This is a genomic window from Pseudoalteromonas porphyrae (assembly GCF_001298125.1).
Classification (GTDB): Bacteria; Pseudomonadota; Gammaproteobacteria; order Enterobacterales; family Alteromonadaceae; genus Pseudoalteromonas; species Pseudoalteromonas neustonica.
Window position 1 is genome coordinate 1 of the sequence record NZ_LHPH01000027.1, and the last position, 57671, is coordinate 57671.

48 protein-coding genes and 2 pseudogenes (1 of these 50 running past the window's edge) are annotated in these 57671 nt (G+C 38.7%); 30 read left to right on the forward strand and 20 right to left on the reverse strand.

From position 1 onward, the window contains the following. Positions 1 to 283: 283 nt before the first annotated feature. Together ADS77_RS18225 and ADS77_RS18230 are read left to right on the forward strand one after the other, a co-directional pair. Complete coding sequence (locus ADS77_RS18225; RefSeq protein ID WP_054455696.1) at positions 284 to 1126, forward strand: ParA family protein; 843 nt, start codon at positions 284 to 286, stop codon at positions 1124 to 1126. Then, entirely contained in the window at positions 1123 to 1632 is a 510-nt protein-coding gene (locus tag ADS77_RS18230) for a hypothetical protein (protein WP_054455698.1), read from the forward strand. The genes ADS77_RS18225 and ADS77_RS18230 overlap by 4 nt, the downstream gene beginning before the upstream one ends. A 73-nt stretch (positions 1633 to 1705) precedes the next feature. Here the strand turns inward: ADS77_RS18230 and ADS77_RS22760 are convergent. Continuing rightward, positions 1706 to 2026 (reverse strand): annotated as a pseudogene (locus ADS77_RS22760) (hypothetical protein); the annotation flags it as partial. A gap of 481 nt (positions 2027 to 2507) precedes the next feature. Here ADS77_RS22760 and ADS77_RS18235 point away from each other — a divergent pair. Continuing rightward, entirely contained in the window at positions 2508 to 2825 is a 318-nt protein-coding gene (locus ADS77_RS18235; protein WP_054205931.1) for a heavy metal-binding domain-containing protein, read from the forward strand. A gap of 185 nt (positions 2826 to 3010) precedes the next feature. Here ADS77_RS18235 and ADS77_RS18240 read toward each other — a convergent pair whose 3' ends face one another. Beyond that, on the reverse strand, positions 3011 to 3979 hold the full coding sequence (locus ADS77_RS18240; RefSeq protein WP_054455700.1) for a dihydrodipicolinate synthase family protein: 969 nt from the start codon (positions 3977 to 3979) through the stop codon (positions 3011 to 3013). Between the two features lie 468 nt (positions 3980 to 4447). On the opposite strand from ADS77_RS18240, the gene ADS77_RS18245 reads away from it, so the two are divergent. The 5 genes from ADS77_RS18245 to ADS77_RS18265 all read left to right on the forward strand — a co-directional run bounded on the left by ADS77_RS18245 (position 4448) and on the right by ADS77_RS18265 (position 11188). Next, positions 4448 to 7441 (forward strand): TonB-dependent receptor domain-containing protein, encoded by a 2994-nt coding sequence (locus ADS77_RS18245; RefSeq protein WP_054455702.1) that lies wholly within the window; start codon positions 4448 to 4450, stop codon positions 7439 to 7441. Between the two features lie 201 nt (positions 7442 to 7642). Continuing rightward, the gene (locus tag ADS77_RS18250) at positions 7643 to 8692 is read left to right on the forward strand and encodes a proline racemase family protein (protein ID WP_054455704.1); all 1050 of its coding nucleotides are present in this window, start codon (positions 7643 to 7645) and stop codon (positions 8690 to 8692) included. Beyond that, positions 8689 to 9774, forward strand: a complete 1086-nt coding sequence (locus tag ADS77_RS18255; RefSeq protein WP_054455706.1) for a M24 family metallopeptidase — start codon at positions 8689 to 8691, stop codon at positions 9772 to 9774. Before ADS77_RS18250 ends, ADS77_RS18255 begins: the two co-directional genes overlap by 4 nt. 1 nt (position 9775) lies before the next feature. Next, positions 9776 to 10732: an ornithine cyclodeaminase family protein gene (locus ADS77_RS18260; protein WP_054455708.1), complete on the forward strand. Its 957-nt coding sequence runs from the start codon at positions 9776 to 9778 to the stop codon at positions 10730 to 10732. A gap of 54 nt (positions 10733 to 10786) precedes the next feature. After that, positions 10787 to 11188 (forward strand): hypothetical protein, encoded by a 402-nt coding sequence (locus ADS77_RS18265; protein WP_054455710.1) that lies wholly within the window; start codon positions 10787 to 10789, stop codon positions 11186 to 11188. A gap of 58 nt (positions 11189 to 11246) precedes the next feature. Here ADS77_RS18265 and ADS77_RS18270 read toward each other — a convergent pair whose 3' ends face one another. Genes ADS77_RS18270 through ADS77_RS18280 form a run of 3 tightly spaced genes read right to left on the reverse strand, consistent with a single transcriptional unit; the run spans position 11247 to position 12964 of the window. Continuing rightward, positions 11247 to 11855 (reverse strand): flavin reductase family protein, encoded by a 609-nt coding sequence (locus tag ADS77_RS18270; RefSeq protein WP_054205938.1) that lies wholly within the window; start codon positions 11853 to 11855, stop codon positions 11247 to 11249. 9 nt (positions 11856 to 11864) lie between these two features. Continuing rightward, positions 11865 to 12599 carry an SDR family NAD(P)-dependent oxidoreductase gene (locus ADS77_RS18275; protein ID WP_054455712.1) on the reverse strand — a complete coding sequence of 245 codons (735 nt, stop codon included), beginning with the start codon at positions 12597 to 12599 and terminating at the stop codon, positions 11865 to 11867. Further along, positions 12599 to 12964 (reverse strand): thiol-disulfide oxidoreductase DCC family protein, encoded by a 366-nt coding sequence (locus tag ADS77_RS18280; protein WP_054205940.1) that lies wholly within the window; start codon positions 12962 to 12964, stop codon positions 12599 to 12601. The genes ADS77_RS18275 and ADS77_RS18280 overlap by 1 nt, the downstream gene beginning before the upstream one ends. A 221-nt stretch (positions 12965 to 13185) precedes the next feature. Between ADS77_RS18280 and ppc the strand changes: the two genes are divergently transcribed. Beyond that, positions 13186 to 15831, forward strand: coding sequence for a phosphoenolpyruvate carboxylase (gene ppc, locus ADS77_RS18285; protein ID WP_054455714.1), 2646 nt, complete (start codon positions 13186 to 13188; stop codon positions 15829 to 15831). 23 nt (positions 15832 to 15854) lie between these two features. Here ppc and ADS77_RS18290 read toward each other — a convergent pair whose 3' ends face one another. Beyond that, positions 15855 to 17879: a tetratricopeptide repeat protein gene (locus tag ADS77_RS18290; RefSeq protein ID WP_054455716.1), complete on the reverse strand. Its 2025-nt coding sequence runs from the start codon at positions 17877 to 17879 to the stop codon at positions 15855 to 15857. A gap of 248 nt (positions 17880 to 18127) precedes the next feature. On the opposite strand from ADS77_RS18290, the gene ADS77_RS18295 reads away from it, so the two are divergent. Next, positions 18128 to 18505, forward strand: coding sequence for a hypothetical protein (locus ADS77_RS18295; protein WP_054205943.1), 378 nt, complete (start codon positions 18128 to 18130; stop codon positions 18503 to 18505). Positions 18506 to 18554: 49 nt separating this feature from the next. After that, positions 18555 to 19490, forward strand: a complete 936-nt coding sequence (gene cdd, locus ADS77_RS18300; protein ID WP_054205944.1) for a cytidine deaminase — start codon at positions 18555 to 18557, stop codon at positions 19488 to 19490. Here cdd and udp read toward each other — a convergent pair. Next, positions 19487 to 20242, reverse strand: a complete 756-nt coding sequence (gene udp / locus ADS77_RS18305) for a uridine phosphorylase (RefSeq protein ID WP_054455718.1) — start codon at positions 20240 to 20242, stop codon at positions 19487 to 19489. The two genes, cdd and udp, sit on opposite strands and share 4 nt — an antisense overlap. A gap of 431 nt (positions 20243 to 20673) precedes the next feature. On the opposite strand from udp, the gene ADS77_RS18310 reads away from it, so the two are divergent. The 6 genes from ADS77_RS18310 (at position 20674) to ADS77_RS18335 (ending at position 30015) form a co-directional block, all read left to right on the forward strand. Then, positions 20674 to 21783: an arginase family protein gene (locus ADS77_RS18310; protein WP_054455720.1), complete on the forward strand. Its 1110-nt coding sequence runs from the start codon at positions 20674 to 20676 to the stop codon at positions 21781 to 21783. Positions 21784 to 21906: 123 nt separating this feature from the next. Further along, a complete protein-coding gene (locus ADS77_RS18315; RefSeq protein WP_054455722.1) occupies positions 21907 to 22596 on the forward strand; it encodes a substrate-binding periplasmic protein in 690 nt (229 codons plus the stop codon). 214 nt (positions 22597 to 22810) lie between these two features. Then, positions 22811 to 24118: a hemolysin family protein gene (locus ADS77_RS18320; protein WP_054205948.1), complete on the forward strand. Its 1308-nt coding sequence runs from the start codon at positions 22811 to 22813 to the stop codon at positions 24116 to 24118. Positions 24119 to 24752: 634 nt separating this feature from the next. Continuing rightward, on the forward strand, positions 24753 to 26381 hold the full coding sequence (locus tag ADS77_RS18325) for a hypothetical protein (RefSeq protein WP_054455724.1): 1629 nt from the start codon (positions 24753 to 24755) through the stop codon (positions 26379 to 26381). Positions 26382 to 26967: 586 nt separating this feature from the next. Further along, positions 26968 to 27969, forward strand: coding sequence for a branched-chain amino acid aminotransferase (locus ADS77_RS18330; RefSeq protein WP_054205950.1), 1002 nt, complete (start codon positions 26968 to 26970; stop codon positions 27967 to 27969). A 429-nt stretch (positions 27970 to 28398) separates the two neighbouring features. Continuing rightward, positions 28399 to 30015 (forward strand): diacylglycerol kinase family protein, encoded by a 1617-nt coding sequence (locus tag ADS77_RS18335; RefSeq protein ID WP_054455726.1) that lies wholly within the window; start codon positions 28399 to 28401, stop codon positions 30013 to 30015. 289 nt (positions 30016 to 30304) lie between these two features. On the opposite strand, the gene ADS77_RS18340 is transcribed toward ADS77_RS18335, so the two are convergent. Together ADS77_RS18340 and ADS77_RS18345 are read right to left on the reverse strand one after the other, a co-directional pair. After that, positions 30305 to 30571 carry a VF530 family DNA-binding protein gene (locus ADS77_RS18340; RefSeq protein ID WP_054205952.1) on the reverse strand — a complete coding sequence of 89 codons (267 nt, stop codon included), beginning with the start codon at positions 30569 to 30571 and terminating at the stop codon, positions 30305 to 30307. 111 nt (positions 30572 to 30682) lie between these two features. Further along, entirely contained in the window at positions 30683 to 30985 is a 303-nt protein-coding gene (locus ADS77_RS18345) for a DUF1496 domain-containing protein (RefSeq protein ID WP_054455728.1), read from the reverse strand. Between the two features lie 181 nt (positions 30986 to 31166). On the opposite strand from ADS77_RS18345, the gene ADS77_RS18350 reads away from it, so the two are divergent. Continuing rightward, positions 31167 to 31400 (forward strand): TIGR02647 family protein, encoded by a 234-nt coding sequence (locus ADS77_RS18350; RefSeq protein WP_054455730.1) that lies wholly within the window; start codon positions 31167 to 31169, stop codon positions 31398 to 31400. A 13-nt stretch (positions 31401 to 31413) separates the two neighbouring features. Here ADS77_RS18350 and maiA read toward each other — a convergent pair whose 3' ends face one another. Both maiA and hmgA read right to left on the reverse strand, forming a co-directional pair. Next, on the reverse strand, positions 31414 to 32043 hold the full coding sequence (gene maiA, locus ADS77_RS18355) for a maleylacetoacetate isomerase (RefSeq protein WP_054205955.1): 630 nt from the start codon (positions 32041 to 32043) through the stop codon (positions 31414 to 31416). Between the two features lie 7 nt (positions 32044 to 32050). Then, complete coding sequence (gene hmgA, locus ADS77_RS18360) at positions 32051 to 33352, reverse strand: homogentisate 1,2-dioxygenase (RefSeq protein ID WP_054455732.1); 1302 nt, start codon at positions 33350 to 33352, stop codon at positions 32051 to 32053. Positions 33353 to 33483: 131 nt separating this feature from the next. On the opposite strand from hmgA, the gene ADS77_RS18365 reads away from it, so the two are divergent. After that, positions 33484 to 33918, forward strand: coding sequence for a MarR family winged helix-turn-helix transcriptional regulator (locus tag ADS77_RS18365; protein WP_054455734.1), 435 nt, complete (start codon positions 33484 to 33486; stop codon positions 33916 to 33918). A 65-nt stretch (positions 33919 to 33983) separates the two neighbouring features. Here ADS77_RS18365 and ADS77_RS18370 read toward each other — a convergent pair whose 3' ends face one another. Beyond that, positions 33984 to 37151, reverse strand: a complete 3168-nt coding sequence (locus ADS77_RS18370) for a TonB-dependent receptor domain-containing protein (RefSeq protein ID WP_054455737.1) — start codon at positions 37149 to 37151, stop codon at positions 33984 to 33986. Positions 37152 to 37190: 39 nt separating this feature from the next. Then, positions 37191 to 38051, reverse strand: a complete 861-nt coding sequence (locus ADS77_RS18375; RefSeq protein WP_054205959.1) for a S1/P1 nuclease — start codon at positions 38049 to 38051, stop codon at positions 37191 to 37193. 220 nt (positions 38052 to 38271) lie between these two features. Here ADS77_RS18375 and ADS77_RS18380 point away from each other — a divergent pair, with 220 nt between their 5' ends. Together ADS77_RS18380 and ADS77_RS18385 are read left to right on the forward strand one after the other, a co-directional pair. Continuing rightward, the gene (locus ADS77_RS18380; RefSeq protein ID WP_212760659.1) at positions 38272 to 39165 is read left to right on the forward strand and encodes a hypothetical protein; all 894 of its coding nucleotides are present in this window, start codon (positions 38272 to 38274) and stop codon (positions 39163 to 39165) included. Then, complete coding sequence (locus ADS77_RS18385) at positions 39158 to 40105, forward strand: hypothetical protein (protein ID WP_054205960.1); 948 nt, start codon at positions 39158 to 39160, stop codon at positions 40103 to 40105. Before ADS77_RS18380 ends, ADS77_RS18385 begins: the two co-directional genes overlap by 8 nt. 59 nt (positions 40106 to 40164) lie before the next feature. Here ADS77_RS18385 and ushA read toward each other — a convergent pair whose 3' ends face one another. Beyond that, the gene (gene ushA, locus ADS77_RS18390) at positions 40165 to 41799 is read right to left on the reverse strand and encodes a bifunctional UDP-sugar hydrolase/5'-nucleotidase UshA (protein WP_054455758.1); all 1635 of its coding nucleotides are present in this window, start codon (positions 41797 to 41799) and stop codon (positions 40165 to 40167) included. Between the two features lie 76 nt (positions 41800 to 41875). Continuing rightward, positions 41876 to 42073: a hypothetical protein gene (locus ADS77_RS18395; RefSeq protein WP_054205962.1), complete on the reverse strand. Its 198-nt coding sequence runs from the start codon at positions 42071 to 42073 to the stop codon at positions 41876 to 41878. A gap of 275 nt (positions 42074 to 42348) precedes the next feature. Between ADS77_RS18395 and ADS77_RS18400 the strand changes: the two genes are divergently transcribed. Beyond that, positions 42349 to 43089, forward strand: a complete 741-nt coding sequence (locus ADS77_RS18400; RefSeq protein WP_054455739.1) for a peptidylprolyl isomerase — start codon at positions 42349 to 42351, stop codon at positions 43087 to 43089. 63 nt (positions 43090 to 43152) lie between these two features. Here ADS77_RS18400 and ADS77_RS18405 read toward each other — a convergent pair whose 3' ends face one another. Beyond that, positions 43153 to 43572 (reverse strand): MAPEG family protein, encoded by a 420-nt coding sequence (locus ADS77_RS18405; RefSeq protein WP_054455741.1) that lies wholly within the window; start codon positions 43570 to 43572, stop codon positions 43153 to 43155. 153 nt (positions 43573 to 43725) lie between these two features. Here ADS77_RS18405 and ADS77_RS18410 point away from each other — a divergent pair, with 153 nt between their 5' ends. From ADS77_RS18410 to ADS77_RS18435, 6 genes and pseudogenes are all read left to right on the forward strand, one after another. After that, positions 43726 to 46605, forward strand: a complete 2880-nt coding sequence (locus ADS77_RS18410) for an insulinase family protein (RefSeq protein ID WP_054455760.1) — start codon at positions 43726 to 43728, stop codon at positions 46603 to 46605. A 126-nt stretch (positions 46606 to 46731) separates the two neighbouring features. Continuing rightward, positions 46732 to 47250, forward strand: a complete 519-nt coding sequence (locus tag ADS77_RS18415; RefSeq protein ID WP_054455743.1) for an RNA polymerase sigma factor — start codon at positions 46732 to 46734, stop codon at positions 47248 to 47250. Positions 47251 to 47262: 12 nt separating this feature from the next. Beyond that, positions 47263 to 47646: a DUF6768 family protein gene (locus tag ADS77_RS18420; RefSeq protein ID WP_235575806.1), complete on the forward strand. Its 384-nt coding sequence runs from the start codon at positions 47263 to 47265 to the stop codon at positions 47644 to 47646. Between the two features lie 24 nt (positions 47647 to 47670). Further along, positions 47671 to 48513, forward strand: a complete 843-nt coding sequence (locus ADS77_RS18425) for an alpha/beta fold hydrolase (protein WP_054455744.1) — start codon at positions 47671 to 47673, stop codon at positions 48511 to 48513. A 49-nt stretch (positions 48514 to 48562) separates the two neighbouring features. Continuing rightward, positions 48563 to 49141, forward strand: a pseudogene (locus tag ADS77_RS22765) (DUF1287 domain-containing protein); the annotation flags it as partial. A 358-nt stretch (positions 49142 to 49499) separates the two neighbouring features. Beyond that, complete coding sequence (locus tag ADS77_RS18435) at positions 49500 to 49904, forward strand: DUF1801 domain-containing protein (protein WP_054205966.1); 405 nt, start codon at positions 49500 to 49502, stop codon at positions 49902 to 49904. A 32-nt stretch (positions 49905 to 49936) separates the two neighbouring features. Here ADS77_RS18435 and ADS77_RS18440 read toward each other — a convergent pair whose 3' ends face one another. Beyond that, positions 49937 to 52117 (reverse strand): OsmC domain/YcaO domain-containing protein, encoded by a 2181-nt coding sequence (locus tag ADS77_RS18440; RefSeq protein ID WP_054455746.1) that lies wholly within the window; start codon positions 52115 to 52117, stop codon positions 49937 to 49939. A gap of 414 nt (positions 52118 to 52531) precedes the next feature. On the opposite strand from ADS77_RS18440, the gene ADS77_RS18445 reads away from it, so the two are divergent. After that, complete coding sequence (locus ADS77_RS18445; protein ID WP_082355720.1) at positions 52532 to 53611, forward strand: hypothetical protein; 1080 nt, start codon at positions 52532 to 52534, stop codon at positions 53609 to 53611. Between the two features lie 10 nt (positions 53612 to 53621). Continuing rightward, positions 53622 to 54038: a phosphate ABC transporter substrate-binding protein gene (locus tag ADS77_RS18450; RefSeq protein ID WP_197279081.1), complete on the forward strand. Its 417-nt coding sequence runs from the start codon at positions 53622 to 53624 to the stop codon at positions 54036 to 54038. A gap of 482 nt (positions 54039 to 54520) precedes the next feature. On the opposite strand, the gene ADS77_RS18455 is transcribed toward ADS77_RS18450, so the two are convergent. The 3 genes from ADS77_RS18455 to ADS77_RS18465 form a co-directional block, all read right to left on the reverse strand. After that, the gene (locus ADS77_RS18455) at positions 54521 to 55903 is read right to left on the reverse strand and encodes a Na+/H+ antiporter NhaC family protein (protein WP_054205968.1); all 1383 of its coding nucleotides are present in this window, start codon (positions 55901 to 55903) and stop codon (positions 54521 to 54523) included. A gap of 342 nt (positions 55904 to 56245) precedes the next feature. After that, the gene (locus ADS77_RS18460; RefSeq protein WP_054205969.1) at positions 56246 to 57331 is read right to left on the reverse strand and encodes a methyl-accepting chemotaxis protein; all 1086 of its coding nucleotides are present in this window, start codon (positions 57329 to 57331) and stop codon (positions 56246 to 56248) included. Positions 57332 to 57420: 89 nt separating this feature from the next. Beyond that, a protein-coding gene (locus ADS77_RS18465) for an AraC family transcriptional regulator (RefSeq protein WP_054205970.1) crosses the window boundary here: on the reverse strand, positions 57421 to 57671 show its 3' portion. Its footprint extends 658 nt past the window's final position; the window shows 251 of its 909 coding nt (coding positions 659–909); its start codon lies off the right edge, out of view; it ends in the stop codon at positions 57421 to 57423.

Below are 57671 nucleotides of genomic sequence, written 5' to 3' on the forward strand. Positions count from 1 at the left end.
CAGCTTATATAAATGGCTGAATAGGCGAAGTGGAAGGCGCAGTTATAATTGGAGTAATTTCAAGAAGATGTTAATGTATTACGCAATAGAGCGGCCAAGAGTGAGTAAGCGATTTATTCATGTGGACTGGTACTAAGTACGTGGTGATTTACACGCGTGAATATATAACTGAAGAGCCGGATGCGGTAGTTCCGCACGTCCGGATCTGTGTGGGGTCGGCCCAGTAATGGGTCGCTCTACCACGATTATCATTCAATTAAGTCATCTAAATAAGGATTATTTCATGAGCAAAACTGTATCACTTATCAATATGAAAGGCGGAGTCGGGAAATCAACTCTTACTGTAAACTTAGCTTGGCATTTATCATGTTATACAAATTGGATGAAAAAAGTATTAGTGGTAGACCTCGACCCACAATTTAATGCTAGTCAATACCTAGTTGGAGTGGACAAGTATTACGATTTTATCAATGATGGAAAGCCAACTATTTGGGATGTTTTTGAACAACATAAACGCACACCAAATGGGAAAAACAAATTAGTATCACCTAAAGATGCAATCAGAAATGTGGTCAACTTTAAAGGGGGCGGTAAAATCGATTTACTACCATCTCAATTAGAATTGTCACTATCACTAAAGAATCCAACTCAAAAGCCTGAGCTTTTAGCTAAATTGCTCAAGAAAGTTGAAGATGAATACGATTTGATATTAATAGACTGTGCACCAACGGAATCTGTTTTAACCACCGCAGCGTACTTAGCAAGTGACTATTTATTAGTTCCAGTAAAGCCTGAGTATCTATCTACAATCGGCTTACCATTATTAGTAAACTCCATGACAGACTTTTTAGCTGAATATGATGATCAATCATTGGAGTTGCTAGGAGTTGTTTATAATGGATGTTCTGGTTATTATCCAGAAGAGCAAAAGTCAAAAATGGAAGTTGCAAAGTTATCGGCAAAACACGGCTGGGATATATTTGATTCAGAAATTACATACTCTCGTTCATATCCCAAAGGTGCACGAGAAGGTACTCCAATCTTTAGAACTTCATATGTAAGAACTGCTCAGGCTACTAAATTTAGAGAGTTTGCAAATGAATTCGGGAAACGAGTGGGCTTATGATAAATCAAGATGAACTTAAATTACTTTTAGCACTATTGAATACAATAGATAAACATGGGTTAGAAAAATTTCACTCGTTAAGTAAAAAGTTAACAGGAAGTGATTCGTTAGATTTTTCATTTCTTAATGAAGCTATATCTAAACGAAAAAAGTTAAAGAGTCAATCTAAGCCTGATTATGTTGTTAAAACAGAAGAAATAATTAAAAAAATGGATAATGACAAGAAGGTAGTTGTTATTGATCTAATCACTTTAATTAAAAGAAAGTCAGTGCTTAAAAACTTATCTGACTTTTCAACTTATCTGAATGCGAATGGTATCCAGACTAAACAAATAAGAAGTTGGCATGAAGGCATATATCGAATAGCTTACGAATGCTTTCATAAAGATATGAGTTTTATAAATAAGCTTAGTGAAGTGCTTACTGACTCAAAAAAAGATGATAGAAGCCTAGCTAGATGGAGTGAAATCATTTTAAAACCCAAAAATGTTAGCGATGAACCATGATATAATCGGGTAGCCGGAGGTCTCTAACCTCCAGCCCCCACACCACCCATCATGCGGGTCCGCAATGGGCGGTTCATCTCCCGTAGTGAATATTGATCCAAATATCTCTCAATGACGCTAAACCTTGTGAGGCTAAATAGTCATTGCCTAGCGCAATGTTAATTCCTTTTGTTTTTGAGCTTCTACAAGGGCCTTCGCTTCCAAGCGCCTACTTTTGGTACTGGTGATACCACAGGCTATGGCAGTTGTTCGCTAACACCCAATTTCATTAAACTGCGTACTTTGGTGCGCGCTATTCTTTTTATCAAGAGCGTCATTGCCGCCAGTAGCACATTCTTATTCTATAGCGGATCCAATGATCTAAATCCACCGTTAGATAATAAGCATTGGCAGGCTGAAAATGAGCTACATTGACAAGATGAAGGTCAAAATAGACAGTCTATTGGAACGACGACAATATTTTATAAAGTAATGGTAAAAGACTCGGCAGTATTAAGCCTGTCTTTCTTGAGGTAAAAAGCGCAATATTACAGTCAATAAATAAAGGCATGAATAAATTGACCTTACGCGGACAAACGAAAGTGAATGCATTCACTTTATTCTGCGGCAACTGTATTGCCTTGTTCATAATATAGAAAAGCTGCAAAACACGATGCATTAATAAAGGTAACCCCTTATCACTTTAAATAAACCACTCACACACCTGCAATCCCTTTCAAAACGCCGATTAAAACAACACCAAGTCCTCTTTTTATATTTACGTGAAAGTCAGTTTTCGATTGAACCAAAATAGGAACTCAGCTATGGTTGATGCATCAATAAAAATAAATTAAAACGAGTTATTTTACAGGCTCGTTATGTTCTAGGGAGAAATTATGATTTATACGACAACGGAAACTGTTCCTGGCAAGGAAATTGAAGCTGTATTGGGCATCGTCAATGGGAACATGGTTCAGTCTAAACATGTTGGTCGAGATATCATGGCTGGTTTAAAAGGTATTGTGGGCGGCGAACTCAAAGGCTATACCGAGATGTTGATGGAAGCTCGAAATATAGCGGTAGAACGATTAATAGAAGATGCAAAAAAGTTAAATGCCGATGCAATAGTAGGAATACGATTTACAACTAGCTCAGTTACTGATGGGGCATCAGAAATATTAGTGTTTGGCACAGCTGTTAAATTTCGAACATAACCGGGTAGCCGGAGTTATCTAGCCTCCAACTCCACACCACTCATCTTAACATTGGTGTTTCCCCTGTTTTTATGACGTTTAATTAGCATGAATATTGAATAGCTCAAGATGTAACAATAACAGTTAAACTGTAGATACAAAAAAACTCCGTAAAGCGGAGTTTTCTTTGCGAATATTCTAAAAGATCAATCGATTAAGCCCAGAATTTCAAGTCTTTCTTTTGCTTTGATATATCGTGCGCGCACGTCATCAATTTGCGGTTGAGTTAACTTCTTACCAAAGGTACGAAGCCCGCCGTTGGCATCGTTATGATGAATTCCGAAAGCAAATTTTAGGTACTCTAAAAGTAACGGTTGTGCATCAAGGTAGGAGATAGAATTCATCGCCTGAGAAATTTTATTTGCCTCAGCCCACTCTCCGTTATTTACATATTCTTGCATAGTAATACTCGCTTTTGGGAATATACACCCAACGCCTGTAATTCCACCACATGCACCAGCGAGCCCTGCATGTACCGTTACGGTATCAACACCGGCCAGCACTTTTAAATCTTTGTTCTCTAGTATCATTGTTTCAATAACTGACACGTCTATAGTCGATATCTTAAGCGCGGTTACTTCAGGCAGGGCTGCAAGTCTTGTAAGAAGATCAGTTGAGAGCGCATGATAGCCGGCCGCATCAGGGTTGTTATAAGGCATTATTGTTATGCCGGCTTCTTTTGCCGCTGCTGCAGAAAGTGCGTAGTACGCATACATTTGTTCATCAGATGGTGCTACTGTTGTTTTTGGTGGCATTACCATAACGGTATCCACACCAACTGTTGCTAGCTCTTTAACGATTTTAGCAAGTTCTTCTTTCGTTTCTGCCGCAGCGCCACTGATCAATGGAACATTGTATTCTTTAGCAACACTAGAAAGGGCTTTTAGTAAAGAAAGGCGCTGCTCAGAACTTAGGTAGCTATTCTCACCCAGAGTACCAGAGCCAACCAGCCCGCCCATTCTAGTACCATGTTTACCTTGAACTTTTAAAATATCAGCAGCGTATTTTTGTGTTGCTTCAAGGTCAATTTCAAGAACTCCGGATTCTGACTCTTTTAGCCATGTAAATACGGCCGGCATAACTGTATATCGCCAATCTTTACTGCTTGCTTCCATCATATTCTCTCTTTTGTTTTATATTGTATACATTATGCAATTATTGTATCAGTAAAATTAACTTCGGCAAGGCCGGGATAAAAATAAAGCTAAATATAAATAAATCTGACATCTACCTTAAGATTGAATAGTAGCCGACAGATCTGAAGAGTCCCACCAAACTAGCGTCAAAGCACTTAGAGTATGAAAAGTGACTCGCCTAGAACTATGCTCAATAATGTGGTTTATATTTCACGTAGGCGGGGTTTTATGCCGCGCGGATCTTCAAATATATAAAACTGCGCGAGGTAAACTCCCGTCTACTTTCCTTGTTTTTATTGCTGTTCTCTTTTCAAATGAAACATATTTTTTATATGATATGTGAAATAAATGTATATTTAATATTGTATACAATATGTAATGAGTGTATATTTTTTGCGTCTGAGGTTAGACAGACAACAAAAATCAACAGGATCAAGGAACATATTCATGTTTACATATAATAAAAAGCAAACTCGGGGTGTTGGCGTTAAAACATTATTAGCAACGGCGGTTACAGCTGCGTTAATGATGGCACCTGCTGCGCATGCGGTAGATGGTAGCAGTGTTGTAAAAGGCCATGTTGTGGCTCAGGCAGGTACGGATTTAATTGGCGCAACAATCACACTAAAGCATAAAAGCAAGGGCTTGGTTTATACAATTACAAGTAATGCGCAAGGTGAGTATTTGCTGCGTAATGTACCAGTAGGTACGTATGATGTGACAATTGTTAAAGATGGTTACCAAACACTAACAGAAGAAAATGTTTCTGTGACGATTGGGCAATCAATTATTCTTGATGTACAGCTTTATAAAGCGGGTACCGATATGGAGCGCATTGCGGTAACTGGCGCTGCGATCCGTCGTGTTGATATGGCGTCTTCTACGTCGGGCTTAACATTTAGCGACGCTGAGCTTAAAGCGATGCCAGTAAATACGGGTTTTGAAAGTATTGCGTTATTAGCGCCGGGTACTGTTGCACCGGGTGGCTCAAACTTTAAAGGTGCATCGAGCTTTGGTGGCTCGTCTGCTGCTGAAAATGGCTATTACTTTAATGGTTTAAATGTGACGAGTATTCGTACCGGGTTGGGTTCAATACGCCTGCCGTGGGAAGCTATTTCGCAAACCCAAGTTAAAACGGGCGGCGTGAGTCCTGAATTTGGTGGCGCATTGGGCGGTATTGTTAATGCTGTTTCTAAATCAGGTGATAATGACTTTAAATTTGGTGCTGAAGTACGCTGGGATCCAAATAGCTTACGCAGCCAACATGACTCAATATTTCAAGATAATGGCACGATAAGCACCAATACGCAGCAAAGTAGTTACGACTTTAAAGAACTGCAATTGTGGGCCAGTGGTGCGATTATCGAAGATACTTTGTTCTTTTATGGTTTATTTGCACCGCGCCGTGAGGAGTCTAATAGCGCAGGTCAAACGACGTTCTCAGATTTTGAGCGTGATGAAGATCGCTGGTTTACCAAAGTAGATTGGTTTATTAATGAAGACCATTCAGTAGGCTTTTCAGCCATGAACAACAAACGTACATGGACTGATAAAACCTTTGCTTATAGCTGGAAAGACAATGTTGTAGGTGCGCAACAAGGTGTGGATGCGCCGGGTGAAGACGGCGGTAATGTATATAGCATTAACTATAATGGTTACCTTAGCGATACGTTTTCTGTCTCTGCGGTAATAGGGCGCGTTACTGAAAATGTTGAAAACGTTGTAGCCTCGCCAAACCCTGGTGTATGGGATGCACGTGATGGCTCTGTTACGCTAAGCCAACACACTAATTCCGCGGTTAGCGAAGAGGAGTACACTCGTGATCAAGCACGTATCGATTTTAGTTGGGATTTAGATGCACATTCAATTCAATTTGGTGTGGATTACACCAAAGTTGATGTGGTATCTCATTCAGGCCAGAACGGTGTTGGTGATGCAGAAGGTTGGTGGACAGTAAAAACTGCGGGCGAAAATGATGTATCAGGCGCAGCGGTCGGTAGTGATTATATTGAACGTCGCATCCGTACTCGTGACGTAGAGTCAGACGTTTCTTCATTGGCATTTTATATTAACGACTCTTGGCAGGCGACTGATAATTTAGTGCTTAATTTAGGTGTTCGATACAGCGAATTTGAAAATACGGTATCAGATGGCCGTGCTTTTGTAGATATTGATGGTCAAATTGCGCCACGCTTACAAGCTATCTACGATCTATCAGGTGATGGCAGCTCAAAGGTTTTTGCAACCTATGGACGTTATTTCCAGCCAGTGTCTGCCAATATGAATATCACTCAAGGGTCTGCGTCAGTAGAGTGGTTTGAATATTTCGATTTAGATCAGCTAGATGGTAACGGAGCGCCAAGCTTAATGACCGATGGTTCGCCGAGTCGTGGTGAAATGCTGCGAGATAGGCGCTGGCGCCAACGTGGTATTACAGAGCCAGGCTTAATAGCATCAGCCTCTTTAAAACCTATGTACAGTGATGAATTTACCATTGGTTATCAACAAGAAGTGTTCGATACCATGTCAGCTGGTGTACGTGCCATTTACCGTGATTTAGGTCGCAGTGTAGAAGACACTGATGTAGGCCCTGTTTTAGCTAAAAAATTAGCAGAAATGGGCATAACCGATAATGTCGGTCAGAGTTCGTATTATGTCCTTAATAATCCCGGCGAAGCGATTCAAATGTCGTATGACTTTGATGGTGACGGCCAAGTTGATGATGTTAATTTAAGTGCAGAGGAACTTTCACTTCCTGCGGCACAACGAAAATATTTAGCACTTGAGTTTACTTTAGACGGCAATGTAACAGACGATTTACGCATTAATACGTCATATACGTGGTCTCATAGTTATGGCAACACGGAAGGACTCGTCAAAACCGATAATAACCAAGCGGATCCGGGCTGGACAACGTCATATGATTACGGTGACTTGATGGACCATGGTTATGGTAATTTACCAAATGATCATCGCCACGCTATTAAACTCAGCGGTGCTTACACTATTACAGACTCGTTAACGTTAGGCTTAGTTGCGCGTACTGCGTCGGGTCGACCTAAGAGTTATTTCTCAGTGCACCCTGAAGGAGTCGATAGCTGTGCAAAAGGCAGTCCATGGGATGCATGTGCCAGTAAATACTACGACCAAGCATCACATTATGATGAAAATGGTAACCCAGCTCCGCGTGGAAGCAAAGGTAATTTACCGTGGGCTACAAATATAGATATGTCGCTTACGTATTACACAGACTTTTTTGGCGCTGATATGACATTAAAAGGCACTGTTTATAATTTACTTGATAGTGACAGTGCCATTTCGATTAATGAAGAGCGTGCGCAGTATGGTGATGATGGCTTAGAGCTTAACCCTGACTATGGATTGGTGACAGGCCGACAAGGTGCGCGTTATGTTTCGTTAACCGCGCGTATAGAGTTTTAAATTCCCTGGTAAGATGCTGTTAAATAACAATAAGGTAATAACTTTACCCATCGTTTTTAGCTTGTTGTTTTAATGTTTAAGCACATTCTCTGTTAAGAGTGATACAGCCTTGATGCCGAGCAGGAAACTGCTCGGCATTTTTCATTAAAGTTATTGCACTAAAAAACATTAAGATATATTGTATGCAAAAAGGAGTTGATGATGTCCCACACTTTATTCTCTCACTGGCAACAGCCAAATAATGATTGGTTACAAATACACACCTTGGATATGCACACCGGGGGCGAGCCGCTGCGTATTATTGTTGATGGTTTTGAGCAGCTAGTAGGTAATACGATGCTTGAAAAACGTGCAGATTGTTTAGCTCGCTTTGATTACTTACGCAAAGCATTGATGTTTGAACCTCGCGGTCATGCTGACATGTATGGCGCAGTGATCACCCCCGCTGAGCGCCCAGATAGCCACTTTGGCGTACTTTTTTTACATAATGAAGGCTACAGTACGATGTGCGGGCATGCGATTATTGCGCTGGCAACCGCTGCAAAAGATTGCAGATTTGTTGAGTTTAAAGATGGTCATAATGAGCTAAGAATAGACACCCCTGCAGGGCTTATAAAAGCCTATGTTGAACTTAAAAATAATCAGTTACAGCAGGTGTATTTTGATAATGTCGCCAGCTTTGTCGATAAACTCGACGTTCAAATAAGCTTGCCTATGTTTGGCTCAGTTAGCTGCGATATAGCATTTGGCGGTGCATATTACGCATTTATTGATGCAGACACCCTTGATTTAAGCTTAGCGCCTGAAAATCATGAGCAGATAATTAGTCTTGGTAAAGCGATTAAACAGCAGGTTACTAAGCAATACCAACCAAAACACCCGAGCGATAATGGACTTGGTTTTCTATACGGGGTTATTTTTTACTCCAATAGTCAGTTATCGCAAGTCAATCACTTTAGTCGCCATGTGTGTGTATTTGCCGAAGGTGAACTTGATAGAAGCCCAACAGGCACAGGCGTAAGTGCTCGTGCAGCATTAGCATTTGCTAAAGGCGAGTTAGCCGTTGGGCAAAGTGCAAATATTGAGAGCATTTTAGGCTCCTTATTTAATGTGAAAATTAAGCAATCATGCACCTTTGAAACACATGCTGCTATTATTCCCCGCGTTACTGGTAGTGCATTTATAACAGGTAAACATACATTTTTAATTGATCCGAACGATCCCCTAAAGCAAGGATTTATTTTTCGATGAATAGTCATTTTTTTCAGCGCCAACAGATTTTAAAACAACAACTAATAAATGATAATTTAACTGCTATTTTAGTTTTAGGTCATGAAAATATTCGCTACTTGAGTGGCTTTAGTGGTAACGCGGCGTATGCAATAGTAACACCAGCTAGTTGTGTACTTATTACTGATTACCGCTACTTTGAACGGGCAAAGCAAGAGTGCCAAGGTTTTGAAGTGATCTGCCGTGATCGTGATAACGAGAGCTTGGGTCATTGTATTAATCGTTTTTTACCAGCTAATAGCGATTTGGGTTTTGATGCCGCATTTATAAATGTGGCATTGTGGCAGCAGGTTGCAAATGATTTGAATAGCCATACATTAGTGCCAATCCAAGGTGTAATTGAACGCCAGCGCATGATCAAAAATGACTGGGAAGTAACACAAATTAAAGCTGCGGCAGCGATTGCTGATGAAGCGTTAGCGCACACACTGCCATACTTTAAAGTCGGTGTGAGTGAGCGTGATTTAGCCCTAGAGCTTGAGTTTAGAATGCAAAAACTAGGCTCAGAAGGCATGTCATTTGCGACCATTTTAATGTTTGCTGAACGTACATCGCTCCCCCATGGCAGCCCAAGTGAGCGCACACTTAAAGAGGGCGATTTTATTACCTTAGATTTTGGTGCTGTTATTAATGGTTATCGCTCAGACATGACTCGCAGCTATGTATTAGGCAAGGCGTCAAGCAAACAAACTCAAATTTACAATGCAGTTGCGACTGCTCAACAAACTGCTATTAATTTACTTAAGCCTGGTGTTGATTGTATTGATTTACAAAATGCCTCGCAACGAGTATTGGATGACTCAGGTTATGGGAAGTGGGCAGGGCAAGGGCTTGGCCACGGTTTGGGGCTATTTTTACATGAACACCCCTTTATTAATAAAAATGTGAGTCATGTTTTAGAGATTGGTAATGTGATAACAATTGAACCGGGTATTTACATCCCTGATTTTGGTGGTGTACGTCTTGAAGAAGATATTTTAATTACACCAACCGGCTACGAAATATTAACGCATGCACCAAAGCCATTTGAGCTGGAGCTATAAAATGCAAGTTATTGATACAAAGCACATTGATAGCGCTCTTGATTTTGATTCGTTAATAACTGCTATGCAACAAGGATTTGCGCTCGATTTTGGCATGCCAAAACGTAACGTGTATGAGTTAGATAGCAACAGTGCCAGCCATGATGCGTTTGCTGTGCTACCTGCTTGGAACGAACAAGTGATTGGGGTTAAAGCATTTACTTACTTTCCAAACAATGGCGAAGCGGGTTTGGATTCGTTGTATTCTAAAATTATGCTGTTTTCGCGCGAGCACGGCGAGCCACTGGCACTGGTGGATGGAACGCGAATTACTTTGTGGCGCACGGCGAGCGTATCAGCATTGGCGAGTCGTTATTTATCTCGAGAGAATAGCAAGCATTTAGTGTTTTTTGGCAGTGGCAACTTAGCCCAATACATGGTGCGTGCACATTTAGCGGTACGTGATTTTAAGCGGGTAACGCTGGTGGCGCGCAATAAGTTAAAAGTAGCCGCCCTGCAAAGTCGTTTACAGCATGCATTTCCCGATGTTGAGTTTGTAATTGGACAAAGCACACAGGAGATTATTTATAGCGCTGACGTGATCAGCTGTGCAACCGGCTCTGGCGAACCATTATTTGATGGTAACTGGTTAAAAGCAGGCACACATATTGATTTAATAGGTAATCATCACAGCGAGCATCGTGAATGCGACACCACGACCATCACCCGCAGCCGTGTTTATGTAGATAGCAAAGCAAATGTTTTGGCAGAAGCAGGTGAGTTATTAATACCGATAGCGCAAGGGGTATTTAGTGAGCAAGATGTATGTGCAGAGTTGGCTGATTTAGCCAAGGTAAATACCATTGCTCGTTTTAATGAAACGGATATAACAGTATTTAAGTCAGTTGGTACGGCATTGAGTGATTTAATTGCTGCATATAAAGTGTACACCCAAACCACCTGCAAAATGACCAACTGAAACTCGCATCTTGAGGTCGTTTGGGTATATCAATCTTTACAAGGCTAGAAACTGATGAGCAAAGTACTATTTATATTGGGGGCTATTTTTATATTCGTTGGCATTTTGCCACTACTGCGCTGGCTGAAAAGTAAAATTAGCAAGCATCATTGGCGAGTATGCCCGATTGACGATATAACGAGTGTTGTTAATACGCGCGTGGCATCGCGTGAGTTACTACCACAAAAATCAATGTTAGTAAGCTTTCGCTTTAATAACCATTTGCACAGTGTTTTAATTGGTTACGATAGACGATTATTACTGCGTTTTAGAGATTCGCAAAGCTGCACTATATTAGTTGATAAAGATAACCCGCAGAGTGTATATAACAATGCGCAGCTGTGGCATAGCTACGCAACAATATGGTTATTTTCAGGGGTAAGCCTATGTGCGGGTAGTTACTTTTTAGTGCCGTAGTTTTGGCCATTTAAAGGTTGGTATAAAGTAACTTAAAAACCAACCTTTTGGGTACAGGCTATTTTTTAGCGTAAGGCAGGCGAGTTAAGTGGCGAGTTTTATGATAGCTATCTAAACCACTTATGGCGACTGTATTTATAAGTTCAATGTCCAGAAAACCGTCGTCCATCACGGCTATATCATCAACGTGTATGTCCATTATTTCACCGATTACCAGCTCTGTTGCGTTAATATTAAGGTGCTGATGATCAACAAACTTAACAGCGTATTTTAGTTTACTTTGCGCGACGAATGGAGCTTTAAAATCAGCTAAGTATTGCTCCGTTAAGCCTGTTGCATCAAACTCAGACTCATCCTTATCATAGCGAGCTGATGTTTGATGTGCTTGCTCAACAATTTCACTGTTAACTTGGTTGATTGTAAATACACCGGTCTGAATAATATTTTCAAAGGTGTGTCTAGGTACGCTGTGTGGACGCATTATCATTGCGACCAAAGGTGGATGCGCGCCTAAGTGGATAACTGAACTGACAATCGCCAAATTGGTATTACCTGATTCGTCTTGTGTACCAATTAAATTAGCGCTTTTGAATCCAGACAATGAGTTTATCAGATGAGTGCGATAATCCTTTTCAAAGCTTTCGATTGCGTCTTTTGTTATATGCATGATGAATCCTTACCAGTGAATGTGTTCGCCTCGCCAATCTATGTAAGCTGGCGTACCAATATTTGTTAATTGTTCGGGTGTTTGTAAAAGGGCAAATAATTGATCCGCCACAAATTCAGGTGTAAACAGTTTTCCTGCGGGGACATTTTTTTGAAATGGTTTAGATAGTTCAGTATCTGTTGTGCCAGGGTGAAAAAGCACTAACCGTGTTTGTTTTGCTCTGCGGGCAAGCTCTATGGCAGCAGTTTTAAACAACATATTAAGCGCCGCTTTAGAGGCGCGATAGCTATACCATCCACCTAAATCATTATCAGTAATACTACCAACACGCGCACTGAGTGAGGTTATCACACAGGGGGATTTATGATTAAGTAGCGGTAAAATAGATTGTAAGCACAATACCGGTGTGAGTGCATTGGTGTTTAGCAGTACGTTGAAATAATTTTCATCTAAATCTTCGAGTTTTTTTTCTGGCATTGATTGGTCAAAATGCAGTAAACCGTTGAATATTAAAACTTGAGTAGGAGTAATGTTTTTAGTTTTTAAATGGGCTGTTAATTTGGCTAAGCTGGATTTGGTGTAATCACTGTGTATTTGTTCAATAAGTAATGAAGTGTTGGGCAATTGAATCTGCGCACGGCTTATACAAAAAACATGCGCGTTGGCGTCATCTAATGCAATTTTTTCTATGTATGCTTTTGCAATTGCACTGTTTGCGCCAAATAAAATATACACAGATGACATTATTTGATCCCACATGATGATTTACACAGTACGCTTGAGATTTGCAGGCGATACTTTGCAAATACCCAGTACCCTAGATCTGCAAAAAAGCGTATTACAGGAAGTTGTAAAATCTTTAACCATGAATGACGACCAACGGCTTTCCAAGCCGCAAATGTAACATCTAAGCCATATAGCATTTCGCCATTGTCACTTTGACCATGTAAAAAAGCCTGAGCATCTTGGCGTTTTATATAGCTATAGCGGTCTTCAAAATCATCTTTGTTGATATCTTCAAGGACAATTTGGTTGCGTGTGTCGGCGTGTTTGAGTTGTTGCATTTCTTTGCTGCATAAAGGGCATTTGCCATCGTAAAAAATAATCACAGTTTACTCATCCAGTATCAATTCATTATTAATTGTTACGAAATAGAATAAGCTTTGGATCTGTTCAATTAGCAATTTGGATGATATTAATAGAGCCTAACAAAATAAGGGTTAGCAAAATGTCGATTTTAACCATTATCCACACTCCACACTTTTAAAATCGATCCGGCTAACTATTTGTACCTAAACGGTATAAAAACATCAACAATGGAGTATCAGGAATGAGTGAACAATATGCCGCCTTACGGGGGAACGTTAATTTATTGGGCCAATTATTAGGCCAAACAATTAAAGACGCCCAAGGACAAGCAATTTTAGATAAAGTGGAAGAGATCCGAGCTTTAGCTAAATCATCTCGCACAGGTAATGAGCAAGATCGTTATGCCTTAATTGATGTTCTGCACGCTTTAACTGATGAAGAGCTATTGCCCGTCGCGCGTGCGTTTAATCACTTTTTAAACTTAGCGAATGTTGCTGAGCAATTTCATACAATATCGCGCTTTAATGATGTTGGATTTTGTCAATTAAGCCCTCTGACACAAACACTTAAAGCGTTATCAAGCCAAGTCCAGCAAGGTAAAATAGATCCAAACCAAATAGCAGACAACCTTGCTAAATTACATATCAATTTAGTACTAACCGCGCATCCTACAGAAGTAACTCGTCGTACTATTATTAATAAACATGTTGAACTAAGTGACTGTTTAGCAGCGCTTGAGCGCACTGATAACTTACCATTTGAACGTGAGAATATTTTAAACCGTATTGCTCAGCTTATTAGCCAGGCATGGCATACTGATGATATTCGTCGCTCGCGACCAACCCCCATTGATGAAGCGAAATGGGGCTTTGCGGTTATAGAAAACAGCTTGTGGCATGCGGTTCCTCGTTTTTTACGTGATTTTAGTAAAGAAGTAAAAGAGCATCTGGATTTAGAACTGCCAAACAACTATAGCCCGGTTGAATTTACATCTTGGATGGGGGGCGATCGCGATGGCAATCCATTTGTTACTGCACAAGTAACACAGCAAGTGTTGGATCATGGTCGTTGGATGGCGCTTGATTTGTACAGTCGTGATATTGAGACCTTAAGTACAGAGCTATCAATGTCGCAAGCAAGTGATGAACTGATTGAGCAGGCAGGACAAGAGTTTGAACCATATCGTGCTGTATTAAAAGATCTCAAGGCAAAGGTGAGTGAAACGGTAGCTCATTTAGGTGCTAAAATTATGGGTAATCGCAGTGAAGCGCAAGACATCATTACTGATATTAGCCAAATTAAATACCCTCTAGAGGCGTGCTATCGCTCATTACTTAAAACAAATATGGGTGTTGTAGCGAATGGTTTATTATTAGATGTATTACACCGTATTAATAGTTTTGGGATCCGATTAGCTAAGCTTGATGTACGTCAAGATTCATCACGTCATAGCGATGTTTTTTCAGAGTTAACACGTTACTTGGGTCTGGGTGATTACAATCAATGGCAAGAAGAAGATAAGCAAGCCTTTTTATTGGCTGAGCTTAACTCTCGCCGCCCACTTATCCCTAAACATTGGCAACCAAGCGCAGATGTTAAAGAAGTGCTCGATACCTTTGATGTAATAGCACAACAAGATGCGTCAACATTTGGTTTATACGTGATTTCAATGGCACGTACAGCATCAGATGTGCTGGCGGTACAGTTATTATTAAAAGAAAGTGGCTGTGGTTTTAAACTGCCAGTTGCGCCGTTATTTGAAACCTTAGATGATTTAAACGCCGGGCACAGTGTTATAACGCAATTACTGGATAATAATTGGTATCGTGGTCAAGCTGAGGGTGTGCAAAACGTCATGATCGGTTATTCAGATTCAGCTAAAGACGCTGGTATGATGGCAGCGGGTTGGGCTCAATATGAAGCAATGGATAAACTTGTACAATTAGCGCAGCAACGCGGTATTGAACTGGTGTTGTTTCATGGTCGTGGTGGTACGGTGGGTCGTGGTGGTGCACCTGCAGCGCAAGCACTTCGTTCACAACCGCCAGGATCACTCAAAGGTGGCCTGCGTGTAACTGAGCAAGGTGAAATGATCCGCTTTAAATTTGGTTTGCCTAATGTGGCATTACAAAGTTTAAATATATACGCGGGTGCAGTGCTTGAAAGTAACTTATTACCGCCGCCAGAACCTAAAGATAAATGGCGTGACGTGATGGCATTGATCAGCGAAAAATCATGTGAACATTATCGTAATGTGGTTCGTCATGATGACAATTTCGTGCCGTATTTTAGAATGGCAACACCTGAGCAAGAGCTATCTAAATTACCGCTAGGTTCAAGGCCTGCTAAACGAAACCCACATGGTGGCGTTGAAAGCTTACGTGCTATTCCGTGGATATTTGCATGGAGTCAAAACCGTCTAATGCTGCCAGCATGGTTAGGTGCATTAACAGGGCTACAGGCAGCACTTGAAAAGCATGGCATAGAGACGCTTAATGAAATGAGTCAACAATGGCCATTTTTCAGAGCGCGTCTAGAAATGCTCGAAATGGTGTTTAGTAAGGCTGACTGCTGGTTAAGCGCGCATTATGACGATGCGTTAGTTGAGACACAATACAAACCTCTTGGTGTGACGTTACGCCAAGAGCTAAAACAAGCCATTGAATTAGTTCAATCATTAAGCCCACAACAAAGCTTATTGGCAGATCAGCCATGGATCAAAGAATCTATCAATTTGCGTAATCCGTACACCGATCCACTTAATGTATTACAAGTTGAGCTATTAAAACGCTCTCGTGAAGCTGCGCAAGGTAGCTCCGGTGATATTGATAATGCATTAATGATCACTATGACGGGCATTGCCGCTGGTATGCGTAATACGGGTTAGATAGCGTTAACTTAGGGTTTATATTACAGCGTCTCAACTGGCCCATTGAGAGGTAATACAATTTTAAAACATGCGCCTAGCTTACACGGCTCGGCGCATATATTACCATTTAATGATTGCTTTACTGCGTTAAACACAATATTTAAACCCAGTCCTAAGTGGTTTCCCCCCATATTTGTTGAATAAAATGGAGTGAAAATATCTTTGAGTATTTTATCATCAATGCCGCTGCCATTATCTTGAAATATAATCACAGCATGATTGTTAACTACACTTATTTCTATCGTGATTAACGCATTATCAGTGTGTACAAAACCATGCTCGTAAGCATTAATGATCAATGTTTTAATAACATCAGAAACAATTGATGGATAAGTAGGAATAGAGACTTCGGTGCCTATCACGTTAAAACTAATATGTTTTTTAAAGTGATTTTGTAATGTGGTCACTCTATCTGTAATAAACGTTTTAAGTGGGATTACTCGCATTGGTATATCGGGTGCAATCGAGACACTTAATGCTTTGAACTCTTCAACAATATTTGCTAAGCGGTTTATATTATTGATCACAAAATCTTTTGCTTCGTTCGTTTCTTGAATAAATTTACTAAAGTCGTTGCTGCTGAGTGTTTTTTCATTGAATTTTTGACTCAATCGTTTTAGATTTTCTTCGATCAAAGAGCTGGCCGTCGCAGCTGTGCCAATAGGGGTATTTAATTGATGCGCAAGCCCGGTGACTAACACTGTTAATGCGGCTATTTTCTCAGCTTCTAATAATTGCGATTGAGTTTTATGAAGTTCATCGAGTGTTTTAGCTAAGCGTTGCTCACGCTTATGAATATTATGTACAGCAAAAAAAGAGCCGAACAATATCACTAACAACGAAATAGTAATTGCTATAGACAATTCTTGAAACGCTTTAGCTTTTGTTTCTTTGAGTTGTTTTGTACGAGTTAACTCGGTTATTTCTACTTCCTTACTACTTGAGTCAGCTTCGGCGAGTGCCTTGGCTAAGTTAACATCACTTTGCTGTTTCACTAATTGAGTATGCGCATTAGTATGCTTTTTATATGCATTAATTGATTGTTTATAAAGGCTTTGAGATTCAAGGAAACTTGACTGAAATTTATAAACACGAGATACAAATAGTAAATTACTTTGTTTATTTATACTCGCAATCACTAACGCTAGGGTTGTATTTGCTTTATTTAGATCACCCATATCAGCATATATTTGTGCAATAAAAAAATGAGCTTGTGATATTTTTTCAGGCAAACCTTGTTGCTGAAAAATACTGAGGGCTTTTTCGTAATGCTGCTTGGCAAGTGGGTAGTCATTATTTGCTTGTTCAATCTCACCGAGTAATAAATATGCTTCAGCTAAGTAGTATTTAAAATCATTGTCTTGTAACTTAATAATAATATTTAAAGCTAGCGTTTTTGCTTCTGCATACTGTTGTTTGGCAATTAATGTATTAATTAAATTGATCGTCGAAATTGAGATGCTTAATGGGTTTTTTAATGCGGTGGCATAATCGAGGTACTTCCTGTAAATATCCTCTGCTTCATCGAGACGTCCAAGTTGTAAATATACTTCAGCTAAGTTGTTAAGTGTTTGCTGGGCTAAATTTTTGTTATCTTTTTTAGTGTGTTCAAGCGCCTTTAAAAAATGCTCTATAGCAAGTTGATACATGCCTAATTGTGTGTAAATACCGCCAGAAATATTATAGTACCCATAAATTAAGCTCGGTTTATCTGACCGTTGAACCAGATTTTTATACAGGACTAAAGTGCGCATTGCCTCTTCAAATTGCTTGGCTTCGAGTTCAAACCATGCTTTGTAATTAAGCATTACAATTTTTTGAGTTGGATTTAACTCGTCATTATTGAGAATGTTTTTTAATTGTGTAAGTGCTTCGGTGGGGTTTTTTGCGTAACTGGCGCGAAGATCCACGCGTAATTCTTCAAACGATCTATTAGTGTAGGACTGAGCGAAAGCAGATACAGAACTTAGGCTATATAAAATGACAAGTAACACAACACGAAGCATATAACTTCCTTTTAACTGCATGAGTGACGATATAAAATATTCTTTAATTATAAGTGAAAAAGTAGCTCAGTTGTGTATGATTTTTACCTTTTTTGTAGTCTTTGCTAATACTTTAATCTGTTTCTATCGAATGGACTGACCAGTTAGGATGATAATGATTGACGGCGGCGAAGAAAAAACTACAATGACTCACCTCCTTGAATGAGAGTTTATCTTATTCTCTTTTACTTAACTGACAGAGCCGTTTAATGTCTAATGTTTCTACTTGTATTACTTATGATGCGTCGACATCATTAATAATGATGACATTACGAGGGACTGCAAATGCACAGGATGTGATTACTTTTTATCAAATAGCTGAACAATATATTGGCATCTATAAATGTAATAAATTATTGGTAGATGTATCTGAATTAAAACACGATTTTCCTGCAAGTGACTTACTTAGCATTATGCCTGCGATTTCGAGCTGGCTTAAACACTGTTTTATAGCTCGCATTGTTAGTTTTGATGGTTTTATGCATGATTTATTTTTGCAAAAAGCGAAACGTTTTGAAATAACGGCTGAGAATTTTGAGTGTTTTCGTAGTGCAAAGCACTGGCTTGAAAATCAGCCTAGCAATTAGGCCTGTAACATTTTACACTGTGTAGCCATTAAATAAGAATAAATTGTTTATGACTGCATCAACGTCTTCTGTATTAAAAGATTCATTAAATAAAACCACATTTTCATTTGATGAATCGCAGCGCACAGCATTGTTCAATCAAGTTAAAACACAGCATGGATTGCTGTTTGCTGCTGACATTAAAGCGCTTTGCGCTCAATATACAATTACACATGATGAGCTTTTACGTGCATGTTTGCCGGTAGCCTCATTGTTTGCTGTAGCACCGATTTCTCACTTTTTGGTTGGTGCTGTTGTTGTTGGTATTGATTGTGATGATGCTATAAATTTTTACTTTGGTGCTAATGTTGAATTCGCCAAACAACCATTGAGCTTGGTGGTACATGCCGAGCAATCGGCGATAAACAACGCATGGCTTAAAGGTGCACAAACAATTGTGCAAATAGCAATAAGTGATGCACCTTGTGGCTATTGTCGTCAGTTTATGAATGAGCTTGCCGATGCAGAAAAGTTTGATATTTTGTTACCTGATCAGCAATTTAAATTAAACCAATTATTACCACATGCATTTGGTCCAAAAGATTTAGGTAATAATTACAGCCTATTTAATCCAGCCCCACAAACGCAGACTTTTGAGGCTAACGCTGATATTGATACTGCGCTTACTAAGCTTGCTTTAACAGCTTATGTCCCTTATACGGCTAATTACAGCGCTGTGAAAATTACAACGTTTGATAATGGCTGCTTCTATGGCTGTTATGCTGAAAATGCAGCCTATAGCCCAAGTTTAGCACCACTACAAAGTGCAATTAGCCAGTTGCATTTAGCGGGCTTAAGTATGAATGACACAACAGTGAAAAGTATTGAGTTGCTACAAACTAAGGGAGTGGAAAATCAGTTACACGTAAGTGAATCAGTACTGGCAAGTTATAGTAACTTACCAGCGTTGATTGCATATAGTTTAGCGCTTATAAAGACCTGTTAAGCAAGAAGTATTTTTGCAGCCTCGATAACCACGGCGACTGATTTCTTCTCGATTTCGCCGTGATCAACATTTGGTATTTCCTGGCGAGTACGGTTCACTAATACACCAGCGACACAAGCTGCTTTTAAACCAAGTGCTGCACACATAGTAAATAAGGTTGCTGATTCCATTTCATAATTCATTACACCTAGTTTTTGCCATTCTTCACAACTACCTTGAAATGCTTTTGGCACATAACCAGAATACGTATCGTAACGTTCTTGGCCTGGGTAAAAGGTATCGCTTGATGCTGTAATACCAATGTGAAAATCAATTTCTAAATTGCCACAGGCATTAACCATTGCTTGAGTTGCAAAAAAATCAGATACAGCAGGGTAGCTAAGAGGAGCAAAGTGTTGACTGGCACCATCTAAACGCACAGATGCTTGGCTAATTAATATGTCCCCTTCATTTATATGTGGTTGGATCGCGCCAGTTGTCCCTATACGCAAGAATGTACCTACACCTAGTTGGGCCAGTTCTTCAACTGCAATAGATGTTGAAGGTCCACCAATACCTGTGGAACAAATTACCACTGAATGGCCATTTAATTGCCCTAAATAAACATGGAACTCACGAGTTTGAGCAAGGCATGTGGGGTTTTCAAGGAACGTTGAAATACGTGCTGCGCGATCTGGATCGCCAGGAACGATTGCTAATGTTGCGCCTTGAAGATCATCGCGAGAGAGTCCTAAGTGAAATACCTTTTCCATAACGGGGCCTTATTATTACTTTTGTTGATAACGTAAGTGGTAACGTTAACTTACAGAGTTATAGTCAATTTAGCATAATTACTACAATACCGAGCACTGTACAGGACGGATGTCCGTTTTATAAAATAATGCTTTATTCAGTGCATTTGAATATTCAAGCACTTAACAATATTGTGATAAACCAGCGGTTGTTGACTTGTATTAGCAGACACTATATCTATCTTAATTAGTACTAAATTTTAATTTATCCGGTGTATGAAAATTTATATAACATATTGTTATATAAATGGTTAATTATTTCTATTGTTTGGTCTATACAAAACAGTCAGCCTTAAATTTGACCATTCAAAAACAAGATGAATCTTTTATTATATTTATTTTCTGCAGCGCCTTTTGCATAACTACGCAAAAATACCAAGTAAGGAATCGTGATGAGCACACAATGGCACACATTTAAAAGTAAAGTTGAACACTGTTTATGTCCACCGGGTGATGGTGTATTTACGGTCAATACAGCACAAGAAAGAAAAGCAGCACTGCGTAATAAATTGTATGGCCAAACTGATAATGTTGATGTGCTATGGCGTGACTCGTTAATTAATCTACCAGAAAGTGAGCATAAGGCAGTTATGCTTGGAATTAGTTCAGATTGTGGTGGTGGGATTTTGCGTGGAGCAAATTGGGGACCATTGTTTTTGCGTTCAGCATTAATTGATCAGCAGCCTCAAGCTAAATCATTCGATTTAGGTGATGTGCGTGTGATCCCACATTTATTGCATGATAAGTACCTAAATGAAGCGACTATTAGTAACTGTCAAAAGGCATTATACGATAACCCAAGCAGTGAATATTATGTCAGCCCATTGTCAATCACTGAAGATGTGTGCGATAGCTTTTACGCAACCTTTACTGATAAAGGAATTTTTGGCATCGGTGGCGATCATTCAATTAGTTACCCGTTAACAAAAGCGTATTTAAAAGCAAAACGCGCGCAAGGTAAACGCACCGCTATTATTCATTTTGATGCCCACACAGATTTACTCGTTGAACGTTTAGGCATTGATTTATGTTTTGGTTCATGGTGTACGCATATTTTAGAATTTTTACCAGCGCCGCATCACCTTATCCAATTTGGTATTCGTTCAAGTGGTAAACCAAAGGAACACTGGGAATCAACGTTTGGTGTTAAACAGCATTGGGCACATGAAATTATTGAACGTGGCGCGCAGGCAATTGCAGCGGATGCGATTGCACAGCTAAAAGCAGATAACGTTGATGAGCTTTATGTTAGTTTTGATATTGATGCGCTAGATGAAGAATTTGCTTCAGCGACGGGCACACCAGAAGGCAATGGCTTAACGCCACAACATGCCCTTGATATTTTAGTCGCACTGGCGGATGAATTTCCAATTACAGGTGCTGATATGATGGAGATTGCCCCATTTACAGACAGTTCATTAGTTGGTCAATCAAGCTCAGACACAACGCTTAGGGAAGGTGCTAAAATCTCAGCATTTTTAATTAATGCAATGAATCGTTAAGTTTTATTCGGTACGCATTAAAAAACAGACCCTTTGTGGTCTGTTTTTATTCACATACCCGTAATTTGCCGCTATATTCAACTTATATAAAAGAATGATATAAAAAAAATCTGTGGGGCAACAGTGGCTAAATGGTGTTATTTTTTATTTATAATTATTAGTAATCAATGCGTAGCTAAATTACATGTAGTTACGGAAAACTTCCCGCCTGCCCAATACCTAGATGAAAACGATCGTTTAGTGGGATATGTTGCCGATAAAGTACGCTTAGTACTTGATCAAGCAAAGATTGATTACACACTTTCAGTTAATAATTGGAGTACCGTATTTAATACAGCCTTAAGAGACCCCCAAACATGTATTTTCTCAGTCGTTCGTTCATCAGAACGAGAAAACAAGCTTTTTTGGGTCGCTGAAATAGCTGAATTAAAAACATATTTGTATGCACTTGATTCAAAAAATATTACGATCACTGAGCTCAATGACGCAAAAAAAATGAATGTCGCAGTACTAAAAGATAACTACAGTCATCAATATTTGCGTTCACAAGGCTTTGAAGATGGAAAAAACTTGATGCTGATTAATAGCTTCGATAACATATTTAAAATTATAAAAAACCGTAAAAGTAGTATTGATTTGGTTGTATTGCCGGAGCAACGTGTTCGTTATGAAGAATCAATAAATCACGTTGCTACATCATTAAAATCTGTTTATCGTTTAAACGTAGAACAACCGCCTTTATACTTTGCGTGTAATAAAAACTTAGACCCTTCAATTAAATCAAAATTGCTTAGTGCCTTTTCGCACTATTGATAAATATGATGCTGCACTACTTTGCGTACATGTCTATTTTATAGAGTACTGCCAGATTTTTAGTTTACCTCACTTAAAAAACAACACTTACACTATCTATTGTATTGATATTAAATGCTTTTTAATATTATTTAAATATAAATTGCTCCGCATTTAAAAGAGGCTATAATCCAGCTGCTTTTGCTTATAAAAGCGTTTATTTTTGGAGCTATAAATGGGTGATTTAATCGGGATTGGCTTATTAATCTTGATCAGTGCGTTGTTTGCGATGTCAGAAATTGCGATAGCCGCATCACGTAAAATAAAATTAAGAGTCATGGCTGATGAAGGCAATATTAAAGCTGCTGCGGTCTTAAAATTACAAGAAAAACCGGGTGCATTTTTTGCCATGATCCAGATTGCGCTAAATGCGATTGCGATTTTAGGTGGTATAGTTGGTGAACAAGCACTTTCGCCATACGTTGAAAGTGTACTGACGATATTTTATCAAGGACCTTTGCTTGAGCAAATGAGCTTTATTTTATCGTTTTTAGCGATTACCTCTTTATTTATTTTATTTGCTGATTTATTGCCGAAACGCTTAGCCATGATTTTGCCAGAAGCTGTTGCTGTGCGGGTTGTTACTATTATGCGTTGGGTGACGTTTGCTTTAACACCGCTGGTATTGTTTTTTAATGGTGTCACTAATATTGTGCTACGGCTATTTAACGTGCCAGCTGAACGTGAAGATATTGTAACCACAGAAGATATAGTGGCAATGATGGATGCTGGCGCGGAATACGGTAGCCTGCAACAACAAGAATACGATTTAATTGGTAATGTGTTTGATCTAGAAGCCCGCTTCTTATCCAGCGTAATGTCACCACGTGATCAAATTGTGTATTTTGATATTAAAGAAGCCAGTGCTGATATTTCGAGTAAAATTATCGATCATCCGCATAATCACTTTTTAGTATGCAATGGTAACTTAGACAAACTAATTGGCTCAGTTGAGTCTAAAGATATTCTACGTCAAGTGCTCAAAGGCGAAGCGGCGAATATTAATGATGATTTATTAGAAAAAGATATTTTCTATTTGCCAGAGACACTCAGCTTATCAGAGGCATTAAATGCATTTAAAGGCGCAGCTAAACCTTTTGCTGTGGTGGTTAATGAGTACGCTTTAGTGGTGGGTATTGTGACCGTTAAAGATCTTATGAAAGGGTTTATGGGAGATTTAATAACTCATACTGGCGATGAATTAATTATTGAACGTGATGAAAATTCGTGGTTAGTCGATGGTCTAACGCCAATAGTTGAACTGGCTAAAGTACTGGATGTTGACGAGTTCCCAGATCAAATGCATTACGAAACAGTTGCTGGCTATTTGATTTATATGATGAAGCGCATCCCCAAACGGGCTGAGTATATTCAATACGGTGGTTTTAAGTTTGAAGTTGTAGATGTAGAAGGTATTCGAGTAGAGCAGCTCTTGGTATCAAAAATAGCTGCGGCGACGAATACCGCATCAGGACATATCTAAGGCGCGTTAAATTAATCATTCAGGCATTTCAAAGGGGCTTACTTCATCGTGTTACTTTATTTAAAATAGCGCCTGATGTTAAGCCCTGCATAATGCACACATAGAGCGCACGTTATTAAAGTGTGGTTATACAACTTTATTAAAAACGTTATCAGTGTGGCGAGTTAAATAACCCATTTAGTGACAAATTACTTATATACGACGACATATAGCCAAGCTACCTCAAGATACAGAATTTAGCGTTTCACAGGGGCGCAATATCAAGGCGTTACTTTGCAATAATGGCAACCCTTTTTAATAAGTAACAACGATGAGAGTGAGTTCCTGTGAAACGCCCATCGTATTGGTTTTAAAGCGATTTATACTGCGTTACTTTTATAAGAAATTGATTTTAACAATAGAACCACTATTATTTGCAATCAATGCCTTGCCTAAATCGCTTTAAATTCCAACGACGCTCGCATCTTGAGGTGGTCTGGGTATAGATGTAGATCAATACAGGAAAGTTGGCGAAACCAACGCTAAAAGATCAAACACGTCCTACATATTTTATTTATTTTATAGCTCAGCTTGTTGTTAATAACTAGATGGTTAACAATACAGACAGTGTTTAATTATTGGGTATAGATTAGTTATGCTAATACAGTCACTTGGATTTATTTCACGTGTTAAACGCAGGGTGTTTTTACTCTGTTTGCTTGCTGGTTCTTCGTCAGTTTTTGCTGATAATAAAGAACAAACATTGATTATCATGGGCAGCGAAATTGAGACCTGCACCACTTTGAGCCCACAGTTTTGTAATATAGACACCCCATTGAGGAATGAAAAAGGCGCGCTTTATTCATTAACGCCAAAAGCAATCAAAAGGTTAGAAATTAATTGGCCAACAGACGACAAAAGCCAATTAGTAGCAACTGTCAGTCATTTAAATACACTGCTTAAACAGCATCCGTTGCCCCTTAGCAAACAAGAATTGTTATGGGCATGGCGTGATATTGCAAGTAAGCAATTGAGTGAATTATCGCAAATTGAGTTTGATTATGTAATTGATATGCTAGAAATCTCGCATTTAGATGGGCTGCGTAACGTGTTCAGTATTGATGCTAAGAATAGTAAGAAATCTCAAGATTGGTTAACAAAAACGTACAAATTTATAGCGGCTAGCTTAAAAGTTAAAACTGAAAAGCCAACTCTATTAGTGATAACAACAGCTGCTCGGGACCCCTATGCTTCAGCTAATTATTATGAAACGTTATTATCGCAGACCGGGGTTGCACTTGAGTGGCTGCCACTGACACCAGGGCTTGCCAAAGCATTACATGAAAAAAAATGTGAGCAGTTAGATACATTTCGTGTTCAGGCTGGTGTGCATAACCGTGCTAACGTTTACCCTAAACGTGTAGCAATAGAGCAAGCAGCCTGTTTACAAGGTACTGACAAACTAATCAAGCGGATTAAAAATAGCACCGGTGTTATTTTAATCGGAGCTGAATTTGATACTGCAACAGATCAACGATTACGGACAACGTTATTTGACTCACAAGGAAATGCCTACCCGTGGACGAGCGCTATAGCTGACTCATCAGTATTAGTAACTTCAGGTTATAGTGGTAATTTATTATCGGGTGGACGTACTCAATTTGGTCCAGTTGCCACGGTCAAACCAATCTCCAGTTTAGCTGCGCTGCGCGGAGAACGTAGCGTGTCAGCAGGTGGCGTGGGTAGTATTACATTTGCGTTGCTTGACACATATTTTAGTGAGCAAAATCGTACAATTGGCTTGGCGAAGTCTCTTGATGCAAATATGCAACCTAATGGCATTGGTATTGATGAGAATACGAGTCTTGTGGTTATTAAATCACCTCACGAAAACGTATTAACGGTGCTTGGTGAGCATGGGGTAGTGCATTTGAAATCGTTAGCTAAACAGCAATTCCAGTTTAATTATTGGCCTGCAGGCGCTGTAGTTGAAATGAAAAAATACGGCTTTATATTGAGTAAACGTAGTATTGATAAAGCGTTACCGACAGTGAAAATACCGCCTTTGCCAATGCTGCGTTTTGACAAAATACTCACAGATGCAAAATTACGCTCGCTTACCCAAGCGATGTGTTTAAGCAATGAACAATCTGCGGTAGGCCAGCAAGATGAGTTTATTGTAAGTTTAGATGCTGCAAAAAACACGCAGTACCATCGCATTAATTCCAGTAGTTATGGATGTGCTATAGAGCAACTAAAGTTAACTATTACAACAATTCAATAAGAGTGACTTACTCAGTAAGATGGTAAATAACTTACTGAGTAGTTTAAACTGCGTCTTTATGGTGTATTTAGAGATTCGACATTCGACATTCGATATTAGATCAAATAACGATCGTGGTTTCTCTTTTTAAACTCTTTTCGCTAATAATTCACGCTTGTTGATGTCAATGAGCTTGTGATTATCATAATTTATAATGTTAAACACCTCAGTTTGAGAAACAGGTTGCATAGGCAAGATCTATTTATTTAGATGGAGATACAATAAGCCCAAAGCGCTATTGTTTATATAAAAACAATAACAACAGCTCAACCATGCTTTTATTTTCCAGCCATTGTTGTTAATTAGCTTAACAGTAAACAGCATCTTGGCAGGAATATTTATTTAATAGAAATAAAATATTACGGTACTAAATGCGCAAGTTAGCTTTAAATGGAGCCTAAATTGTCGATTAAAGCGAGTATTTTCAATTAACTGATCAATCAGTTGCTTTGAAGTCATTAAAAGCCTTATTTTAGCTATGGTTAAACAGTGCATGATTGTCATACAATGGGGTTAAAGTAGACCACAATAATAAAGAGAGATAAAAATGGCAGCGTTTGGTACGGTATTTATGCCGCAGATGATTCAAGCTCGTTTTACAGACAATGCGTGGAGTGAAAGCTCGGTTGTTCCTTCGGATAAAATTGAACTACATGCTGGGGCCCATGTATTACATTATTCAAGTACATGTTTTGAGGGCTTAAAAGCCTTTCGCCATGAAGATGGCTCAGTGTATATTTTTCGTATGGATGCCAATATAGCCCGTATGATACAAAGCTCGCATTTATTAAGCTTACCTGAGGTCGATGGACCCATGCTTGAAAAAATGATCATTGATATTGTACGTCAATATGCAGATGAAACACCTTTACCACCTGGCTCTATGTATATCCGCCCAACACATATTGGTACTGAGGCGGCAATAGGCAAAGCAGCGGTGCCGTCACTCAATTCGTTATTATATGTATTGTTATCGCCTGTAGGGGATTACTTTGCGGGTGGTGCGACTGCGCTGCGCGTTTTACTTGAAGAAGACGGAATGCGTTGTGCACCACATATGGGCATGATCAAAAGTGGTGGTAACTACGCGAGTGCATTAGCACCAATTACTGCCGCACGGGTTAAGTACAAAGCAGATCAAATATTGTTCTGTCCAGGCGGTGATGTACAAGAAACTGGTGCAGCAAATTTTATTTTAATTGATGGCAACGAAATCATCACTAAAGCGCTAGACAGTACTTTTTTACACGGTGTTACGCGCAGCAGTATTTTAACGATTGCAAAAGATTTAGGTATGACGGTATCTGAACGCAATTTCACTGTAACAGAGCTACTAGAGCGTGCTGCAAAACCAGGCACAGAAGCTGCGCTTTCTGGCACTGCAGCTGTATTAACGCCAGTAGGTACTTTTATCCATAATGATACAGAGTACAAAGTAGGCAGCGGTGAGCCTGGTCCAACAACCATGCGTTTGCGCCAAGCTCTTAACGATATTCAGTGGGGCAAAGCACAAGACACTCACGGTTGGTTAACTAAAATAGACGTGTAAACTCTAGGGCAAGTTGACCTTTCGTGATTAATTTTACAGCAGTATGTTTGGTGTTTAGGCAAGGGGCGTGAGCAGGACGAACAAGCTTTGCCCGGTTTTAACTTAACCCGCTCGATTACAAACCTCGCGCCGCGATTAAATCGCCCCTAGATTGAACAAATTTCAATCCACAAAGGTCAACACGCCCTAGCTACTTGTTTTACATTAAGCCTAGACTATTTATTAGCCTAGGCTTTTTTATGACCTATTTAATGTAAATAAGTAACACGAGTATGAATATATGACTAATATTAATAAAGTAACAGCAAGGTATTTAATTTTAACTACATAATAAAAAACAATTTTTTTAGCTGCATGATTCTTGCAAAGTAATTTCATAATTATGAGATTAATATTCGATATTAAAACGAACACTTAAAAGGAGCATGTATGTGGGCGGCAATAAGTTATTTACTGTTGGCAATCGTTTTTATAATAATGGGGTGGCAAGTTAGCCCAAGTTATTTTTCGGTTCTGTTTTACTGGACAGCCTTATCATTAACGTTGGTCGGTTGTGCGTATGTTTTTAATATAGCAAAAATTTTTCGCAAACGTGAAAACGGCGTTATTCCATTTTATATACGCTGGGCATTCATCCCATTTTTACTCGGCGCACAGGTTTATAATGCGTGGAGTCGTAAGCACGATAAAGTGCCACCACTGCAACAAATAAATGAGCATTTGTTTTTAGCCTGTCGTTTGTTTCCCTCAGATATAGATACGCTAAAAGATAATGGCATTACGGCTATTTTAGACGTTACGTGTGAGTTTGATGGCCTTGAGTGGAGTTCAACGCAAGAAAGCATCAAGTACCTCAATATTCCTGTACTTGATCATCGAGCACCTACACGCTCTCAGCTAAATCAAGCAATTAACTGGATTGCACATCATGTTAAAGAAAATCGTCGCATTGTAGTTCATTGTGCGCTGGGAAGAGGGCGTTCGGTATTTGTAATGGCAGCATATTTGTTAAGCCAAAATAAACATGCAGATGCACATCAGGTTTTAGCGCAAATAAAAGAGACTCGATCTACAGCAAACTTGAACAAACATCAGCTACGTCAATTATTAAAAAGCCACAAAAAAGGGGAGCTATTAATTAAAAATAAAGCAGTTTTGATTGCTAACCCAGTCTCTGGCACCAAATTGTGGGAGCAAAAAGAGCATGCAATTATTGCTCGTTTATCAGCGTATTATGATTTGAAAGTGATGACAACAAGCGCTGAACACAATGGTACTTTGCTTGCAAAGCAAGCAATCAAAGAAAATCCTGATATGATCATCGCGTGTGGTGGAGATGGAACCGTTGCTGAAGTAGCCAGTGTGCTCGTTAATCAAGACTGTAAGTTAGGGATTATTCCCTTAGGTACGGCTAATGCGTTGGCACATGTATTAATGGGAATACAATCGAAATTGATTCCGGTTGAGGTCGCGTGTGATTTGATTATTGATGGTCAAACTAAACAGATGGATACCGCATATTGTAACGGCGAACTAATGTTGTTACTTGCAGGAATTGGTTTTGAACAGCGTATGATTGAAAAAGCCGATAGAGATACAAAAAATGCAGTAGGTCAATTTGCCTATTTACAAGGGTTTTGGCAAGCACTGGGTACACAAAAAGCACAAGATTATAGTGTGCAACTAGATGACAACGCGCCTCAAGTTATTAATACAAACAGTCTTGTTGTTGCTAATGCCGCACCCTTTACAACGTTGCTCGCGCAAGGAGGAGGGCAACCAAATCATTATGATGGTTTATTAGATGTGAATTGGCTAACCCCTAATCAAGATGCATCAGCAAATGCACTCAGTATTGCTGAACTAGTGTTTAGCAGTGTTACTCAAGCCCATTTAGCGCTTAACTCACATCATACAAATGCTAGGCGTGTGGAAATATCCGCCACTGAAATTATAAAATACGTGATTGACGGTGAGGTAAAAGAAGCTGATAAGCTCATTATTGAAATTGAGCCGAAGTCATTAGCGGTAGTGTGTGCAGAGTAAAGGTTGTAATAAACATAGGCGCAGAGTGCGATTAAACCCAAGCCATCTCAAGATGCAGAATTCAGCGATTCACAGGGGCTCTTTGTAATAATGGCAGTCCCTTTTAAGAAGTACAACGATGAGAATAGGTTTCTGTGAAACGCCCTGCGGGTTGGTTTTAAAGCAATTTATACAGTGCTACTTTTATAAGAGATTGATTTTAATAATAGAACTACTATTACTTGCAATCAATGCCTCGCCTAAATCGCTTTAAATTCCAATGACGCTCGCATCTTGAGGTGGTATATGTTTATTTCTTTTTAATACTTGGCCATACAAAACCGCTATTTTGTGGTTCTGTTTCAACACAGTTATCAAGATATAACTGCTCTACTTTTGTACGGGCCCAAGGTGTTTTACGCAAAAATTTAAGGCTGGATTTTACACTTGGATCTGATTTAAAACAGCGAATATCAACGTGTTCTCCCATCGTTCTCCACCCGAGTGTTTGCTCAAGTTTCGTCACTATCTGCTCTAGGGTTAGGCCATGTAATGGATTGTTTGGTTGTTGATTCATAATTCACTGTTTGTCGTTTAAAGTCAGCACTATTGTAACGTAACTACTGCTCGATACCAATGCGTTATAACCCAACACCGTGGATATAGGTATCGGACTAGGCAGTTAAAGTTAATTAATGCTAATTTTGTTAACTTTCTTAGGGTAAATAATGTTGCCTTTTTCATCAATCATTAACCAGCTAAGAGAGCTATTACTCTGACTAGGATTTTTAGGAGTGCAGATCACACGGGTATCAGACATATATATGATTGCCCCTTCACTATATCGCTTATCATCAAACCAGCATATATTTTGGTTGCTTATTAGATCACCTGGATTGATAAGGAAGGTCGCTTTTTGATTATTACCCAAACTATTTGTTGAGTAAATTACACTGATAAAACAGAGGCCTACCATAGTTAAAATTCGCATTTTATACCTTTGCATTTAGAAATAACTACACTAAGCTTAAAACGTGTTAGGGTAAATAACCAACAAAAGAATAACAGATAGTAATTTTATTAAATCACAGTGCATTTAAATGATCTAAATCACTTTTGTAAATCAGTTATTTAATACAATTAGCTCAACAAAACAATAACAAGGTGAACACATGCAATTTAACCAAACAATGATTGACGAATTTACACTTTTAGCTAAATTTCCTCTAAGCACTAAGATGCAAGGCCTTAAACTTCATAGTGACGCAGAGGAAAGTTTAAAACAAGCCGCACAGCGTTTATTTGAAAAAGGGGTTATTGATAGCCCAGACGGGGGGTATTTAACAGAACTGGGTTTAGATCTAATAGAGCACGTTACCGTGCTCCATAGCGCATTAGGCAGTTAAACTTAGGATTTGGTTAAGCTGCATCTGGTTGGTTTTGTGGTGCAGCATCAATAAACGCATCAAGCTTATTACAGCGTTCATAAATGGCTGCTATCTTTGGATATGCGGTCATATCGACTTTGAAGCGATAAGCATTAAATACTTGTGGAATTAAACAGACATCAGCAAGGCTTGGTGTGTTACCTACACAATAGTCGTTATTACCATCAAGTGATTTTTCAATTTTTTCAAAACCGATTTCTACCCAATGACGATACCATGTATTTTTAGCATCATCGTCAGCACCAAGTTCGCTGCTCAAGTATTTTAGTACACGTAAGTTATCGATAGGGTGAATATCGCACGCGACGGCATAACATAAGTTACGAATTTGCGCTTTTTGCCAAGCGTTACCAAACAGTAATGGTGTTTGTGGGTGTGTTTCTTCTAGGTATTCTAAAATAGCCATTGATTGTGCAAGCACACCTTCATCGGTTTCAAGTGCAGGTAGTAAACCTTGTGGGTTTTTATCAAGGTACTCTGCGCCTTGTTGTTCTGACTTTAATAAATTAACGGTCACTAACTCATGGCTAATATTTTTTAAATTAAGCGCAATGCGCACTCGGTATGCGGCAGATGAACGAAAGTAAGTATACAGTTTCATTATTCTATTATCCTTGTGGGGCCGTGAAGTGTTTTTTAATTGTACGCCAGCAATCAGTGTAGTTTGGTTGGCGTTCTTTGCCTTCAAGGGCATATTTAGTTGGTGAAATAACATAACGAGATTCGAACATAAACGCGAGTGTATTGTCGTAACGTTGCGGCTCAAGCTCTGCGTTAGAGGCTTTTTCAAACACATCAGCTTCTGGACCATGCGGTGACATACAGTTGTGCAAGCTCATGCCACCGGGCACAAAACCATGTTCTTTAGCATCGTATACACCTTCAATTAAGCCCATAAATTCACTCATAATATTACGGTGATAATACGGCGGGCGGAAAGTGTTCTCTGCAACCATCCAGCGTGGTGGGAAGATGGCAAAATCAATATTTGCTACGCCTTCGGTGCCTGATGGCGAGGTTAAAACAGTAAAAATAGAAGGATCTGGGTGATCAAAACTCACCGTATTCATCACATTAAAGCGTGCTAAGTCGTATTTATACGGAGCACTATTTCCTGTCCATGCGACTACATCTAATGGTGAATGAGCGATATCACAACGGAACATATTCCCGTTAAATTTAGCAATCAATTCAAAGTCGCCTTCTTTATCTTCAAAGGCTGCGACAGGGTATTGAAAATCTCGGTCGTTGGCATATCCGTTAGCACCGACTGGACCGCGCTCAGCTAAAACATACGCATGGCCGTAGTTTTCGCAAATAAAACCACGCGCTGAGTCAGTTAATAATTCAACTTGAAACTTAATGCCGCGAGGGATCACTGCAATTTCGCCTGCTTTAATTGTTAAATTACCGCACTCTGTTTTTAACAGCAATTCACCTTGTTGCGGTACAAATAACATTTCACCGTCGGCATTATAAAAATAGCGGTCAGTCATTGATTTATTAGCGACGTAAACATGGATACCAATACCCGTTTGAGCGTTGGCACTGCCGTTTGCAGCCATAGTGATCAAACCGTCAATAAAATCGGTTGGTGTAGCTGGAATATCAATTGGGTTCCAACGCAGCATCGTTGGTGGAGTCGGCACTTCAGTGATGGGGGCTGTACGAATTAGCCCATTATCAATCGATGTGTAATCACCCTGTACAACAGATGGGCGAATGCGATACATCCAAGTACGACGATTATCAGCACGCGGCGCTGTGAACGCGGTTGTACTAAATTGCTCTGCATATAAATCGTATTTTACTTTTTGAGGACTAAACTGCCCAATAGGTAGAGCACCCGGTAAAGCTTCGGTTTCAAACTCATTACCAAACCCTGTCATGTATTTTAATTCGCTTGTCATCACTCGACTCCTTTGTGTTTTACTGTAAGATACTCTCAAGTGAGAGTAAATTCAATCATCAAGCTTTTTATAAGTGTACATATTTGTGAACAGTTAAAACATGGTTGTAAATTAATAGGAGATGCAGATTAATGGCACTCGATTTAGAAACCTTTTTACCCTACAGATTAGCTAATATAGCCAGTAAAATGAGTGAGGAGTTTGCATGTGTTTACCAACAGCAAAGTAATTTAACTATACCCCAGTGGCGTATTTTATTTAACTTAGCTCAACTTGGCCAAAGTCATGCAAAAGAGTTATGTATGCAAGCTTCTATGGATAAATCGACTGTATCTCGTGCGATAAAGGCACTCATTGATAAGGAATATATAATCAGTATTTTAAACCCTGAGGATAAACGCGCGAGTCTATTAGAGTTAACATCAGATGGGCATGAATTATATAAGCAGTTAGCGCCAGATGCACTAGCATGGGAGCAACAGTTATTAGCGGTATTAGATGAGCAAGAATATCAGGTATTACAACAATGCTTAGATAAGTTAAGTATTAAGCTAAACACGCCTTAATCATGAGTAAATAAAAAGCCCATCAAGGATGGGCTTTAGTTAATTTAAAGTGATATTACTCTAAATTAGAAAGTGTATTTAACACCAAGCTTAATTCTATATGTTGAATCTTCAGCTTCAAAAGTGAAATCATCATTAAGTGGTGCACCGATAATATATTGACCTGTTTCCGGATCAATATCCATCTCAACTACACTACGTGTTCCAAAATCTTGACGATAAACTTTACCTTTAGACGAATCGATTAGGTTTAGTACATTATCAATTACAAAATAGAACTCACCGCGGTGATCTTTTGTGAAGCCAGGAATTTCTTGAGATACATATAAGTCCATTGCAGTTACCCAAGGAGATTTCCCTTGGCTTCTATCAACAAATCCACCTGCATAGCCTGAAAGACCAAGTTCATTAAAGTGAGCAAGTACTTCAGCTTCAGTTACACCGTCTTCATAACGTACATTTGGATCGTTCGCTGTAGGAACGTAAGCTAGGTAGTTACCACCAAATGTAGACCCGTTACCTGAAGGCTGAATAAGATCTTGGTTAAAGAATCTACCACCAGTCAAGTTTTGAAGGCTTGCAAGTTGGCTATATGCTGAGCCAGAACGACGTTCAAAGAATAAGTTAAAGTTTGTTTTATAGTTTTCGATAAACTCAGTAGAGTAACTTAGACTTAATACAAACCTGTGTTCAGTTTCATAAGTTGATGTACCAATTTGCGTACGTTGATGATCACCAAAGTGGCCGTAACGGTAGTTACTTCTACCTGTAGATGAGCCTCCAGGGTTCCCTTCTGTTACATCTTGGTAAGTATATGAAGCATCGAATTTAAAGCCGTTATCCCAACCTTTAGATAAACCAGTGCTAAGAATAAGAGAACGTCCATCTTCGTCGGCATTTGTTAACATAATTTCAAGTTCACGCGTGTCGTAAAATGGTAACGCACCATCGATTGTTGATCCTACAACATCACCCTCTTGTAATAACGCGGCATTGATCCACTCAGCTGAGTTCTCTTTTTTGGTGTAGATTGCGGTCGTTGTCCAGGCAAAATTATCACCAATATATGGAATATCCAGAGTTACATCAGTATTTAGCATGTAAGTCCATTGCGAAGGGATATCAAAATTTGGGTCGATAAAGTTTGATGTTGAACCACGAGTACCTGAATTTATTGCTTCAATTGCTTCAGGTGTTGGTGTAGTTAAAACGCTTGCAGGTACCTCAACGCCTCTCGCACTATAGCTTTGCGCACTTACACCGTCATTTGAGTATGAGTTTGAAATCCAAACGTTCGGATTACCACCTGCATAACGTCCAACGCTACCACGAATAATAACATCGTCACTTAGGTTATATGTGAAGCCGGCACGTGGTAATAAAATATCTACGCCATCAAGGTTAAAAGTGTTATCGAAACCAGTGCGGTCAAGTACATCTTGGTTGAACTTTGGCTTATCGTCTGAGCCAAGACGTTCATAACGAAGTCCAAAAGACAGGGTTAGATCGTCATTGAAGTCCCAAGAATCATTGACGTATAAAGCAATATCTTTACGAGTGAACTTAGCTGCAACGGCTAAAGGGTTGTTGCCAATACCGTTAGAATAGTTATAGTTCGCAGCAATTCTTTCTTCGAAAGCTTGGATATTATCAAAAGACACAACACCTTTTGAGCCCGGTAAATATTGGTTTTCAATATCTAGTACATCATATTTAACACCAAATTCTAAAGTGTGCTCATCGAACAGGTAAGTACCATCTAATTTAAGTGAGAATAAATCATTTTCTAATGAATTAGAATGGCGGCTTTCATCAGAGCCAAATGAAATCGTTCCTGTATCGCCATCGCTATCGACATCAATATTATTAATTGATATATCGCCTAAGCCCAAGTTACTGTTAAGAGATACCTGACCAGTTTCTACAGACTTTTTGGTTACGCTAATTTGAGATGAGAACTCATCTGTCCAATCAGAATATAAAGTAGAGCTGAAGTTATTAAGTTTTTCAAATTTGTTATACCAGTGTGTATCTAATCGAAGTTCACGACTACTGCTGGTCATGTTACGGGTGTTATTGCCTTCATTATGCATGTAAACCAAATTTGCACGATGATAGTCATTGATATTCCAATCGATTTTAGCGATGTATTTCTCATCTTCTAATTGCGGTTGTGTATCGGCATTACCGATATTATCAACACCGTATACTTCACTTGCAATTTTACGAACGGCTTCTAAATCAGCATTTGTAATTAGTGTTTTATTCGTACCAATGCTTGATCCCGCAACACCGTACTCAAGTTGTTGAGGAGATTCGAATTTTTCATAAGCACCAAAGAAGAAAAGTTGATCTTTAATAATTGGAGCACCAAATGACACGCCATAGTTTTTCTCTTCAAAGTCTAGATCTAACTTTTTACCGTCACTCCCTTTAGGGCTACCAGCCCAATCACTGCTCAGCTTTTCATAGAACATATTACCATGAACTTCATTAGTTCCTGATTTAAACACTGCGTCAACATTACCACCAGTGAAGCCGCTTGATTTAGCGTTGACTGGTGCAACAGATACAGATACTTGATCTAAAGCATCTAGTGGGAAAGGATTACGCTGAGTTGGGTAGCCGTTATTGTTAAGGCCAAAGTCATCATTAAGGGGAATACCATCAACTGTGATAGAGTTTGTTCGCGGGTTTGCACCAGCGATTGTTAAAGAGCTGTCACTACCTGGTTGAACCACTACTAAAGGGTTGTTTCTTACAATGTCTTTTATGTCACGGCCAATACTCGGTACCGTTTTAATTGCGTCTTCGCCGAAGTATGAATCATTTGCAGATGAATTAAATAAAACAGCAGAGCCAGTAACGACGATAGACTCAATATTATTACTTGATAAAGTCTGGTCTAGTCGTCTAGTTTCACCAAGTGATAGGTAAACATCGTTGATTTGAACATCACGATATACATCTGAATCAATTGTAATTTTGTATGGACCACCAACGCGCAAGCCTGCCGCATTAAAAGTACCTGTGTCATTTGTTGTTACAACACGCTTTGTACCAGTAGGCTCGTGAATGATTATTAACTTAGTGTTTGCTGCTGGGCTACCATTAGGTCCAGATATTTGGCCTTTAACAGATGATGTAGTATCACTTGCTATTGCTGCGCTACTCACACCAACACAAGCTGCAATAGCGAGTGATAGAGCTGTTTTGCGTAGTTGGATTTTCATTATGTTGTTTTCCCGTGTTAAGGTTATATTAATGATTATTTAATTTGTGTTAGCGGGCATCTTAAGTGCATCTACTAACGGTTTTGCGGAATTGTCGAAAATTAAATTCAACAACCCAGAAAGTCTAATCCCGCTTTGCTGCAAACGAGTTTTTATAATTGGCATATTTGTATAAATATACTGATAGCTAATTTTTGTTTCATTTTTATTATAGATAACATTAGCTATATTGTTAGATTCTTCTAGCCACATTGCGGGTGTACTTTGTAAATAGTCTGCAATCAGTAGCTTATCGTTTGAATTTATAAAATGTGCAAATTCAGTATAAGATAAATTCTCATTTTCAATAAGCTTAGTATCCCATAGACTATGAAGATTGGTATCCTGCCCGAAGAATGTGACAGAAATATTATTACCGCCTCTGTCTTCTTTACGTCCTGCGTGAAATGGTTGGTGACTATCACCCACGAGGTGAACGAGAAAACGTAAGCTAAATCGCTTTGCATCGATGGAGCTTTTTTTATCTTTAAGTGTATTAATGGAAAAGTGTATACCTTCAAGAATATTAGTGACGGTATCTTTATTTAACGAGTGGTTGTGATTGTGAATAAAACCAGTTGTTGAGTCGGGTGCATTAATATAATGCCAGCGAGAAGATTTTTTTTGCCAAAATGCACTAGGGTCTGAGCGCATTTCATCAGCCCATGTCGATATTTGAGCGAGGCTTTCACCTTCTAATAATGGTAATAATGCTGATTGAGTTGTTGGAGTTAAATGTACCTCAGCAATTTGACCAATAATTCGATGTCCGTTTTGTCCCCAAGCTGATGCATTATGTGTTGTTAATAATAGACAGATTACTAAAAAACTATGAATTCCAAGTGTAATTTTGCTTAACATTTACCTGTTCCTAAAAATAATGCGGCTGCTTTGAGCAATGTATCTAGATGTAAATTGTCCTGATTTTGACAGAAATAGAAAGGACTCAATTAGATTCATAATTTCTTGTTCATAAATTAATTATTTCAATGGTTTATGTCATTTAAGTAAAATTACCTATTGTAATGAGTAATTAAAATTGTTCAAATAGATATATGCTTCGGATTGGATTGTAGAACTTTTGAAAATAAAACAACTCGCTTTACAACATAGTGCCTTTGTTACTGTTTTGTTACTGTTTTTTTTGCTAGTTTGGATTTGTGGAAAGTTCAGTGTAGATTCAGAGAAAAAAGAAATAAAACCATTAATACAAACGTCTAATAGCTGTCAGACATCTGCAGTACATAATAAAGAAAAGCTCATTGTATTTGCACCTTCAAAAAAAGTAGCCTCCACGTTAATTAACAGTTTATGCGGTGACTCTGTTATAGCAAAACAATTTGGTGAGGTTGTTGGTTTTTGGGGGTATAGGACAACAGATAGCATTGAATTTGTTGGTAAAGGAATTGCTGATCTGATCTTGGCAAAAAACAATATTATGTCTGCATTCAAAGCAGAATCTACTTATAATTATCAGCCGATTGTCGGCTTTCCAAGTTATACAGCTTTTTTTATATCTGCGAAAGAAAAACCTAAAGTAGATAAGCAGTACTTTTTCGGTAAACGTATTGGATTACTTGATTATCCAACAAGCCGCTCAGGGCATATTTTACCGAAGCAGAAATTCAAAGAACTAGGTCTTAATCTTGAAATGTTAGATATTACTTACGCCAGTTCCCATAATGAGTTAAGAGAGTTATTAGCCAGTGGGCGTGTAGATTTAATAGCATCGTTTTGGAAAGAAGAAGATCATGAGCATTTTTCGAAAAATTACATTACACCTATCAGCAATAATATAACAGGAACTCGTTGGTATTTAAAAATGCAGCACGAAAATACAGATTTACTCTGTGCTGTCCAATCACGTCTTATGACACTTTCAAAACAGCAGACATCACCATACTTTAATCATGCCGAATCATATTGGCATTGTTCCGCAGATGAGGTTGAATTTTTAGGAGACAAGGATGATTAAAAATAAACAATTTTCAATTATCACTTTGTGTGTTTTCGTCTTCTCATTATGCATATTTAAAGTATCTACTTATTTTAAACAGCTTGAAAGTACCGAGCTCGTTATAGCTCAAATCGAAAAACGTATTGCATTAGATTTACCTCGTCTTGATTTAACAGATGCATTTTTAAAGCACTCAGGTAATCATGAAGAAATTACACATTATATTAAACTGCTAAACAATGAACTGCCTACCGAGAAGGTTAAAGTCTATGCTATTGCTGATGTGATGTTATCGTCACAGGATTTAAGCTTTAAAACGGTTATTAAATGGCTTACAACGAATGATCAAAGTGTAAGTATAACTTTTTTGACTTATACGCCTTTATTCCTATTGAGTGACCTGTATTTTGTTATTGCTTTTTTTGTTGTTGCTTTATTGTTTGCAAGATGGGCAGATGTAATTAAATATTCATCGAGGCGCTATCTGGCGCTAAAAAAACAAAAAGAACAATTGTTGCCTAAAAATAATGCCAGGTTTGAAATTGATTTGAAAAATAAAACACTGGGTATGAACGAAGATAAAGCTATTAAAATTGCTCTAGCTAACAAGCCGTTGTGTTTTTATTTAGCACTAATCGAGTTTTGTATAGATAACCCTGATGTAACGCTTAACCAAAATAAAGATGTGCCAGTTGAGCTCCTTGAACTTGCTAATAAATATTTTTACCGTTTGATTGAGCTAGGTCATACAATTCGTAAACGACCTAATTTTACCAATAGTTTAGAAAAAACATTAAGTGAAATTCGTGCTGCGCTTGATGAAATACTCAGTGAGTACCCCGAGCTAAAAGATAAGTATTACCCGCCAAAAGCACATGGAGAAGGATCCCGTTCGCGGCTTCATAGCTATGGGCTAGTCAATATAAAAGCAGATGACATTGTTGTGATCGGTAAATAGTAGAGGTGGGGTTGACTATGGTCAATTTGAGATTTCAAGTTGACCATAGTCAAAGTCGGTTATTTAGGTGAAAATTCCGCAGCATCTACAGGGCTGTACTCACTAAAAAATCGTTTTAAGGCTTGTGCATCAGTTTCCTCAGTGCTTACAAAGCCCTTTAAATCGGTGAGGGCGGGGTAGCCATCACCGCCTGAAGCATTGTAGCTATTAAGGCTCATTCTGTATGTTTTCGTTTTATTTAACTCTTTACCGTTTATCATTACGTTAATTAGAGAATCATTATTACGCTCAAAGCTTAGCTGATGGTATTGCAAATAAGCGCCAGAATCAGGCGGAAAACGCGTTACAATATCAAGATAGTCCAATAAATCTTGACCTTGCCAATCCATATAAGTAATGCGGTTTTTAAACGGGTGTACTTTTAAAATATCTTTATAGCTTACTTCACCTGCCGAAATGCTGTCTCTAACACCGCCGCCACTAATAAGGCCAAAGTCTGCGTTAACACTGTTCATTTGTGCTTGAATAATGACGCGCGCCAAATTAGTTTGCTGATAACGGACTTTATTACGATCGCCTTCTAATTTTGCATTAACAAAGCCAATTTTCCCCTCGATTTGTTTCGCTCCTTTAGCTTGATACGGTGCTAAAAAGCTCTTCAATTCAGGGTTTGGTGTAATGTATTCGTTTGCTAACTCGGGAACAGTTATACCATTAGCGTTTACTTTATCTATGTATAAATTAACTGGCAGTAGTTCATAGTTGATTAACGTAAGCTGTTTGTTTTCAATTTTGAACATCGCCTTACCAACGTACTTACCCCATTCGTGGGCTTGCATAATCCAAGTACCATTTTGTTGGTCTGGCTTGCATGCCATGCCTGGTTTAAAGTTGTCATCACTTTTATTATCAGCAGTCATACAAATTGGTTCTTGTGAATGACCCCCAATAATCATGTCTAAGGTGCCATGAGGTAATGAGCGTGCGAGGGTTACATCGCCAGGGGCGTTAATACCATATGAAGCATCAACATAGTGACCCATATGGGTGACGGCAATCGTGATATCTGGTTGATATCGGACTTTAATTTTTTGAGCTACTGCTTTGGTTATTTCAACAGGCTCTTTAAATTCAAGACCACCAATAAATTGGGGGTTACCAATTTTTGCTGTATCGGTTGTGGTTAAACCAATAACAGCGATTGTTAATCCTTGTTGCTTGAAAATTTGATAGGCTTGAAAAGCATTTTCTCCAGTCTTTTTATCGAAAATATTCGCCGACAGCAGAGGGAAATTAGCCCATTGTTGTTGTTTTTTTAAAATGGATAAAGGATTGTCAAATTCATGATTGCCAAGGGCCATTGCATCATAACCAATAAATGACATACCTTTAAAATCAGGTTCTGCAAATTGCAAGTCTGACTCCGGTATACCTGTATTAATATCACCGCCAGATAAAAGTAGTACGGCATGACCCTGAGCTTTTGCGTCATTTCTAAGCTGGTCAATCAATGTTTTACGTGCGGCCATACCATATTCGCCTTTTTCATTGTGCCAAAAGCGACCATGATTATCATTGGTATGTAAAACAGTGAGATATTGAGTTTCGGCTGCTGGTTTTTTTTGAGTTGGGGTATTGTTATTACTACATGCACTGAGGCTCAGTAATAAAAAGAGTGTAATAAATACGCGCATAATGTGACCCGTGTTGTCCATATTTGCTGGTGATTAAGCGCGTAGTTTAACCTAGTTTGTTTTTAAAATAACGTAATTATTCTAATTCAAATGTAGTTTCTGCAGTTAATTTTCCTGTTGCAGCAAGTTGGCGTCTTTGTAACTCTTGATGTGCAAACGCTGATTTTTCGTGATTATTACCAACCATCCAGTTTAAAAAGCTGGCGGGCAGTTTGGTGTATGGTTCGCCTTTGTGCAATCCAAAATCACAAATATGCTCAGTAGTGTATGACATTGCTTTGTATCCTGTTACGACTAGTTTTTATTATTTGAGTAATACTAACAAATAAGAAATAGCCTGTTCAGACGATTTAGACTTAAGAAGAACCTAGTTATAACATGAAAGAATAAAGAGATAGTGTAAGGCTCTGCAATCAAAATGTAATTAAGTTGTAATCAAACTGCTCTTATTTGTATAAACAGGCTCTTAGCTATCGCTTTCGCTGCAAAGGTTTATTATCATTTCATAAATGTTAAATAATTAAAATAAATTTGGGAAACATAACAAAAATGAAAAAATTATTACTATGTAGTTTATTAGCCGCAGCATCTTTTAACAGTTATGCGACGGTTGTTGAAATGCAAACATCGCAAGGGACTATTAAGATAGATCTATTTGATCAACAAGCCCCTAAAACAGTCGCTAATTTTTTAAAGTACATCCAAAGTGACGCATATAATCAAACGGTAATACACCGTTCTGTTGATGACTTTATTATCCAAGGGGGTGGCTTTACTTATGATGAGGGTTTTAAAGCAATCACTACATCTGCTGCTGTTCAGAATGAGCCCGAACTGTCTAATGTTAAAGGCACTATTGCGATGGCAAAACTTGGTAGCAACGAAAATAGTGCAACCAGTCAGTGGTTTTTTAATTTAAAAGATAACAGTGCAAATTTAGATATACAAAATGGTGGTTTTACGGTTTTTGGCCAAATAAGCACTGACAGTTTTGCTGTGCTCGATACCATTGCTGAGTTAGTGCATTGTGGTGAAGTACCCGTTGTCAATGTGACTAAAGAACAGTGTGCCAGCACAGATACTGTACTTACTACAGCAAACTTAGTATCTATAAATAGTGTTGTAGTATTAGATAACGATGAAAATTCATCAGTTAATTTAAACCCAACTAAAAATACACTAATAGATACAGTTGAAAAACCATCGACGGGTGGCTCAGATGGAGGCAGCATGGGCTGGTTATTACTCCCTTTATTATTTGCTGGTTTTAAGCGTCGTCGCGCAGCATAGCCATCCAAATTTTATGTATATTTTGCTATCAGGTTTATTGATAGCAAAATATAAAAATGCTCGTTACATCAAAAAAACTTGTGTAACTATTTGAATCCACATAGCTAATACACATAAACAACTGACTAAAAAGCTATAATAACGCATCTTAACGCGATTGCCTCCTAAGTGAATTATACTGTGTATTATTCGTGAAATTACAAAGCACCACGCCAATACAATAAGTACATATCCCGTAGCATTGAGTTGTAAAGCCGCTAAGCTGGCCACAAAAAACAATACGGGCATTTCAAATTGATTAACAAAGTTACGACCTGCTACATGAACATCATCACCGGCTTTATCTAATTTCATAGTGACAAAGTCTTGCATCGAGATTGTCTTATTACGCGCAGCGCTAAAGCGGCGACGCCCCATAATGATCATAACCGCAAACGTCAGCAATACCTGACAAAACATAGCGAGCAATAAATATTTTTCCATTGTTATTACCTCTTATAATTACAGTCTCCTAAGCCTAACAGTTTGTTTTTACAATTCACAATGTGTTACAAAGTATTTATGAAAATGATTGCAAGCCCTGTTGGGTTTACCGATCATACTCACAAGACAACAAATATGGATTATATTCCCGTTATGAAAAAAATTATTACCTTAAGTGCCATTGCGCTAGCTGTATTAAGTGGTTGTGGTACAACAACGACGCCAGTTCAACAGCAAACCTCTTTGTTATCAGACACGCTAGTTGTCAGCCAAAATGATAACCGTGAATATAAAACACTCAAGCTTGCTAACGAAATCGAAGTAATTTTAGTCTCTGATCCAAGTGCTGAAAAATCAGCTGCAGCATTAAGTGTAGGTGTTGGTTTATTGCATGATCCAATGAGTCAACAAGGTATGGCGCATTATCTAGAGCACATGCTGTTTTTAGGCACCGAGCGTTACCCTGATACAAAGGGTTATTCTGACTTTATGACCAAAAATGGTGGCGCGCACAACGCGTACACTTGGCTCGATATCACTAATTACATGTTTAAAGTAAATAACGATGCCTACGATGAAGGACTTGATCGTTTTGCTGATTTTTTTAAATCACCAAAGCTTTACCCTGAGTATACAGACAAAGAGAAAAATGCCGTCAATGCAGAATGGTCAATGCGTCGTGAAATGGACTTTTTTGGACAGTTTAAACTTGCCCGTAAAATGATGGGCGATCACCCAGCAAACCGCTTTTTAATTGGTAACCTTGAAACATTAGGCGATAAAGAAGGCAGCTCACTGCATAAAGAAACCGTTGATTTTTACAATAAGTATTACTCTGCAAATATTATGAAAGTGGCGATGATTTCGAATCTTCCACTTGCAGAAATGGAAGCGAAAGCACAAAAATATTTTGCTGATATTGAAGATAAAAAAATTGATAAACCCACTGTTACTAAAAAGTTAGACTTTGATAATGTTGGCGGAAAACGCGTACATTACGCACCAAATGAAGATGTGAAGCAGCTACAACTAGATTTTACAATTACAGATAATAGCGATGAATTTGCTGTTAAACCAAACCGTTTTGTCGCTTACTTACTTAGCAACGAGATGCAAGGAAGCCCAGCACAAATTTTACGTGATAAGGGCTGGGTATCACAACTTTCTGCAAGTAGTTCACCGACACATTATGGTAACTATGGCATGCTTTCGGTTGATATTCAGCTGACTGATGAGGGCATGAAAAACCGCGAAACAATTGTCGCGACTATTATGCAATATATTGACTTGATCAAGCGTGAAGGGGTTGATAGTAAATACTTTAATGAGATCCGCACGTCGCTTAATAACGAATTTAAATTTTTAGAAAAAGGCGATGAATTTGGGTATGTTAGTAACTTAGCGGGCAGCATGCAAGATTACCCACTTAATCATGCTATTAATGCGCCATATCATTATGCACAGTTTGATGCAGATGCAATTAATGAAGTACTTGCACAATTAAATGCGCAAACACTGCGTATTTGGTACACCTCACAGCAAGAAAAAACGGACTCAAAACTGCATTTTTATGATGGTAAATACCGCATAGCAGACATTGGTGAAAGTGAAATTGCTAGCTGGAACAAACCAAGTGAATTTGCCTTAGCATTACCAACAGTTAATCGTTTACTTCCTGAGAGTTTTGCAATTAAAACCACGCAATTTAGCGAGCAAAAACACCCAGAACTTACATACGATAAAAACGGTGTAAAAGTATGGCGTCAAGCGAGCCAAAACTTTGCAGAGCAACCAAAGGGCCTTGTAGAAGTTTATTTAAATACTCCTGATGCACTTGCGGATATTAAAGCGAAAGTGTTGTATTCAGTATGGGCAGATTTATATAATCTTCAGCAAAGTAAACTCAGCACTGAAGCAGCTGTAGCCGGTATGAGTGTTGGCCTTGAAGACAGCAATGGCCTTATTTTGTCAATGAGCGGCTTTACAGATAAACAAAATGTTTTACTTGCGCAGGCACTTGAAAGCATAGATGTAAAAGTAGCAGAGCAAGGTTTTGCTCAAGCACTCGATCGCTACCAACGTGATTTACTCAATGCACAAAAGCAGTTCCCTTATTACCAAGCTTTTGGTGAATATTCAAAACTAGTACGCACTGGTAGTTTTGATACGGATGCATTGATCAAAACAGCCCAAACACTGACGATTGCTGATTTTGAAGAACTAAAAAATCAAACGTTTAGCCGCAATGAACTGCGTGTATTTACTTTTGGTAACTACAATCAAGAAGATGTTGAAGCAATTGCAAAAGAGCTGACGGCAATATTACCGAAAGATCATAAGTCAACGTCATTTACGCGCAGTAAAGCGTGGTTACCGCAAGTAGGTGAAACTATCGTTTTACAAAAAGACATAGATGTGGCTGATGTTGCCATTATTGATATGACAGTTCACCCAATTGCAGGTTATAAGCAAAAGGCGCAAGCACAAGTATTGCAAGATCATTTTAGAACTATTGCCTTTGATAAGATGCGCACAGAAGAGCAGTTAGCCTATGCTGTTGGCGCACTTGCACGTTCAGTTGAAGATTACTCAGCAATAGGTTTGTTTATCCAAACCCCTGTTAAAGGGCCGAAAGAGATGCAAGCGCGTTTTGAAGCGTTTAAAAAACAGTACGCAGTGGAGCTTGAAGCCATGAGCGAAGAGACCTTTGCGCAGCTTAAAAATGCCACACTTGTCTCGTTAAAAGAGCAGCCTAAAAACCTTAGCGATGAGATGGGCCCGCTGATTGGTGATTGGTACCGTGAAAACTTTGATTTTAACTCAAAACAAAAGTTAATTTCAGAGGTCGAAAAGGTCACACTTGCCGATATTAAAGATTACTACAAACAAACCATGCTAAACCCGCAAGCTGCACGTTTAAATGTGCAATTACGTGGTAGTAAATTTGCAGATACTCCATTTGCCGATCTACCAAAACAAACACTGGTTACTGATTTAAAAGCGCACTTTAATGGTATTAAACTGCAAAAGTAACTAAGTAGTTTAAGCGTTAACTTACAATGAGCCCAAGCAATTGCTTGGGCTTTTTTGTAAAAAATAAAAAGTTGCGAACCTTTTACCAAGCTAAACCGTCTTGTAAAAAAGAGATAAAGGAATTGCATGAATTCGACGCAAATAACGCTTACTGTCATTAATGCACCGCAGGGCGATGAGCTAGCTTTTAACTCATTATGCAACTGTTTATACAAACCAAGCTTTCTCTTCGCGATGAAATTGAGCAAGCAGACGGATTTAGCAAAGGATATTACGCAAGAAGCGTGGGCTGTAGTGGCAAAAGATATTCGAAAACTAAAAGAGCCAAGTGTATTTAAAGCGTGGCTATTTAGAGTGGTGTATCACAAATTTATAGATACAACCCGACAAAGCAGGGGCTACGAAAGTTTTCAACCAGATAAGCATGAACAAACAAGAGATATGACAAGTAGTAATGAGCAATCGATTGATTTACTCAAACTAATAAATAACCTGCCGGATAGTGAGCGGCACAGTATTTACTTATTTTATCTAGAGCAAATGTCAATTAGTGACATCGCCTTAATAACGGATGTAGCGGTTGGGACAGTTAAGTCACGTTTGCATCGGGCAAGAGCTCAGTTGGCAGTATGGTTAAATGAATAATTGGAGAGAATGATGATGAATATTGATGAAAAAATTAAACATAGTTTGCAAGCAGAGCAACACAATTTAGAGTCTATTTTAGAGAGTGATCCAGGCTTATTTAAACAACTAATTGATATATATAAGGGAAAAATGCGACTTTGGACTATTCTAGGGACGTTTTTCGCTTTTATATTCACTGCCATTTTTATATTATCAGCTTATCAATTTTTTAACTCCGAGCAGCAATTGTTTTGGGCAGTGTGTTTTGTGAGTAGTTTAATGATGCAAATTGCAATAAAACTGTGGCTGTTTATGGAAATGAACCGACAATCGATAATGAAAGAAATCAAGCGAAGCGAGCTTGAAATTAGGCTAATTCTCAGTGAGCATTTTACCTCCAACAGTCAAACCTAAGCTAAAATGTAAAAGGAAAATGCAATGCAGTTAAGATCTCTAGGTGTTAATACTAATAGCTTCTTGTTACTGACTCTCTCTTTATTGTTTGCTGCAAATGTTAAAGCAGCATTTGTAAAAGTGGGAGAGTTTGAGTTGCAATATGAAATTGCAGGCAGTGGTAAGCAAATTGTGGTTTTAGAGGCAGGTGGTAGCGCAGGGCTAGATGATTGGAACTCGGTTTTTAGTTCCATAGCTGAACAAACTAAGGTTATTCGATACTCGCGTGTTGGTAATGGTAATTCAACTGCAATTAAACGGCATTTCACTTCAATGGATTATGCACAGCATCTGAGCGAATTCTTGTTGGCGCTGGATATTTCAGAGCCTATAGTATTGGCTGCACACTCTTATGGCGGCAGTGTTGCGCGAGAATTTGCCGCAAAATACCCACAGCAACTGAATGCTTTACTTATGCTCGATCCTTCTTCTGAGCACGATGTAGATATACTGCGTGCCATAAATCTAGAACAGGGTAATAAAGAAATCGCACAAATAAAACTAAGTGATATGGCAAATGGTATGTCGAATCAATATTTAGATTTTTGGAGTAAACGGCCCTTACCAGACTATCCACAGATTAAAGATATACCTGTCACCGTTATTGCGTCAGTGCGCAAAATGGCTGAACCGAGTAATTTGTTTTTTACAGACAAGGGCCGAATAATGTGGGGGGAGATATGGCAGAATTGGACTGCTGAATTTCCTCAAGGACGTAGTGTATTAACAGAAAAAAGCGGTCATTTTATTCAAAATGATGAGCCTATGCTGGTGCTTCGAGAGTTAAAACGAGTAATGAAGATGTTGGATGAGAATAAGCAGCCATGATTTTAAAGCTATTGAAGTTTAAATAGCGTTTAAATTTACAGGAATGACTATGACTTATGTACTTTGGTTTTTGCCGCTATTGTTTTCTGCTTTTAGTTATAGCAATACATTTACTGATGGATTGGCAAACGCCGCAAATGATAGAACACAACACAATGTACGTTACGATGGCGCATATCATCGAATTGCGTATCCAAATGGTGATGTTCCCGCCAATATTGGCGTGTGCACTGACGTGGTTATTCGTAGCTACCGTTCACTGGGGGTTGATTTACAACAATTAGTGCATGAAGACATGCGCGATAACTTTTCTTCTTATCCTTCAAAAAGAATATGGGCTTTGACTAAGCCCGATAGTAATATCGATCATCGCAGAGTGCCCAACTTACAAACTTTTTTTAAACGTCATGGCACTGTGCTGCCGATTACGAACAATGTTGAAAACTATAAAGCGGGTGATATTGTCACCTGGATGCTACCAGGTAACCTGCCGCATATCGGCATTGTGGTAAACACATACGCAGTAGATAATAAAACGCCTTTGATAGTGCATAATATCGGATCAGGGCCGCAGCGAGAAGACGTATTGTTTCGTTATAAGATCACCGGACATTACCGGTATGAACCCGTAGTTAATTCGATAGTAGGTATCTGGAAACATTCAGAAAAGCCCGCATGGCTAGAGATCACATTTGCAGCGGATGTAGGTGGAATTACAGTAAAGCGCCATGATGACAATTCGAACGCTGTTGGGTTAACAGTTATTAAGGATGTTATTGCAGCAGCTAAGCAAACCAATTTGTCTCAGGAGTTACAGTGGCAGGGAAAAATGTTTTCAGCACAGGTAAACGGCTACATTGATGTGAGTTTATTTTTAACTAATTCAACTACACTTGAAATCTATCAAAGTACAGACTTAGATAAACAAGTAAATATACTTACGTTAACGAAAGAACATGATTTTTCGACTCTTTAAGGGTAGCTAAATGCAAGATAGCGTTAAACAAAAATTTATGACGTACCCTGAAAGTATCGCGGTTGTATTACATGAAATAAGAGACTTAATTTTTCAGGTAGCTGCGCAGGATGGTATTACTACTGTCGAGGAAACTTTAAAGTGGGGTGAGCCGAGTTATATCGCAAAAAGTGGTTCAACAATAAGATTCGATTATAAAGAAAAAGCGCCGCAGCAATTTTGTATTTACTTTAATTGTAAAACAAAACTAATCGATACCTTTAAAGAGCTATATGGCGATACCTTTGTCTATCAAGGTAATCGTGCTTTGGTGTTTGAGCTAGAGCAAGCATTGCCGAACAAGGAACTTGCGCATTGTTTGTCGTTGGCTTTGCGCTACAAAAAAATAAAGCACCTGCCAATGCTAGGTGCTTAAATTTAATTTGAGTATTATAAGCAGTATAAAGTTTATTTAGCTCTTGCAGCGCGTGCAGCGTGGAGTTTTTTGTAGCTGTCAATTAAACGCTGATGACGCTCTAACCCTTCAAGTTGCATGTTGGTCGGTGTTAAACCGTAGAACAGCACATCGCCATTGATTGAACCTACCACGGCATCCATTACTTCTTGCCCAAACATGCGAGTGAAGCTATGAATGTAGTCTTCAATTTCTAGGTCTTCACCTAGTGCCACTTCGAGTGTGGCGTGCATTGCTTGATAAAATAACCCGCGCTCAACCGTGTTATCGTTAAATTGTAAAAAGGTTTCAACTAATTCCATCGTTGCTTCTAAATCACCTAATGCTAAATAAATAAGTAATTTAAGCTCTAGGATTGTTAGCTGGCCCCAAACTGTGTTTTCATCAAACTCAACACCAATTAGAGTGATAATATCTGTGTAGTTATCCAGCTGGCTTTCTTCAAGTCGCTCTACTAAATCGGCTAGTTGATCTTCATCTAAACTGTGCAGGTTTAAAATGTCTTCACGGTATTTAAGGGCTTTGTTGGTGTTATCCCAAATTAAGTCTTCTACAGGGTAAACTTCTGAATAATCAGGCACTAAAATACGACACGCGGTGCCAATATCTGAAAACTCCGCTATGTAGGCTTCTTTACCTAAGTCTTTCAAGATGCCGAACAGACTTGCAGTTTCTTCTTCGTTAGTGCCCGAGAAGTCCCATTCAACAAAGTCATAATCGTGTTTAGCACTGAAAAAACGCCATGAAATTTTACCGGTTGAGTCTATAAAGTGTTCAACAAAGTTTTCAGGCTCAGAGACGGCCATACTGTTAAAGGTAGGTTTTGGCACGTCATTTAAACCTTCAAAGCTGCGTCCTTGTAATAGCTCCGTTAAGCTGCGCTCAAGAGCGACCTCAAAACTTGGGTGCGCGCCAAATGAGGCAAATACACCACCTGTTTTTGGGTTCATTAGGGTAACGCACATAACCGGAAATTGACCGCCTAACGAGGCATCTTTAATTACTACAGGGAAACCTTGCTCTTCTAAGCCTTTAATACCGGCAACAATAGCTGGGTATTTAGCAAGTACTGCGTCTGGCACATCTGGTAGTACGAGTTCTTGCTCAATAATTTGGCGTTTAACTGCACGTTCAAAAATCTCTGACAAGCACTGCACTTTAGCTTCGGCAAAGTTATTACCTGCGCTCATGCCATTACTTAAAAATAAGTTTTCAATTAAATTTGAAGGAAAGTACACAGTTTCGCCGTCAGATTGACGAACATACGGAATTGAGCAAATGCCGCGTTCAACATTACCTGAGTTAGTGTCGATAAGGTGTGAGCCACACAGTTCATCTTCAGGGTTATAAATACTCAGTGTATAGTCGTCTAAAATACCTTGTGGCAGTGAGTCATCATCAGTGAGCTTAAACCATTTTTCATTCGGGTAGTGCACAAACTCACTGTTGGCAATTTCTTCACCAAGAAATTGATCATTATAGAAAAAATTACAGTTTAAGCGTTCAATAAATTCGCCTAGGGCTGAGCATAATGCGCTTTCTTTACTTGCGCCTTTACCATTGGTAAAACACATTGGCGACGCCGCATCACGGATATGCAATGACCATACATTTGGTACGATATTACGCCACGATGAGATTTCAATCTTCATGCCTAAGTCAGCTAAAATTGCGGTCATATCAGCAATGGTTTGCTCAAGCGGTAAATCTTTACCTAAAATAAAGGTGTTTTCGCTACCTTCAGGCTTTGCCATTAGCATGGCCTGTGCGTCATTATCTAAGCTCTCTACCGCGTCGATTTTAAATTCAGGCACAGTTTGAATAACGCGCTTAACTGTACAGCGATCTACTGAACGTAGGATACCGGTACGGTCTTTTTCAGAAATGCTTTCAGGCAGCTCTACTTGAATTTGGAAAATTTGGTTATAACGATCTTCAGGATCAACAATGTTGTTTTGCGCAACACGAATACCATCTGTCGAGATGTCACGGGCATTACAATACACTTTTATAAAGTACGCAGCACATAACGCAGATGATGCTAAAAAGTAGTCAAATGGACTTGGCGCAGAGCCATCGCCTTTATAACGAATTGGTTGATCTGCGATCACAGAGAAATCGTCAAACTTGGCTTCTAGTCTGAGGTTGTCGAGAAAATTAACTTTAATTTCCATTAAATAGTTCCACTTAAATGCGCACTGACAAGTAAGTTTAGCAAGGGCTAAAAAAATTACTTAGTGAGTGTATTAATTATATGGATGCAATTATCTGCTTTTTCAGCCCTTACATACAAGTAATAGTCTTGGCTTAGTTAAAATAAATCTCGTAGTGGTTGCGCTTTGAGTAATTGATAGCGGGTATTCATATTTGTAGATGCCCCCCATTTTTATCAAAAATAGAAATTAAGATTGTTTTACTGTGCACTTATAAAGCATTTTGCTCGTTATATTGATGTTATTTATGATGGAAAAAATAATATTTAATGCTTAATTTAAAAATAATTTATTATAAATAATGAGCAAAATTTTCACGGTGAGCTAGTTTTATTACTGCATATTGCAAAATACTAATATCATAAGGTAACGCAAATGATGAAAAAGCTGTATTGGTTATTAACTGTGAATTGCATTTTATTTACAGGTGCTTCTTATGGCGAGATTAACTTCTCAGGATTTACCAGCATCAATGCCGGTAAGGTTTTATCTGGAAGTGGAGTCCCGCAATACGATATACCCCCTACCTTTTTAGCTGACTATCCGATTGTTTCAGCTTACTCAGAAGATATTTCATTTAAGCCTGAAAGCTTATTTGGCCTACAAATTAATGCTGATTTAGCCGAAGGTTTATCCATGACAGGTCAAATTGTTGCCCGAGGGGCTAATGATTTTGATGCAACAATCGAGTGGGCATACATATCTTATGAAATAAATGAACATTGGACGATCCAAGCAGGTAAAAAGCGTTTGCCGCTGTTTTATTATTCAGATTTTTATGACGTAGGTTATGCCTATGTGTGGATGCGTCCACCTGCTGATAATTACACATGGCAAATATTTAACTACAACGGTGTTAACGCACTCTATAGTGGTGAGATTGGTGATTGGTCTGTCATGGGTAATCTTTATTACGGTGAAGAAGACGATAAGGAAAATAAACTGCTCAGTGAGTTTTTTTTCAAAGAGCCTACGCGTGAAATTTGGCGTGACATGCTTGGTGGAGTACTGCAGTTAAACAAAGATTGGTTTGAAGTTCGCTTAACTCATATGACATACAAAAATGAGCGCTACCGTAAAGGTGAGCAAGTATTATTTGATGGTGAAACTAGCCGAACAGGTAAATTTTATGGTGTTGCGGTTAATTTAGATTTTGATAATTTATTTATACTAACAGAGCTAAATCGGTTGGATTTAAATGGCAACCTTGATACCTCAATGATTACCTTAGGCTACCGCTTTGATACCATCACTCCTTATGTTACCTATTCTCAATTTGAAGAAGATGCCGAGGATGGTGAACAACATGATACAACGTCGGTTGGCGTACGCTGGGATTTTCATTCCTCTGCGGCTTTTAAAGTCCAATTTGACAAAGTGAATGATGAATCCTTTGATTTGGCCGTTGCAGGTGATAGTGAGTCGATCACATTTGGCATTGATTTGGTATTTTAAGGAATAAGTTATGATATTGTTTAAAAAAGTATTCTTATCGCTTTTATTGCTTAGTTGTTACTCAGTAAATGCCGAGGTTGTTATTATTGTTCACCCATCAAACAGTAGTAGTTTTGATCAATCTGAAATTTCAAAGCTTTTTTTAGGGAAAGCGAAATCATTTTCCGATGGGAATCAAGCTGTGCCATTAAATCAAGATGAAAGCTCTGCAGCGCGTAAAGAGTTTGATAGTAATGTACTATCTAAATCGGGCAGCCAATTAAAAGCTTATTGGTCAAAATTGATTTTTACGGGTAAAGGGTCACCACCAAAAGAAGTAGGAAATGATGCAGATGTTATTGACTTAGTCAGTAAAAACCCAAGTATGATCGGCTATGTTGGGGCGGCCTCATTAACTGATTCAGTAAAATCAGTTGGAAAATTTTAAACGTTTATTTTGAGTGTATGTAAAATCGATTACATTAGGGGCTGTTGATATTTCAGGATTAAAATTTGTTCAATCTAGGGGCGATTTAATCGCGGCGCGAGGTTTGGAATCGAGTGGGGTAAGTAAAAATCGAGCAAAGCTTCCGCGTCCTGCTAACGCCCCTTACCTACATCCGTGTAGGTAACAAAGAGTTAATCGCCTCTAGGAAGAACCCTTTGGGCAGCGCATGTTTAACCTCAAAAGATAAATAGGCCCTAAACCTGTAATCGATTTTTTATTAGCAGATACTTACCTGAACTCGGGTTAATTATCTACTAACGTATTGATTTAATAATATAAAAATTCACTCAACTCTCCAATCGGAGATTTTCAGGGATAACAAGGCGAATTTACGCGTCGAATGCCTATTTCAAGTAAATTCAACGTAGTTAGCGTTGAAAATAGCCACTGGAGATAGATTTATTATCCCGAGTTTTGGTTACTTAGGCTATCACTAAAAACCCGATAAAAGCACACGCTGCTGCGATGAACGTATAGGGTAATTGTGTAACCGCATGGCTAATTAAGTTACAGCCTGAGCCTTGTGCCGCAAGGACTGTTGAGTCTGAGTAAAAACAGGCTTGGCTACCAAATGATGATGCTGATAGCAGCGCACCAATTACCAGCGGAATATTCGCGTCAACCGCGACAGCTAACGGCATTACAATCGGAATAGTGACCGCAAAAATACCCCAGCTTGAGCCAGTAGCAAACGCCAGTACTGCCATCGCTAAAAACACCACCGCAGGTAAATAGTCCGCGGTCATAAATGGGCTGAGTGAGTCAATAACAAACTGCGGTAGCAATAGTTTATCGCACACGTCTTTAAAAATAAACGCGGCAATTACAGTGGCAATTGCTGGGATCATGCTTTTAAAACCATCAAGCATTTTTTCGATCATTTCAGCAAAGGGCATTAATTTTTGCAGCATATAAATAGGGATTGTCACTGCAAATGTAGCTAATAGCCCTTTGTATACGTCAATATCGAAATACACAGTAAAGGCAACGAGCAATAAGATTGGCAATAAAAAGTTGTACAGTTTGCCGTGGTTATCTGCGCTTTCAAAGCTTTCTTCTACTGCTTTAACTGCGTATTCGTCAGCAGTTTGTACTTCGTTATATTGTGCCGGGTCTACTTGTGCCTGCTCTTGCATGGCTAATTGCTGTGCTTTTTTCATCGGCCCAAATAATGGAATAACACCCAGCACGACTAAGGGCACTAGCAATACCGCAAACCAGGCATACAGCATGTAAGGAATGGCTTGCATATACACAGCAATCCCTTGGCCTTCACTAGCAATATTGTTATCAACCAACAAGCCACCAAAAAAGACCGCCCAGGTAGATAAAGGTACGAGTACACAAATTGGCGCAGCGGTAGAGTCAACCACATAAGCGAGCATTTCACGGCTGATTTTAAATTTATCGGTAATGCGCTTCATGGTTTCACCCACGGTAAGTGCATTGAGGTAATCGTCGATAAAAATCACGATACCGAGGATAAAAGTCATCATTAATGATGAACGCGGGCCTTTACAAAAACGCAGTGCAAAGCTGCCAAATGCGGCTGCGCCACCAGTACGCACCAATAATGCGATTAACGCACCAAAGCCACCACACACTAAAATAAGCCAGCCAATGGTTTCATCGACCATCACTTTTAAAGACGCAGCCGCAAAATTACTTAACATCGCAACAGGATCAAGCATGGCAAGGCCAACTAAGGAACCCATAAGTAGAGATAAAATAGGACGGCGTAAAATGATCGCCAATATCACCACCACAATGGGTGGCACAAGACTTAGCGCAGAAGGTTCAAGCATTTAAGTATTCACAAAATAAAAAGTACTTGAGTGATTGGCCCAAGTGACTTAACAAAAACAAAGAATGTTAGCTCAAAGGCTTATATTCCAAGTCACTGCTTTTGCACGCAAATGTCACTTATAAATACAGTGAAGTGCGTTGGCTTATCGCCAGACGGTGCAGAGGGTGCACCGCTATTGTTGTGCCGATAAAAACATCAGCGAGAAAATAAGCTTGAATAAGGTTTTAGTCAACTAAAAAATATTATAGTTATGCCGTACTTTTAAATATTTAACGCTCATGCGTACATATTTAGTTTTATTCGATCGCAGGTTAAATGCGTAATTTATAGAGCAACAGAGTTAATGGTTATCAAGCTCATCAAGCAAATTCATCACGCGCTCACTAGCAGCTTCCATTTTATTTATATGTTTGATTGCTTTACTTCTTTCACCGTTATGTATTAGTACTAACGCTTCAACACCATTACGGTGTACCTCGCGGTGTGGCTCTTCAAGTTGTTTAAAAGCATTAAGTTTTTTGAAGTTCTGAGCTTGTTCAGAGTTATACCATTTCCCTAAGCGGCACATTGTGTGATCTGTAAAGTCGTCGATTGATTTTTTACTAGTACCGTTTGCAACAGCATAAACATCGCCTTTCCAAACTATATGGTCTAGCTTAACGGTTTGAATAAATGAGCGCGTTGCAGCACTCGTAATAGTGTCTTTCATTTTGGTGCAGTGACTGATAATTGCACTGTAATCGTTATTTAAAGAATCGAAATTGGTAGAAAGCTGGGCATTATTTTGTTGAATATCTGAAACTGACTCTACGGTTTCACCTGTTTTAGCAATAATTTCTTTAACCAGTTCAGACACTTCCTGTGCAGATTGATTTGTATTAGTGGCAAGTGTTCTAACTTCATCAGCAACCACACTAAAGCCTCTACCAGCTTCACCTGCACGTGCAGCTTCAATTGCTGCATTTAAAGCTAGTAGATTTGTTTGATCTGAAATTTTCGAAATGGTAACTACAAACGTATTTATGCTATCAGCCATACTTGAAAGGCCTGAAATGTTTTCGGTCATACTTCCCATTTTTTTTGCCATAATTTCCATTTCATGAACAATATGCTTAAGTGAAACATTTGAGTTATCAAGTAGTTCATTGATTTGGTAGCTAACTTTACTTTCTTCATCAATGGTTAAATACGACTCTAAAACGGTTTGACGAACTCCTTCAATTTGAGTGATACAATCAATAGAGCTTGTAAGTAAGCTTTCTTGAAATACTTGTATGTCGTTTTTTCTTTGATCATTAAGCTGTGTTTGTAAATGCTGCTTTTCATCAAAGAGGGTTTTGTTTTTCGCTTTTAATGTTTCGATCTCCTTTACTAGCGCATCATTTTGATTTTTTATTGATAAATACGTTTTACTCGAGACGAACATGCAGCTTTCCTGTCTTTTTTATTAAAAGAGAATTTAAAGTTAACTAATCTGGATTCTAAACGGCTTTGCTGAATTAGGCAAAAATGTTGTTATTTATTTAATAGCAAATTCTTTGGTGAAACGCCAAAATATTGCTTAAATAAACGGCTAAAATGGCTGGGGTTCGTAAAACCAATATCATAGCAAACTTTGCTTATTTGTTGCCCTGATAGCAGAAGTTGACGCGCTTTTTTTAATCTAAGTTGTTGTTGATATGCAGCAGGGCTTTGCCCAAAGGCCAGTTTGAATTGTTGATAAAACTTACTACGGCTCATGCACGCTATTTTACAGATCGTATCAA

Bases quoted from the DNA above. Each gene is read 5' to 3' on its own strand.
- ADS77_RS18225 (WP_054455696.1), top strand. From the start codon at position 284: ATGAGCAAAACTGTATCACTTATCAATATGAAAGGCGGAGTCGGGAAA.
- ADS77_RS18230 (WP_054455698.1), top strand. From the start codon at position 1,123: ATGATAAATCAAGATGAACTTAAATTACTTTTAGCACTATTGAATACA.
- ADS77_RS18235 (WP_054205931.1), top strand. From the start codon at position 2,508: ATGATTTATACGACAACGGAAACTGTTCCTGGCAAGGAAATTGAAGCT.
- ADS77_RS18240 (WP_054455700.1), bottom strand. From the start codon at position 3,979: ATGGAAGCAAGCAGTAAAGATTGGCGATATACAGTTATGCCGGCCGTA.
- ADS77_RS18245 (WP_054455702.1), top strand. From the start codon at position 4,448: ATGTTTACATATAATAAAAAGCAAACTCGGGGTGTTGGCGTTAAAACA.
- ADS77_RS18250 (WP_054455704.1), top strand. From the start codon at position 7,643: ATGTCCCACACTTTATTCTCTCACTGGCAACAGCCAAATAATGATTGG.
- ADS77_RS18255 (WP_054455706.1), top strand. From the start codon at position 8,689: ATGAATAGTCATTTTTTTCAGCGCCAACAGATTTTAAAACAACAACTA.
- ADS77_RS18260 (WP_054455708.1), top strand. From the start codon at position 9,776: ATGCAAGTTATTGATACAAAGCACATTGATAGCGCTCTTGATTTTGAT.
- ADS77_RS18265 (WP_054455710.1), top strand. From the start codon at position 10,787: ATGAGCAAAGTACTATTTATATTGGGGGCTATTTTTATATTCGTTGGC.
- ADS77_RS18270 (WP_054205938.1), bottom strand. From the start codon at position 11,855: ATGCATATAACAAAAGACGCAATCGAAAGCTTTGAAAAGGATTATCGC.
- ADS77_RS18275 (WP_054455712.1), bottom strand. From the start codon at position 12,599: ATGTCATCTGTGTATATTTTATTTGGCGCAAACAGTGCAATTGCAAAA.
- ppc (WP_054455714.1), top strand. From the start codon at position 13,186: ATGAGTGAACAATATGCCGCCTTACGGGGGAACGTTAATTTATTGGGC.
- ADS77_RS18290 (WP_054455716.1), bottom strand. From the start codon at position 17,879: ATGCTTCGTGTTGTGTTACTTGTCATTTTATATAGCCTAAGTTCTGTA.
- ADS77_RS18295 (WP_054205943.1), top strand. From the start codon at position 18,128: ATGTCTAATGTTTCTACTTGTATTACTTATGATGCGTCGACATCATTA.
- cdd (WP_054205944.1), top strand. From the start codon at position 18,555: ATGACTGCATCAACGTCTTCTGTATTAAAAGATTCATTAAATAAAACC.
- udp (WP_054455718.1), bottom strand. From the start codon at position 20,242: ATGGAAAAGGTATTTCACTTAGGACTCTCTCGCGATGATCTTCAAGGC.
- ADS77_RS18310 (WP_054455720.1), top strand. From the start codon at position 20,674: ATGAGCACACAATGGCACACATTTAAAAGTAAAGTTGAACACTGTTTA.
- ADS77_RS18320 (WP_054205948.1), top strand. From the start codon at position 22,811: ATGGGTGATTTAATCGGGATTGGCTTATTAATCTTGATCAGTGCGTTG.
- ADS77_RS18325 (WP_054455724.1), top strand. From the start codon at position 24,753: ATGCTAATACAGTCACTTGGATTTATTTCACGTGTTAAACGCAGGGTG.
- ADS77_RS18330 (WP_054205950.1), top strand. From the start codon at position 26,968: ATGGCAGCGTTTGGTACGGTATTTATGCCGCAGATGATTCAAGCTCGT.
- ADS77_RS18335 (WP_054455726.1), top strand. From the start codon at position 28,399: ATGTGGGCGGCAATAAGTTATTTACTGTTGGCAATCGTTTTTATAATA.
- ADS77_RS18340 (WP_054205952.1), bottom strand. From the start codon at position 30,571: ATGAATCAACAACCAAACAATCCATTACATGGCCTAACCCTAGAGCAG.
- ADS77_RS18345 (WP_054455728.1), bottom strand. From the start codon at position 30,985: ATGCGAATTTTAACTATGGTAGGCCTCTGTTTTATCAGTGTAATTTAC.
- ADS77_RS18350 (WP_054455730.1), top strand. From the start codon at position 31,167: ATGCAATTTAACCAAACAATGATTGACGAATTTACACTTTTAGCTAAA.
- maiA (WP_054205955.1), bottom strand. From the start codon at position 32,043: ATGAAACTGTATACTTACTTTCGTTCATCTGCCGCATACCGAGTGCGC.
- hmgA (WP_054455732.1), bottom strand. From the start codon at position 33,352: ATGACAAGCGAATTAAAATACATGACAGGGTTTGGTAATGAGTTTGAA.
- ADS77_RS18365 (WP_054455734.1), top strand. From the start codon at position 33,484: ATGGCACTCGATTTAGAAACCTTTTTACCCTACAGATTAGCTAATATA.
- ADS77_RS18370 (WP_054455737.1), bottom strand. From the start codon at position 37,151: ATGAAAATCCAACTACGCAAAACAGCTCTATCACTCGCTATTGCAGCT.
- ADS77_RS18375 (WP_054205959.1), bottom strand. From the start codon at position 38,051: ATGTTAAGCAAAATTACACTTGGAATTCATAGTTTTTTAGTAATCTGT.
- ADS77_RS18385 (WP_054205960.1), top strand. From the start codon at position 39,158: ATGATTAAAAATAAACAATTTTCAATTATCACTTTGTGTGTTTTCGTC.
- ushA (WP_054455758.1), bottom strand. From the start codon at position 41,799: ATGCGCGTATTTATTACACTCTTTTTATTACTGAGCCTCAGTGCATGT.
- ADS77_RS18395 (WP_054205962.1), bottom strand. From the start codon at position 42,073: ATGTCATACACTACTGAGCATATTTGTGATTTTGGATTGCACAAAGGC.
- ADS77_RS18400 (WP_054455739.1), top strand. From the start codon at position 42,349: ATGAAAAAATTATTACTATGTAGTTTATTAGCCGCAGCATCTTTTAAC.
- ADS77_RS18405 (WP_054455741.1), bottom strand. From the start codon at position 43,572: ATGGAAAAATATTTATTGCTCGCTATGTTTTGTCAGGTATTGCTGACG.
- ADS77_RS18410 (WP_054455760.1), top strand. From the start codon at position 43,726: ATGAAAAAAATTATTACCTTAAGTGCCATTGCGCTAGCTGTATTAAGT.
- ADS77_RS18415 (WP_054455743.1), top strand. From the start codon at position 46,732: ATGAATTCGACGCAAATAACGCTTACTGTCATTAATGCACCGCAGGGC.
- ADS77_RS18420 (WP_235575806.1), top strand. From the start codon at position 47,263: ATGATGAATATTGATGAAAAAATTAAACATAGTTTGCAAGCAGAGCAA.
- ADS77_RS18425 (WP_054455744.1), top strand. From the start codon at position 47,671: ATGCAGTTAAGATCTCTAGGTGTTAATACTAATAGCTTCTTGTTACTG.
- ADS77_RS18435 (WP_054205966.1), top strand. From the start codon at position 49,500: ATGCAAGATAGCGTTAAACAAAAATTTATGACGTACCCTGAAAGTATC.
- ADS77_RS18440 (WP_054455746.1), bottom strand. From the start codon at position 52,117: ATGGAAATTAAAGTTAATTTTCTCGACAACCTCAGACTAGAAGCCAAG.
- ADS77_RS18445 (WP_082355720.1), top strand. From the start codon at position 52,532: ATGATGAAAAAGCTGTATTGGTTATTAACTGTGAATTGCATTTTATTT.
- ADS77_RS18450 (WP_197279081.1), top strand. From the start codon at position 53,622: ATGATATTGTTTAAAAAAGTATTCTTATCGCTTTTATTGCTTAGTTGT.
- ADS77_RS18455 (WP_054205968.1), bottom strand. From the start codon at position 55,903: ATGCTTGAACCTTCTGCGCTAAGTCTTGTGCCACCCATTGTGGTGGTG.
- ADS77_RS18460 (WP_054205969.1), bottom strand. From the start codon at position 57,331: ATGTTCGTCTCGAGTAAAACGTATTTATCAATAAAAAATCAAAATGAT.